This window comes from Mesorhizobium sp. LHD-90 (assembly GCF_030929505.1).
GTDB lineage: Bacteria > Pseudomonadota > Alphaproteobacteria > Rhizobiales > Rhizobiaceae > Kumtagia.
Window position 1 is genome coordinate 1 of sequence record NZ_JAVFVV010000026.1, and the last position, 56303, is coordinate 56303.

Annotated in this window: 53 protein-coding genes, 3 tRNA genes and 1 pseudogene (1 of these 57 running past the window's edge); 38 read left to right on the plus strand and 19 right to left on the minus strand. The window is 63.6% G+C overall.

All coding sequences use genetic code 11. From position 1 onward, the window contains the following. Positions 1 to 428, minus strand: a pseudogene (locus tag RB623_RS26510) (flagellar biosynthetic protein FliO); the annotation flags it as partial. A gap of 305 nt (positions 429 to 733) precedes the next feature. Here RB623_RS26510 and cckA point away from each other — a divergent pair. Both cckA and deoD read left to right on the plus strand, forming a co-directional pair. Continuing rightward, the gene (gene cckA / locus RB623_RS26515; RefSeq protein ID WP_308060125.1) at positions 734 to 3382 is read left to right on the plus strand and encodes a cell cycle histidine kinase CckA; all 2649 of its coding nucleotides are present in this window, start codon (positions 734 to 736) and stop codon (positions 3380 to 3382) included. A 51-nt stretch (positions 3383 to 3433) separates the two neighbouring features. Further along, on the plus strand, positions 3434 to 4132 hold the full coding sequence (gene deoD, locus RB623_RS26520; RefSeq protein ID WP_308060126.1) for a purine-nucleoside phosphorylase: 699 nt from the start codon (positions 3434 to 3436) through the stop codon (positions 4130 to 4132). A gap of 3 nt (positions 4133 to 4135) precedes the next feature. Here the strand turns inward: deoD and RB623_RS26525 are convergent, their stop codons facing one another. From RB623_RS26525 to RB623_RS26535, 3 genes are all read right to left on the minus strand, one after another. After that, positions 4136 to 4558, minus strand: a complete 423-nt coding sequence (locus tag RB623_RS26525) for a cytochrome c (protein WP_308060127.1) — start codon at positions 4556 to 4558, stop codon at positions 4136 to 4138. Positions 4559 to 4578: 20 nt separating this feature from the next. Continuing rightward, positions 4579 to 5841: a PQQ-dependent sugar dehydrogenase gene (locus RB623_RS26530; protein ID WP_308060128.1), complete on the minus strand. Its 1263-nt coding sequence runs from the start codon at positions 5839 to 5841 to the stop codon at positions 4579 to 4581. A gap of 82 nt (positions 5842 to 5923) precedes the next feature. After that, on the minus strand, positions 5924 to 6229 hold the full coding sequence (locus RB623_RS26535; protein WP_308060129.1) for a ribbon-helix-helix domain-containing protein: 306 nt from the start codon (positions 6227 to 6229) through the stop codon (positions 5924 to 5926). 221 nt (positions 6230 to 6450) lie between these two features. Between RB623_RS26535 and RB623_RS26540 the strand changes: the two genes are divergently transcribed. The 4 genes from RB623_RS26540 (at position 6451) to RB623_RS26555 (ending at position 10246) form a co-directional block, all read left to right on the plus strand. Then, complete coding sequence (locus RB623_RS26540) at positions 6451 to 6846, plus strand: VOC family protein (protein ID WP_308060130.1); 396 nt, start codon at positions 6451 to 6453, stop codon at positions 6844 to 6846. Between the two features lie 72 nt (positions 6847 to 6918). Continuing rightward, positions 6919 to 7458 carry a twin-arginine translocation signal domain-containing protein gene (locus tag RB623_RS26545; RefSeq protein ID WP_308060131.1) on the plus strand — a complete coding sequence of 180 codons (540 nt, stop codon included), beginning with the start codon at positions 6919 to 6921 and terminating at the stop codon, positions 7456 to 7458. Positions 7459 to 7529: 71 nt separating this feature from the next. Beyond that, entirely contained in the window at positions 7530 to 9101 is a 1572-nt protein-coding gene (locus RB623_RS26550) for a GMC family oxidoreductase (protein WP_308060132.1), read from the plus strand. 206 nt (positions 9102 to 9307) lie between these two features. Continuing rightward, positions 9308 to 10246, plus strand: a complete 939-nt coding sequence (locus RB623_RS26555; RefSeq protein ID WP_308060133.1) for an alpha/beta hydrolase — start codon at positions 9308 to 9310, stop codon at positions 10244 to 10246. A gap of 50 nt (positions 10247 to 10296) precedes the next feature. On the opposite strand, the gene RB623_RS26560 is transcribed toward RB623_RS26555, so the two are convergent. Beyond that, complete coding sequence (locus RB623_RS26560; RefSeq protein WP_308060134.1) at positions 10297 to 10479, minus strand: DUF1508 domain-containing protein; 183 nt, start codon at positions 10477 to 10479, stop codon at positions 10297 to 10299. A 204-nt stretch (positions 10480 to 10683) separates the two neighbouring features. On the opposite strand from RB623_RS26560, the gene RB623_RS26565 reads away from it, so the two are divergent. Together RB623_RS26565 and RB623_RS26570 are read left to right on the plus strand one after the other, a co-directional pair. Then, complete coding sequence (locus tag RB623_RS26565; RefSeq protein ID WP_308060135.1) at positions 10684 to 10932, plus strand: ParB N-terminal domain-containing protein; 249 nt, start codon at positions 10684 to 10686, stop codon at positions 10930 to 10932. A 23-nt stretch (positions 10933 to 10955) separates the two neighbouring features. Next, positions 10956 to 11354 carry a GFA family protein gene (locus RB623_RS26570; RefSeq protein ID WP_308060136.1) on the plus strand — a complete coding sequence of 133 codons (399 nt, stop codon included), beginning with the start codon at positions 10956 to 10958 and terminating at the stop codon, positions 11352 to 11354. Positions 11355 to 11403: 49 nt separating this feature from the next. Here RB623_RS26570 and bhcR read toward each other — a convergent pair whose 3' ends face one another. Then, positions 11404 to 12228, minus strand: coding sequence for an HTH-type transcriptional regulator BhcR (bhcR, locus tag RB623_RS26575; protein ID WP_308060137.1), 825 nt, complete (start codon positions 12226 to 12228; stop codon positions 11404 to 11406). A gap of 190 nt (positions 12229 to 12418) precedes the next feature. Here bhcR and gcl point away from each other — a divergent pair, with 190 nt between their 5' ends. The 3 genes from gcl (at position 12419) to RB623_RS26590 (ending at position 16117) form a co-directional block, all read left to right on the plus strand. Continuing rightward, positions 12419 to 14200, plus strand: coding sequence for a glyoxylate carboligase (gene gcl, locus RB623_RS26580; RefSeq protein WP_308060138.1), 1782 nt, complete (start codon positions 12419 to 12421; stop codon positions 14198 to 14200). 71 nt (positions 14201 to 14271) lie between these two features. Beyond that, positions 14272 to 15066 (plus strand): hydroxypyruvate isomerase, encoded by a 795-nt coding sequence (gene hyi, locus RB623_RS26585; protein ID WP_308060139.1) that lies wholly within the window; start codon positions 14272 to 14274, stop codon positions 15064 to 15066. Between the two features lie 166 nt (positions 15067 to 15232). Continuing rightward, complete coding sequence (locus RB623_RS26590) at positions 15233 to 16117, plus strand: 2-hydroxy-3-oxopropionate reductase (protein WP_308060140.1); 885 nt, start codon at positions 15233 to 15235, stop codon at positions 16115 to 16117. A 703-nt stretch (positions 16118 to 16820) separates the two neighbouring features. Here RB623_RS26590 and RB623_RS26595 read toward each other — a convergent pair. Continuing rightward, a complete protein-coding gene (locus tag RB623_RS26595) occupies positions 16821 to 17675 on the minus strand; it encodes an RNA methyltransferase (protein ID WP_308060141.1) in 855 nt (284 codons plus the stop codon). A gap of 177 nt (positions 17676 to 17852) precedes the next feature. On the opposite strand from RB623_RS26595, the gene RB623_RS26600 reads away from it, so the two are divergent. Continuing rightward, positions 17853 to 17937 (plus strand) — tRNA-Tyr (locus RB623_RS26600). A 33-nt stretch (positions 17938 to 17970) separates the two neighbouring features. Beyond that, positions 17971 to 18044, plus strand: a tRNA-Gly gene (locus RB623_RS26605). 8 nt (positions 18045 to 18052) lie between these two features. On the opposite strand, the gene RB623_RS26610 is transcribed toward RB623_RS26605, so the two are convergent. After that, positions 18053 to 18610 (minus strand): NADAR family protein, encoded by a 558-nt coding sequence (locus RB623_RS26610; protein ID WP_308060142.1) that lies wholly within the window; start codon positions 18608 to 18610, stop codon positions 18053 to 18055. Between the two features lie 146 nt (positions 18611 to 18756). On the opposite strand from RB623_RS26610, the gene RB623_RS26615 reads away from it, so the two are divergent. The 13 genes from RB623_RS26615 (at position 18757) to rpoC (ending at position 35462) form a co-directional block, all read left to right on the plus strand. After that, a complete protein-coding gene (locus tag RB623_RS26615; protein WP_308060143.1) occupies positions 18757 to 19467 on the plus strand; it encodes a L,D-transpeptidase in 711 nt (236 codons plus the stop codon). 216 nt (positions 19468 to 19683) lie between these two features. Further along, positions 19684 to 20859, plus strand: coding sequence for an elongation factor Tu (gene tuf, locus RB623_RS26620; RefSeq protein WP_308060144.1), 1176 nt, complete (start codon positions 19684 to 19686; stop codon positions 20857 to 20859). A gap of 364 nt (positions 20860 to 21223) precedes the next feature. Continuing rightward, positions 21224 to 22018: a hypothetical protein gene (locus RB623_RS26625; protein WP_308060145.1), complete on the plus strand. Its 795-nt coding sequence runs from the start codon at positions 21224 to 21226 to the stop codon at positions 22016 to 22018. A gap of 80 nt (positions 22019 to 22098) precedes the next feature. Further along, complete coding sequence (locus tag RB623_RS26630; RefSeq protein ID WP_308060146.1) at positions 22099 to 22827, plus strand: hypothetical protein; 729 nt, start codon at positions 22099 to 22101, stop codon at positions 22825 to 22827. A 152-nt stretch (positions 22828 to 22979) separates the two neighbouring features. Continuing rightward, a tRNA-Trp gene (locus RB623_RS26635) sits at positions 22980 to 23055 on the plus strand. Between the two features lie 292 nt (positions 23056 to 23347). Then, the gene (gene secE, locus RB623_RS26640) at positions 23348 to 23551 is read left to right on the plus strand and encodes a preprotein translocase subunit SecE (protein ID WP_308060147.1); all 204 of its coding nucleotides are present in this window, start codon (positions 23348 to 23350) and stop codon (positions 23549 to 23551) included. Between the two features lie 25 nt (positions 23552 to 23576). After that, positions 23577 to 24116 carry a transcription termination/antitermination protein NusG gene (gene nusG / locus RB623_RS26645; protein ID WP_308060148.1) on the plus strand — a complete coding sequence of 180 codons (540 nt, stop codon included), beginning with the start codon at positions 23577 to 23579 and terminating at the stop codon, positions 24114 to 24116. A gap of 154 nt (positions 24117 to 24270) precedes the next feature. Continuing rightward, positions 24271 to 24699 (plus strand): 50S ribosomal protein L11, encoded by a 429-nt coding sequence (gene rplK / locus RB623_RS26650; protein WP_308060149.1) that lies wholly within the window; start codon positions 24271 to 24273, stop codon positions 24697 to 24699. 4 nt (positions 24700 to 24703) lie between these two features. After that, positions 24704 to 25402, plus strand: coding sequence for a 50S ribosomal protein L1 (rplA, locus tag RB623_RS26655; protein WP_308060150.1), 699 nt, complete (start codon positions 24704 to 24706; stop codon positions 25400 to 25402). Positions 25403 to 25786: 384 nt separating this feature from the next. Then, the gene (rplJ, locus tag RB623_RS26660) at positions 25787 to 26305 is read left to right on the plus strand and encodes a 50S ribosomal protein L10 (protein ID WP_308060151.1); all 519 of its coding nucleotides are present in this window, start codon (positions 25787 to 25789) and stop codon (positions 26303 to 26305) included. 57 nt (positions 26306 to 26362) lie between these two features. After that, on the plus strand, positions 26363 to 26743 hold the full coding sequence (gene rplL / locus RB623_RS26665; protein ID WP_308060152.1) for a 50S ribosomal protein L7/L12: 381 nt from the start codon (positions 26363 to 26365) through the stop codon (positions 26741 to 26743). A 204-nt stretch (positions 26744 to 26947) separates the two neighbouring features. Then, positions 26948 to 31087 (plus strand): DNA-directed RNA polymerase subunit beta, encoded by a 4140-nt coding sequence (gene rpoB, locus RB623_RS26670; protein WP_308060153.1) that lies wholly within the window; start codon positions 26948 to 26950, stop codon positions 31085 to 31087. A 178-nt stretch (positions 31088 to 31265) separates the two neighbouring features. Next, positions 31266 to 35462, plus strand: a complete 4197-nt coding sequence (rpoC, locus tag RB623_RS26675) for a DNA-directed RNA polymerase subunit beta' (RefSeq protein ID WP_308060154.1) — start codon at positions 31266 to 31268, stop codon at positions 35460 to 35462. 189 nt (positions 35463 to 35651) lie between these two features. Here the strand turns inward: rpoC and RB623_RS26680 are convergent, their stop codons facing one another. The 3 genes from RB623_RS26680 to RB623_RS26690 form a co-directional block, all read right to left on the minus strand. Then, positions 35652 to 37265, minus strand: a complete 1614-nt coding sequence (locus tag RB623_RS26680; RefSeq protein WP_308060155.1) for a hypothetical protein — start codon at positions 37263 to 37265, stop codon at positions 35652 to 35654. Between the two features lie 101 nt (positions 37266 to 37366). After that, positions 37367 to 38530, minus strand: coding sequence for a PLP-dependent aspartate aminotransferase family protein (locus tag RB623_RS26685; RefSeq protein ID WP_308060156.1), 1164 nt, complete (start codon positions 38528 to 38530; stop codon positions 37367 to 37369). Next, positions 38527 to 39951 carry a pyridoxal-phosphate dependent enzyme gene (locus tag RB623_RS26690; RefSeq protein WP_308060157.1) on the minus strand — a complete coding sequence of 475 codons (1425 nt, stop codon included), beginning with the start codon at positions 39949 to 39951 and terminating at the stop codon, positions 38527 to 38529. Before RB623_RS26690 ends, RB623_RS26685 begins: the two co-directional genes overlap by 4 nt. A 365-nt stretch (positions 39952 to 40316) precedes the next feature. Here RB623_RS26690 and RB623_RS26695 point away from each other — a divergent pair, with 365 nt between their 5' ends. The 4 genes from RB623_RS26695 (at position 40317) to RB623_RS26710 (ending at position 42274) form a co-directional block, all read left to right on the plus strand. Beyond that, on the plus strand, positions 40317 to 40499 hold the full coding sequence (locus RB623_RS26695; RefSeq protein WP_308060158.1) for a hypothetical protein: 183 nt from the start codon (positions 40317 to 40319) through the stop codon (positions 40497 to 40499). Positions 40500 to 40603: 104 nt separating this feature from the next. Next, positions 40604 to 40933, plus strand: coding sequence for a hypothetical protein (locus RB623_RS26700; protein ID WP_308060159.1), 330 nt, complete (start codon positions 40604 to 40606; stop codon positions 40931 to 40933). Between the two features lie 114 nt (positions 40934 to 41047). Further along, entirely contained in the window at positions 41048 to 41203 is a 156-nt protein-coding gene (locus RB623_RS26705) for a hypothetical protein (RefSeq protein WP_308060160.1), read from the plus strand. A gap of 108 nt (positions 41204 to 41311) precedes the next feature. Beyond that, entirely contained in the window at positions 41312 to 42274 is a 963-nt protein-coding gene (locus tag RB623_RS26710; RefSeq protein ID WP_308060191.1) for an LLM class flavin-dependent oxidoreductase, read from the plus strand. Positions 42275 to 42679: 405 nt separating this feature from the next. Here RB623_RS26710 and RB623_RS26715 read toward each other — a convergent pair whose 3' ends face one another. After that, positions 42680 to 44023 carry an FAD/NAD(P)-binding protein gene (locus tag RB623_RS26715; RefSeq protein ID WP_308060161.1) on the minus strand — a complete coding sequence of 448 codons (1344 nt, stop codon included), beginning with the start codon at positions 44021 to 44023 and terminating at the stop codon, positions 42680 to 42682. Between the two features lie 280 nt (positions 44024 to 44303). Further along, positions 44304 to 44753 (minus strand): Rrf2 family transcriptional regulator, encoded by a 450-nt coding sequence (locus RB623_RS26720; protein ID WP_308060162.1) that lies wholly within the window; start codon positions 44751 to 44753, stop codon positions 44304 to 44306. A 485-nt stretch (positions 44754 to 45238) separates the two neighbouring features. Here RB623_RS26720 and RB623_RS26725 point away from each other — a divergent pair, with 485 nt between their 5' ends. The 4 genes from RB623_RS26725 (at position 45239) to hflX (ending at position 48423) form a co-directional block, all read left to right on the plus strand. Next, positions 45239 to 45625, plus strand: coding sequence for a cupin domain-containing protein (locus RB623_RS26725; protein ID WP_308060163.1), 387 nt, complete (start codon positions 45239 to 45241; stop codon positions 45623 to 45625). A gap of 161 nt (positions 45626 to 45786) precedes the next feature. Continuing rightward, positions 45787 to 46647: a D-amino-acid transaminase gene (locus RB623_RS26730; protein WP_308060164.1), complete on the plus strand. Its 861-nt coding sequence runs from the start codon at positions 45787 to 45789 to the stop codon at positions 46645 to 46647. A gap of 144 nt (positions 46648 to 46791) precedes the next feature. Beyond that, positions 46792 to 47040 carry an RNA chaperone Hfq gene (gene hfq, locus RB623_RS26735; protein ID WP_308060165.1) on the plus strand — a complete coding sequence of 83 codons (249 nt, stop codon included), beginning with the start codon at positions 46792 to 46794 and terminating at the stop codon, positions 47038 to 47040. A gap of 87 nt (positions 47041 to 47127) precedes the next feature. Continuing rightward, a complete protein-coding gene (gene hflX, locus RB623_RS26740) occupies positions 47128 to 48423 on the plus strand; it encodes a GTPase HflX (RefSeq protein ID WP_374121747.1) in 1296 nt (431 codons plus the stop codon). A 44-nt stretch (positions 48424 to 48467) separates the two neighbouring features. Here the strand turns inward: hflX and mazG are convergent, their stop codons facing one another. After that, positions 48468 to 49292 (minus strand): nucleoside triphosphate pyrophosphohydrolase, encoded by an 825-nt coding sequence (gene mazG, locus RB623_RS26745; protein ID WP_308060166.1) that lies wholly within the window; start codon positions 49290 to 49292, stop codon positions 48468 to 48470. Positions 49293 to 49491: 199 nt separating this feature from the next. Between mazG and RB623_RS26750 the strand changes: the two genes are divergently transcribed. Then, positions 49492 to 49791 (plus strand): hypothetical protein, encoded by a 300-nt coding sequence (locus RB623_RS26750; protein WP_308060167.1) that lies wholly within the window; start codon positions 49492 to 49494, stop codon positions 49789 to 49791. A 12-nt stretch (positions 49792 to 49803) separates the two neighbouring features. On the opposite strand, the gene RB623_RS26755 is transcribed toward RB623_RS26750, so the two are convergent. Beyond that, positions 49804 to 51201 carry a PLP-dependent aminotransferase family protein gene (locus tag RB623_RS26755; protein WP_308060168.1) on the minus strand — a complete coding sequence of 466 codons (1398 nt, stop codon included), beginning with the start codon at positions 51199 to 51201 and terminating at the stop codon, positions 49804 to 49806. Between the two features lie 107 nt (positions 51202 to 51308). Between RB623_RS26755 and RB623_RS26760 the strand changes: the two genes are divergently transcribed. The 3 genes from RB623_RS26760 to RB623_RS26770 all read left to right on the plus strand — a co-directional run bounded on the left by RB623_RS26760 (position 51309) and on the right by RB623_RS26770 (position 53388). Next, positions 51309 to 52169, plus strand: a complete 861-nt coding sequence (locus tag RB623_RS26760; RefSeq protein ID WP_308060169.1) for a DMT family transporter — start codon at positions 51309 to 51311, stop codon at positions 52167 to 52169. 263 nt (positions 52170 to 52432) lie between these two features. Next, positions 52433 to 53059: a hypothetical protein gene (locus RB623_RS26765; protein WP_308060170.1), complete on the plus strand. Its 627-nt coding sequence runs from the start codon at positions 52433 to 52435 to the stop codon at positions 53057 to 53059. A 131-nt stretch (positions 53060 to 53190) separates the two neighbouring features. Then, positions 53191 to 53388 carry a hypothetical protein gene (locus RB623_RS26770; RefSeq protein WP_308060171.1) on the plus strand — a complete coding sequence of 66 codons (198 nt, stop codon included), beginning with the start codon at positions 53191 to 53193 and terminating at the stop codon, positions 53386 to 53388. An 81-nt stretch (positions 53389 to 53469) separates the two neighbouring features. Here RB623_RS26770 and RB623_RS26775 read toward each other — a convergent pair whose 3' ends face one another. The 4 genes from RB623_RS26775 to fdh3B form a co-directional block, all read right to left on the minus strand. Next, a complete protein-coding gene (locus RB623_RS26775; RefSeq protein WP_308060193.1) occupies positions 53470 to 54045 on the minus strand; it encodes an IS630 family transposase in 576 nt (191 codons plus the stop codon). Further along, a complete protein-coding gene (locus RB623_RS26780; RefSeq protein WP_308060172.1) occupies positions 53985 to 54425 on the minus strand; it encodes a winged helix-turn-helix domain-containing protein in 441 nt (146 codons plus the stop codon). Before RB623_RS26780 ends, RB623_RS26775 begins: the two co-directional genes overlap by 61 nt. A 308-nt stretch (positions 54426 to 54733) precedes the next feature. Further along, positions 54734 to 55756: a formate dehydrogenase subunit gamma gene (locus tag RB623_RS26785; protein WP_308060173.1), complete on the minus strand. Its 1023-nt coding sequence runs from the start codon at positions 55754 to 55756 to the stop codon at positions 54734 to 54736. 147 nt (positions 55757 to 55903) lie between these two features. Then, on the minus strand, positions 55904 to 56303 hold the 3' portion of the coding sequence (fdh3B, locus tag RB623_RS26790; RefSeq protein ID WP_308060174.1) for a formate dehydrogenase FDH3 subunit beta. 197 nt of this gene lie beyond the right edge of the window; only the last 400 of its 597 coding nucleotides appear in the window; the start codon falls outside the window, past its right edge; its stop codon occupies positions 55904 to 55906.

Sequence of the window (56303 nt, forward strand, 5' to 3'; positions counted from 1 at the left end):
GAGGAAGGGCGCGGCGGCTCCGGCGCACGCCGAACGGGCGCTGGCGGCGGCGGCGCGGGCTGCGCGGGGACAGGTTGCGCAACCTGCGGCTCGCGCACCGGTTCGGCGGCCGGCGCCGGCCGACGCTGTTGGCCGATTCGGATGTCGCGCTCGACCACCAGGTCGGTCGGGCCGCCGATCAGGAGCAGGTGTTCGATATCGTCGCGACGCACCAGGATCAGCCGCCTGTGGCTGTCTACAGCGGTGGCGTCCATGACCGCCAGCCGCGTCTTGCGGTTGCGGCCGCCCGCCACGAACGTGCCGAAGGTCATGCTGCGGACGAGTTTTATGACGACCAGCAGGACGACGAGCAGCAGCAGGGCGAGCAAGGTCCACAGCACGGCCTGCGAATATCCTGGACCTGCAACCTCGTCCAACCAGTCCAGCATTTCGATTCCCGCATCATCGCCCAACCGCGGCGCGACACTAGAGCAAACCAGGCACGGATGGAACCTTTCTGGGACGATGGTTTCGGACTAGTTTGTCGGGTGAGCCGCGGCGTCGCGGGGGATGGCGATTCTGGCCGAAAAGCGGCTTTCTGGAGCTTTTTGCCTAGGTGCTTTTCAGGCTAAAGAAGATTTGATCAAGAACGAGATGGGCTGATTCCCGGTCATTCTGTTTCTCGTCTGGTGAGGCCATCCAAGCGGATTCGAAAAAGGGGCGGACACAGGAAAATGGCGGGGATCGCGCTCTGATGGCGAAGGACACGCGCGGGGATTTCTATCCCGTACCGATCGTCGATCAGGGCACGCGGCCCGGCGCCATCACCCGGCTGATCATCTTCATCGTCGTTCTGACCGGCGCTGCCATCGTTTTTGGCATCTTCCGAGAGCGGCTCGGCGATCCGTTCCTGCTCGGCATGCTTGGCGTTCTTGCCATGACCGGCGTCGGCTTCCTGTTCGCGGCGGCCATCGGCTTCGTGCAGATCGCCTCGCGCTCGACCACCGACGAACTGTCGAAATCCTTCATCGATTCGATGGCGCAGGGGCTGATCGTTACCGACAGCAAGGCGCGGGTGATCTATGCCAACCGCGCCTATGCCGACATGACCGGCGCCAGCAGCGCCTCGGACCTCAGAACCGTCGAATCGCTGCTGTCGGACATTCCGGAGGCGGCCGACACGATCTATCGGCTGGCGTCTGGATTGCGGGACGGGCAGGCGGGAGCTGGCGAGTTCCGAATGGCCCGGCCGATCCGGCCCGGCGCCGATGGCGGGCCACGCTGGTATCGTGCGCAGGCACGCACCTTCAAGGTGCCCGGCGAGCGGCAGCCGCTGTTTGCCTGGCAGCTTGCCGACATTTCGCGCGAGCGCGCCGAACAGGAGCGCTTCTTCCTCGACCTGCAGCAGGCGATCGACCATCTCGACCATGCACCCGCTGGATTCTTTGCCGCCGATGCCGAGAACCGCATCACCTATGTCAATTCGACGCTGGCCGAGTGGCTGAGCATCGACCTGACCAGCTTCACGCCCGGCACGATGACGCTCGGAGGCATCGTCGCCGGCGACGGCATGGCATTGATCCGCTCCGTCAAGGCCGATCCGGGCACCACACGCAACGCCGTGATCGATCTCGATCTCGCCATGGCTACGGGGCAGGCGCTGCCGGTGCGTTTCCTGCACCGGGTGACGGCCAATCGCGACGGCTCCAGCGGGGCGACGCGCACCATCGTTCTCAACCGTGCGCATGGAGAAGATTCGTCAAGCGATCTCAGGGCTTCCGAGAACCGCTTCACCCGCTTCTTCAACTCGACGCCGATGGCGATCGCCGGCGTCGACCAGCAGGGCCGGATCGTACGCACCAATGCGCCTTTCTTCTCGTTGTTTTCCACCATGGTCGACCGCGACGCGATCGACCGGCATGTGCGCTTCGATTCGATGATCCACCAGCGCGACCGAGCCGCCTTCGCGCTCGCGCTGGAGAAGGCGCGCCGCCGGCAGGCCGACATCGACCCGATCGACACTGTGCTGCCTGACAATGAGGAACGGCATGTCCGGCTTTATGTAAACGCCGTCGCCGACGGGACGGGCAGCGAGGACGCTGAGGAAGCGGCAATCGTCTACGCTGTGGAGACGACGGAGCAGAAGGCGCTGGAGGGCCAGATGGCCCAGAGCCAGAAGATGCAGGCGGTGGGCCAGCTCGCCGGCGGCATCGCGCACGATTTCAACAATGTGCTGACCGCCATCATCATGGCCTCGGATCTGCTGCTTACCAACCATCGGCCGTCCGACCCGTCCTTCCCGGACATCATGAACATCAAGCAGAATGCCAACCGCGCCGCCTCGCTGGTGCGGCAGCTCCTGGCGTTCTCGCGCAAGCAGACGCTGCGCCCCGAGGTGCTGAACCTCACCGACGTGCTGGCGGATCTGCGTATGCTGCTCGCGCGGCTGATCGGCAACGGCGTAAAGCTGAAGATCGACCACGGTCGCGACCTGTGGCCGGTGAAGGTCGACATCAGCCAGTTCGAGCAGGTCGTCGTCAACCTCGCTGTCAACGCGCGCGATGCCATGCCGTCCGGAGGCACGCTGACAGTGCGCACCCGCAATGTCGACACGGACGAATCGCGCGCCTTCGCCGCCCAGCACCGCGAACTCGACAATGGCGATTTTGTCTTGGTCGAGATCGAGGATACCGGAACGGGTATCGCGGCCGACGTTCTGAAGAAGATCTTCGAGCCGTTCTTCACCACCAAGGAGGTCGGCAAGGGCACCGGCCTCGGCCTGTCCATGGTCTATGGCATCATCAAGCAGACCGGCGGTTTCATCTTCTGCGACTCCGAAGTGGGCAAGGGGACGGTGTTCCGCATCTTCTTGCCGCGCTACGTTCCCGAAATCCGCGTGGTGTCGGCACCGGCGGCCGGTCAGCAAACCGCGCCGCTGGATATCGACCAGCAACCGACGGCCGAGGCTCCGGCCACGAACGGCGCGGCCAAACCTTCGCCAAAGCAGGCGGACGCCACGCGCGACCTCTCCGGCTCCGCAACCGTGCTGCTGGTCGAGGACGAGGACGCGGTGCGTATGGGCGGCATGCGGGCGCTGACCTCGCGCGGCTACACGGTGCATGAAGCCTCTTCCGGCGTCGAGGCGCTGGAAGTCTACCGTGAACTCGAGGGCAAGATCGACATCGTGGTGTCCGATGTGGTCATGCCGGAGATGGACGGGCCTACGCTGCTCGGCGAGTTGCGCAAGCTCGATCCGGATATAAAATTCATCTTCGTGTCGGGTTATGCCGAGGACGCGTTCGCCAAAAATCTGCCGGCTGAAGCGAAATTCGGCTTCCTGCCGAAGCCATTTTCGCTGAAGCAGCTTGCAACCGTCGTAAAGGAAGTGCTGGAAAGCGAGTAAGGGTTTCTACAGGATCGCATCGGGGACATCGCGGAGATGGTCGGGGGACCAATGACGCCGCACAACGAAGCTTCGCCGGGCGACTATGCGGAAACCGTCCTGGTTCCCGGCGATCCGCTGCGCGCCAAATGGATCGCGGAGACGTTTCTCGACGATTGCCGCCGCGTGAACAACGTGCGGGGCGCGATCGGCTTTACCGGTTTCTACAAGGGAAAACGCGTCAGCGTGCAGACGACCGGCATGGGTCGGCCGTCGTTTGCCATCTACATCCACGAACTGGTCGCATCCTACGGCGTGCGCACCATCATCCGTGTCGGCTCCTGCGGCGCGCTGACGGCATCGACGCCGCTGCGCGACATTTTCATCGCCGAAAGAGCGGTCATGGATTTCGACGTGGCCGCCGGCGACGCGATCGGCCGCCCGGACCCCGAGCTGGCGCGGCTGGCCGTGGAGGCGGCGCGCACGGCCGCGATCCCGTTCCACGCCGGCCCGATGGTCTCCAGCGACATCTTTTATCATCCGGAACCGGAGACACGTTTCGACCTGCCCCGCGAAAAGGGCATCACCGCCGTCGATATGGAGACGGCTAACCTGTTTGCGCTTTCGTCTGCCCTGGGGTTTCGCGCCGTATCTATCTGCACCATCGTCGACAGCCTGCTCACCGGCGAGGAGACCGCGCTGTCGGAGCGCCAGGAACTTTTCCGGACCGCCGCGATCGTCGCGCTGGACGTGGCGACGGCGATCGGCTGAGGCTTACTGTTCCGGCATCGTGGCCGTTATCGTGATTGCCTCGTACCAGGCGGCAAGATCGGCGACCTGCTTGTCGGACAGATCCTTGGCGACGATGGTCATCATCTCGTGCTGGCGCGCGCCCGAGCGGAACGCCTTCAACTGCGTCTGTAGGTACATCGCGCTCTCGCCCGCCAGGTGCGGCGCGATCGGCATCTTGGCAATGCCGTCGAGCCCGTGGCAGGTCTGGCACCGCTGGCCGGCGAGCGTCCTGCCGGCAGCCATGTCCTGCGCAGACGAGGGGGTCGCCAGGACGAAGAGCAGACCGACCGCCGACAAGGGCAGCGATCGCGTGAGCGGCGAAAAATTCTGATGTGACAACGGGCACTCTCCGGAACGCAGTTCAGTCGCTTCATCGACGGCATAGCGGCGGATGCCGTCAGGCATCCGCCGCTTCTCTGGGTGCGTCAGTTCGCGTAGGAGATGCGGTAGAGCGCACCGGCGAGGTCGTCGGAGACGAGGATCGATCCGTCCCTCAACTGCGCAACGTCGACCGGCCGTCCGAGATATTCGCCGTTCTCGTCGAGCCAGCCTTCTGCGAACACCTCGGTCGACCCGACGCTGCCGTCCTCGTTGACGGCAGTGAACATCACGCGGGCGCCGATCGGCGTGGTGCGGTTCCAGGACCCATGCTGGGCGGAAAAGATGCCGCCCCGATATTTTGCCGGAAACTGCGTGCCGGTATAGAAGATCATGCCGAGATCGGCGGCGTGGGCGTCCATCTCGACCGCCGGCATGACGATGTCTGGCGGCGGTTCCTCGCCCTTGTACTCGTTGGTGCGCACCTTGCCGCCGCCATACCAGGGATGGCCGAAATGCTGGCCGGCGGCGGTCTGCCGGTTCAGTTCGCCGGGGGGCGTGTCGTCGCCCATTCCATCCACCTGGTTGTCGGTGAACCAGAGTTCACCATTCTTCGGATTGAAGTCCTGGCCGACCGAGTTGCGGACCCCATAAGTGTAGACCTCGCGCCCCGTTCCGTCCTGGCCGATGCGGATGATGCCGCCGATGCCATGCTGGCGGAACAGGTCCAGCTTCTCCTTCGGCGCCACGTTGAAGGGCTGGCCGAGGGAGATATAGAGCTTGCCGTCCGGGCCGACGCGGCAGACGCGCGCCGTGTGGTTGTAGCTCACATCGTCGTCGGGCACGAGTTCGCCTTCCTTCACCACGTTGAAGGCCGCGACGTCAGGGCTCTCGTAGAAGAATTCGGCCGCGGGATAGGAAAGCACACGGTTCTGCTCGACGATATACAGCACGCCGTCGGGCGAGAAGCACGGCCCGTTGGGAAGCGCCTTGGCGAGCGACGGCGCGAAATCCTTGACCTCGTCGGCAACCCGGTCCTTGTCGCGATCCGTCACCGCCCAGACCTTGGTCTTGCGCGTGCCGACGAAGGTGACGATCCCCTGCGGGCCGACGGCCATGTGCCGGGCGTCCGGCACGATTGCGTAGAGGCTGATCGAGAAGCCATCCGGCAGCTTGATCTTTTCCAGGTTGCGCTTCAGCGCCTCGGCCTTCGAGCCGCCCTGGTCGATGACAGTGAAATCGGTGACGCCAGTCGTCTGGAACTTGCTCAGGCGATCGAGATTGTTGGGCGCCGGGGCGGCCTCCTGCGCCGCCGCAAATACGGTTCCGCCAAGCAGGAGTACCAAGGCGGTCGAGATGCTATGGATCATGACTTCCTCCCTTGCTTTTGGGAAGGAGAATCAGATCAGAGCGGCGGCCGTGGGTAGCAGCCGGCTACCACATCGAGACGAATCAGGCGGCTTTTCCGTGCAGTTCGGCTAAATCGGCCTGGGTCGGACGCCTTCCCTTGAGATAAAGCGCGCAGGTGGTGCGCAGCATCGACGCGAAATTCGGAATCTGGCCGTTGATCTCGAGCGCTTCGTCATAGAGTTTCGAGATGAATTTCGGCGTCGTCAGGCTCTGGTTAGCCGCGATCTCGTCAAGCAGTTCCCAGAAAGTCGATTCGAGCTGGATGCTGGTGGAATGGCCGGCGATGCGGATGGAGCGGTTGATCTGCTTGTAGCCCTCGGGGTCCTGTCCGGCGAATACCCTGCACATGATCTCCTCCTCGTCCTTGGTCTTGGCCAGATCGGCTGAAGACGGAGCCGATCGGCAGAGCTTCTCTTCCCAGAACATATTCCGCGCAAACGGCGTCCGCCGCAATCGGACTTTCGTCCGCCGGAGCGAAAGCCGTTCACAATCGTGGTAACCGGCTGCCACCACGGCCGGCCGCGCCGGCTCATAATCGGGCCCTGAGAATGCGTTGCAAGGAGACCGATTTGGCCAAGGCGATACACAGCATGATCCGGGTGCTCGACGAAGCGCGCTCGGTCGCTTTCTACGAGCAGGCGTTCGGGCTCGGCATCGCCGACCGCCTCGACTTCGAGACCTTCACGCTGATCTACCTGCGCAACGCCGAGGCCGATTTCGAGGTCGAACTGACGATCAACAAGGGCAGGACCGAGCCCTATGCGCTGGGCGACGGCTACGGCCACATCGCCTTCTCGGTCGACGATCTCGATGTCGAACATGCTCGCTTCGAGGCTGCCGGCTTTGCGCCGCGCAAGATCGTCGAGTTCAACCGCGATGGCACGCTGCTGGCGCGGTTCTTCTTCGTCGAGGATCCGGACGGCTACAAGATCGAGGTGCTGCAGCGGCACGGACGGTTTCGATAGCGGGACACGGGAGGGACGCCCGCCAGCCAGCAAGGGCGCCACGGGCGCCGACAGCAAGCAAGGGAGGTAATAATGGTCACGATCTATGACAGGCGGCCCGGCATTTCGCGCCGCGACCTGCTGAAGCGGGGAGGAGCCGCCGGTGTCGGCGCCCTGCTCGTCATCAGCGGCACGGCGGTGATAAGCCAGCAAGATGCCTGGGGCCTGGAAACGACGGCGCTGAAGCCGGAAACCATGGCGACCCTGATCCAGATGGCGCGCGACGTGTATCCGCACGACCAGGTGCCGGACAAATATTACGCCATCGCCGTCAAGAGCCATGACGAGGCGGCGGCCAAGGACGCCGCGCACAAGGATCTCATCGAAAAGGGCGTCGCCGACCTCGACCAGCGTTCGGGCGCCGGTGGCTATCGCGGCCTCGGCTGGGAGGAGGAGCGCGTCAAGGTGCTACGCCAGATCGAGGAGACGCCGTTCTTCCAGGCGATCCGCGGCGGGCTGGTTGTCGGTCTCTACAATCAGAAGGAGGTCTGGCCGATCTTCGGCTACGAGGGCGAATCCTACTCCAAGGGCGGATACATCGCGCGCGGCTTCGACGACATCGAATGGCTCTGACGGCGTTCGGCCGGCCGCCGCACAGGCGGCACCATCCAAGCGAATGAAATCAGAGCCTTTGGGAGGAAACCATGGCTGCACCTTATGATCTCAACGACGACAGCGTTGTCGTCATCATCGGCTCGGGCGCCGGCGGCGGCACGCTCGGCAGCGAGCTTGCCCAGAAGGGCATCGATACCGTCATCCTCGAAGCGGGACCGCGCGTCGAATATGATGCGTTCGTCAACGACGAATGGGACTCCTTCGGCCAGCTTGCCTGGAAGGATATGCGCACCACCGGCGGCACCTGGCGGGTGGCGAAGGATTTTCCGAACCTGCCGGCCTGGATCGTCAAGGCGGTGGGCGGTTCCACGACCCACTGGGCCGGCGCATCGCTGCGCTTCCAGGAGCACGAGTTCAAGACGCTGACCCACTACGGGAAGATCGAGGGCGCGAGCCTGCTCGACTGGCCGATCTCGCTCGCCGATCTCGAGCCTTATTACGCCAAGGCCGAGGACAGGATGGGCGTGACCCGCACCAACGGCATCGAGGGTCTTCCAGGCAACAACAACTTCAAGATCATGAAGGCCGGCGCCGACAAGCTCGGCTACAAGGACTGCCACACCGGCAACATGGCCATCAATTCGGCCGAGCGCGACGGCCGCAACTTCTGCCAGCAGACGGGCTTCTGCTTCCAGGGCTGCAAGTGGGGCGCAAAGTGGTCGACGCTCTACTCCGAGATCCCGAAGGGCGAGGCCACCGGCAAGCTCGAGGTGCGGCCGAACGCCCAGGCGGTCAAGATCGAACACGACGCCTCCGGCAAGGTGACCGGCGTGACCTATGCCGACAAGGACGGCAAACTCAGCACCCAGAAGGCGCGCATCGTCGCGGTCGCCGGCAATTCGATCGAGAGCCCGCGCCTGCTGCTGAACTCGGCTTCCAGTATGTTCCCAAACGGCCTTGCGAACTCGTCCGGCCAGGTGGGCAAGAACTACATGCGCCACACCACCGGCTCGGTCTACGCGATCTTCGACAAACCCGTGCATTTCTACCGCGGCACCACCATGGCCGGCATCATCCGCGACGAGGCGAAACACGACACGTCGCGCGGTTTCGCAGGCGGCTACGAATTGGAGACGCTGGCGCTGGGCGTGCCGTTCATGGCGGCCTTCCTCGATCCCGGCGCCTGGGGCCGGTCCTTCACCACGGCGCTCGACCACTACGACCACATGGCCGGCATGTGGATCGTCGGCGAGGACATGCCGCGCGACGTCAACGCGGTGACGCTCGACCCCGCCGCCAAGGACGCCTTCGGCATGCCGGTGGCGCATGTCAGCTTCACCGACCACGCGAACGACGAGGCGATGCGCAACCACGCCTACCGCCAGGGCGCGGCGCTCTACGACGCTGTGGGCGCAACCCGCACTTTCCCGACGCCGCCCTATCCGTCGACGCACAACCTCGGCACCAACCGGATGAGCGACAAGCCGAGCGAAGGCGTCGTCAACAAGTTCGGCCAGGCGCACGACATCAAGAACCTGTTCGTCTCCGACGGCAGCCAGTTCACCACCGGCGGGGCGGAGAACCCGACGCTGACCATCGTGTCACTTGCCATTCGCCAAGCCGACTACATCGCGCAGGAGATGAGCGCCAAGAACATCTAACGTTGACCGTACCTCCCAAGGTCGGCTGGCCGGCGCGAATTGCCGAAAGGCGTCGCGCCGGCTTTTTGTTCGCAGGATCAACAGCTTGCAGACCTGCTATGATTTTCCGGATGTCTGCCTGTCGGGATCAGCCACCCGCGAACGTCCTCGTGGCATCGAAGCAGTTTTGGGTCGAGCATCTGCCGGCCAGCCACGGGAGACAAAAAATGTTCAAAGCCGCCCTTATCACGCTTTTTGCCGCCGCCACGACGCTGGCCGTTCCAGCCGCCGCGCAGGCTCAGGAAGCCGCAAACTCCAAGGCCGAAGTCGCTTCCGTGAAGAGCGGATATGTCGAGGCCGGCGGGATCAACTACTATTATGAAATTCACGGAACCGGAGAGCCGCTGCTGCTCCTGCATGGCGGGCTGGGCACGACCGGCATGTTTGCGCCGATCCTGCCGCAACTGGCCGCAAACCGCACGGTGATCGGCGTCGACCTGCAGGGCCACGGCCGCACCGCACTCGGCGAGCGCCCGATCAGCCTGGAGGCCATCGGCGACGACATGGCGACGGTCGTCAAGGCGCTGGGCTACGACAAGGTCGACGTGCTCGGCTATTCCTTCGGTGGTGGCGTCGGCTTCCGCCTCGCCGTTCAGCATCCCGAAATGGTGCGCCGGCTGGCGCTGGTCTCGGCCGGCTACGCACAGGACGGCTTTTATCCAGAAATGCGCGCCCAGCAGGTGCAGGTCGGTGCGGCCATGGCGGAGTTCATGAAGGACACGCCGATGTACAAGTCCTATGTGGCGGTGGCGCCCAAGCCGGAGGATTTTCCAAAGCTGCTCGACCAGATGGGCAACCTGATGCGCACCGAATACGACTATTCGCCCGACGTGGCGATGCTGAAGATGCCGGTCATGCTGGTGTTCGGCGACAGCGACATGTATCGGCCCGAGCACATCGTGAAATTCTACCAGATGCTCGGCGGTGGCTTGAAGGATGCCGGCTGGATGCGCGAAAACCTTTCGCAGAACCGGCTGGCGATTATCCCCAACCGCACCCACTACGACATGTTCTTCGCGCCCGAACTGGCGGGGACGGTGCTGCCCTTCCTCGACGGCGAGACGGCGGTGAAGAACTGGGACGACGTGGTGAAGGAATCGCAGTGATCCACTCTTGAGCCGGCTAACAGCCGCGCGAGAAGAAGCCTGCACGCCGCCTATTGCGGCGTGCAGGTCATGCCGTTGCGCTGCGCATTGGCGACGCAGTCGCTTCTGTTGGAATAGCCCTGGGTCGACGATCCCACGATGCGGCCGTTCGAGGCCGTGCGCCGCCAGCGCCAGCCGTCGGTCGACTGGTAGATCTCCCAGGTGTCGCCGTTCCTGTCCGTGCAGCTTGCCATCGTCCCGCTCCATGAGGTCAACCGCTGCGGCGTAGGTGATTCCCGGGGAGCACTCCACGAATTAACTGCAACCTTGACGGGTAAAAATTCTATACATGGTTGTATTCGGCATCGATCCGACCGGCGGCGGATTGCTGGTCCAAGACGAGAACCTTGGCGTTTCGCGTAGCGGGCCGTAAGCTGTTTGCCCGCGCTGGAGCCGCCATGCTGAGAGTTCAAAAAATCCCGATCGATTCCATCTATGTCCCGTCCGCGCGGCGCAAGACACTGCATCCCGAGACCGTGCGCATCCTGGCCGAGGACATCCTGGAGAACGGCATGAAGATACCGATACAGGTCCGGGCGGATGGTGACCGGCATGTGTTGGTCGAGGGGCTGCACCGGCTGGAGGCGGCGAAATGGCTCGGCGAGACCACAATCGACGCGTATCTGGTGCATGCGCGCCGGCACTGAGAGCCTCTTGGGGGACTTTATCGATGACCAACTATCGCGGCGGGTGCCTGTGCGGCGCGGTGCGCTATCGTGCGGAGGCCGAACCGATCAACCAGCGCGTCTGCCATTGCCGGCTCTGCCAGAGGGCGATCGGCGCCGCCTTCAATGCGCGCATCCTGTTTCGCATCGACGACGTGATTTTCGACGGTTTGGTGGCGACCGTGCATTCCTCGCCGGACCTGAAGCGCGGCTTTTGCCCGAACTGCGGCACCACGATCTTTTCCCGCCGCGATGCCGCCGGCATCATGGGGATCACCACCGGATCGCTTGACGATCCGTCGGTGTTCAAGCCGGAAATGCACATTTTTACCGCGTCGAAGCAACCCTGGGTGAGCGTCGACGACGGCTTGCCGCACTATGAGGGCGCCCCGCCACCGGCGTGAGCGGAAGCCCTTGTAACGTGGCCCGCCCGAACTCCTGATCGCCGAGCCTCTAAATCGCCGATACGCGCCCCCCGATCATCCCGGTGATCTCGGCCGCCGCCGCGCGCACCATCGGCCCGAACTCGGCCACTCGCTCCGGCGTGACGCGGGCGGTGGGGCCGGAGACGGAAATACCTCCGATCGGCTCGCCGAACTCGTTGAAGATGGCCGACGCAACGCAGCGCATGCCGGGAAAACGCTCCTCGTCGTCGAGCGACCAGCCGCGCCGCCGGATTTCCGCGAGATCGCCGGTCAGGGCAGGGGCGTCGGCCAGCGTCTTGCCGGTAAAAGCTTCCAGACCGGTGCGACGGACGATCTGCGTGACGCGTTCCGCCGGCAGATTCGCCAGCACCGCCTTGCCGATGCCGCTGGCATGAAACGGGCTGCGGGTGCCCGGCCGGAAGAAGGCGCGGATCGCCTGATGCGTCTCCACCTGGCTGATGAAGACCACGCAATCATCCTCCGCCAGGCCGAGATTGGCAGTTTCGCCGGTCTTTTCCATCAGGTCCTGCATGACGATGCGGGCGCGGTCGGCCAGCTTTCTGCGGCGCAGGAAGGCAGCGCCCATGCGGTAGGTGGCGACGCCGATCGACCACAGTTGTTCGCTCTTCTCGAACTCGACCATGCCGTGACTCTCCAGCGTGGTCAGCATGCGGTAGGCGGTGGACGCGGCGATGCCGGAGCGCTCTGCGACCTCGCTCAGCGACAGTCCGTCAGCCTCGGCGACGATGGCCAGGATGCGCAGCCCGCGGTCGAGCGACTGCACCGCGTTGGCCTCGGGCGAGGCGTTGAAGGCACGCGGCCGGCCGCGCTGGCGCTTTTCGGGTGTCTGCATGACATCAAAATAAAAAACTTTTCTGGATTTCGGCAACACAATTCTCTGGAAAACAGATTTCCTTTTTAGATCAATGTCTAAAGAGGCATTTCATAAAATGAAAAAATATTCTGAAAAAATTGAAAAATGGGCGTGGCTCTGGCATTCTCGCACCATCTCAAACGCATTCGGAACAAGGAAAGGGCCGGCCATGCCGAAGATGCGCGCTGTCGACGCCGCTGTTCTCGTCCTCGAAAAGGAAGGCATTTCCTGCGCTTTCGGCGTGCCGGGCGCGGCGATCAATCCGTTTTACTCGGCACTCAGGGCGCGCGGTACGGTGCGCCACATCCTGGCGCGCCATGTCGAGGCCGCCTCGCACATGGCTGAAGGATTTACGCGGGCAAAAGCCGGCAACATCGGGCTTTGCATTGGTACCTCCGGTCCGGCCGGCACCGACATGATCACCGGCCTCTATTCGGCCTCCGCCGATTCCATTCCCATCCTCTGCATCACCGGGCAGGCGCCGCGCGCCCGGCTGACCAAGGAGGATTTCCAGGCGGTCGACATCACGGCGATCGCCGCACCCGTCGCCAAATGGGCGGTCACCGTCATGGAACCCTACCAGGTGCCGATGGCCTTGCAGAAAGCGTTCTACCTGATGCGTTCGGGGCGTCCGGGACCGGTGCTGATCGACCTGCCGATCGATGTGCAGCTTGCCGAGATCGAATTCGACATCGACGCCTATGAGCCGCTTGACGTCGGCAAGCCGGCGATGACGCGAAAGCAGGCTGAAAAGGTCCTGGCGCTGCTGAATGCGGCCGAAAGGCCGCTGATCGTCGCCGGCGGCGGCATCATCAATGCAGATGCCTCCGACCTGCTTATCGAATTCGCCGAGATCACCGGCGTGCCGGTCATCCCGACGCTGATGGGCTGGGGCGCGATCCCCGATGACCACAGGCTGATGGCCGGCATGTGCGGGCTACAGACCTCGCACCGCTACGGCAATGCAACCATGCTCGCCTCGGATTTTGTCCTGGGCGTCGGCAACCGCTGGGCCAATCGCCACACCGGCTCGGTCGACAAATACCGGGAAGGCCGGAAATTCGTGCATATCGACATCGAGCCGACGCAGATCGGCCGCGTCTTCGCACCCGACCTCGGTGTCGTCTCCGATGCCGGCGCGGCGCTAAAAATGCTGCTGGACGTTGCCACCGAATGGAAGACGGCGGGAAAACTGCGCGACTGGTCGGGCTGGGCCAAGGAATGCCAGCAGCGCAAGAAGACGCTGAAGCGCAAGACGCATTTCACCGAGGTGCCGCTGAAGCCGCAGCGCGTCTACGAGGAGATGAACAAGGCTTTCGGCCGCGACACCACCTATGTCTCGACCATCGGGCTTTCACAGATCGCCGGAGCGCAATTTTTGCACGTCTACAACCCGCGCAACTGGATCAATTGCGGCCAGGCGGGACCGCTCGGCTGGACGCTTCCGGCAGCGCTCGGTGTGCGCGCCGCCAATCCGGATGCCGAGATCGTGGCGTTGTCGGGCGACTACGACTTTCAGTTTCTGATCGAGGAACTGGCGGTCGGCGCGCAGCACAAGCTGCCCTATATCCATGTGGTCGTGAACAACGCTTATCTCGGCCTGATCCGCCAGGCACAGCGCGGTTTCCAGATGGACTTCGAGGTGAGCCTCGCCTTCGAGAACGTCAATCGCGGAGAAGGAGCGGAGCCCGGCTATGGCGTCGACCATGTCGCCGTCGCCGAGGCGATGGGCTGCAAGGCGATCCGCGTGCGCCGGCCGGAAGACTGCGCGGCCGCCTTTAAGGAGGCGAAGCGGCTGATCGCCGAAAACCAGGTGCCGGTCGTCGTCGAGTTTATTTTGGAGCGCGTGACCAACATCTCGATGGGAACGGAAATCGACGCCATCGTCGAGTTCGAGCAACTCGCCGAGCGCAACGAGGACGCCCCGACGGCGATCGCGCTGCTCGACTGACGGGCAGGGTGCTGTAAATAAACGATCTATCGACGTTCACGCTCGTCGCATCATCCATTCCGGAGGCTCAAATGCCGCGTTTTTCGGCCAATCTGTCGATGCTATTCACCGAGCACGAGTTCCTCGACCGTTTTGACGCCGCCGCCCGCGCCGGCTTCACCGGTGTCGAATATGTCGGCGCTTACGACCATGCGCCGGAAACGGTGGCGGCGCGGCTGAAGAGGAACGGGCTGGCCCAGGTGCTGTTCAACCTGCCGGCCGGCGACTGGGCCGGTGGCGAGCGCGGCATCGGCTGTCTGCCGGACCGCGTCGACGAATTCCGCCGCGGCGTCGACACGGCCATCGCCTATGCCAGGGCGACGGGCTGCGGGCAGGTGAACTGCCTGGCCGGCATCGCTCCGGCGGGCGCCGAGCGTGCCGCGCTGGAAGACGTGCTGGTCGAGAACCTGCGATACGCCGCGCCGCGCCTGGAGGAGGCCGGCATAAGGCTGCTGATCGAGCCGATCAACGTTCTGGACATCCCCGGCTTCTTCCTGAACACCTCGGCCCAGGCGCTGAAAATCATCGAGCGGGTCGGCTCGGACAATCTCTATCTGCAATACGACATCTATCACATGCAGGTCATGGAGGGGGATCTCGCCCGGACGATCGAGAAGAATCTCGGCCGCATCGCGCATATCCAGCTTGCGGACAATCCCGGCCGTCACGAGCCGGGGACGGGCGAGATCAACTATCCGTTCCTCTACGAGCATCTGGACCGTATCGGCTATGCCGGCTGGGTCGGCGCCGAATACAAGCCGAAGGCCGGCACCGAGACCGGGCTGGGCTGGTTCAAGGCGCTGGCCGGCAGGAAGAGCGCGGCCTAGCGAATTTCCCTCTCCGTTCAGGGGAGGGTGGCCGCGAAGCGGCCGGTGGGGTCATAGCGGCCAGTCTCCACGCCAGGAAAACGTCGAGCACTGCCGCGGCGACCCCACCCGCCTCGCTACGCTCGGCACCCTGCCCTCAAGGGGGAGGGAAGAACCGGAGAGCATCATGCAAACGATCGGCTTCATCGGACTGGGCATCATGGGCACGCCGATGGCAGGACACCTGCTCGATGCCGGCTACAAGGTGGTGACGTCCGACCACAGGAAACCGGCGCCGGCGGAGCTTGTCGCCAAGGGGCTGAAGACCGTCTCCGGCCATGCGGCGGTGGCGCAGGCCGCCGACATCGTCATCACCATGGTGCCGGACACGCCACAGGTGGCCGACGTGCTGTTCGGTGAAAACGGCGTTGTGGAAGGGCTTTCCAAGGGAAAGCTCGTCATCGACATGAGCTCGATTTCGCCGATTGCCACCAAGGAGTTCGCGGCAAAGATAAAAACGCTCGGCTGCGACTATCTCGACGCGCCGGTGTCGGGCGGCGAGGTCGGCGCCAAAGCGGCGTCGCTGACGATCATGGTAGGCGGTTCTGACGCGGCGTTCGAGCGGGCAAAACCGGTGTTCGAAAAGATGGGCAAAAACATCACGCTGGTCGGCGACAACGGCGTCGGCCAGACGACGAAGGTCGCCAACCAGATCGTGGTCGCGCTCACCATCGAGGCGGTCGCTGAGGCGCTGGTGTTCGCCTCGAAGGCGGGCGCCGATCCGGCGAAGGTCAGGCAGGCGCTGATGGGCGGGCTGGCCGCGTCAAGAATCCTCGAAGTGCATGGCGAGCGCATGGTCAAGCGCACCTTTGCACCGGGTTTCCGCATCGAATTGCACCAGAAGGATTTGAACCTCGCGCTGGAGGGCGCGAAAGTGCTCGGTGTCTCGCTGCCCAACACCTCGACGACGCAGCAACTGTTCAATTCCTGCGCGGCCAATGGCGGTGCAAAGGAGGATCATTCCGCACTGGTCCGCGCGCTGGAGCGCATGGCGGGTCACGAGGTGGGATGACACCCGCCCAGTGAAAACAGCTCGAGACGATCAATCCCGCGAGCAGGATGACCCGACCGACCCGCAATTCGCCGGAGCGACGCCGGGCTGGCCGGCGAGATTCTGACAGCCGGCCAGCATGGACAGGGCCGAGCCGGCGATAAGCAAAATTCCGAGAAACCGTCGCATCTATCCAACTTCCTTGTCAGCCCGCATCGAGCACGGGATGGTGATCCCAAATAGGCGCCGGAGATCTGAAGCCAATAGTTGCAGGCGAGTGTCGGTCTGCAAACTCAAATGGCGGTGAACCGCGCTCAACGAGCGGCGAGAAATCTCCGCTGCGTAAAGCACTATCGCCGTCGCGTCAGACACGTTGAACCGAAGGGCCGGGCGTGCCGAACGAGCCTGGCCGACCCCCGGCGTATGTCGGGCGGACATCAGCCCCGACCCGGGACCATCAGTGTACAGAGCAGGAGGAGCCGACCGATGCGCAGCTCGTCGGGACGTAACCGGGCTGGCCGGCGAGGTTCTGGCAGCCGGCCAAGGCGCTCAGGGCGGAGCCGCCAACAATCAGCATTTTGAGAAACCGTCGCATGTGCGAACTCTTCGGTTTATTCCGCGCAGTTCAGCGCGGGATGGTGCGCCCACATCCGTCCTCGGCCGATAATTATGGGTGATATGCCGGTCGGCAAGCCTGCGACGGCGGTCGACCGTATCACTCCTGTCAACGTACCGCCAAAAACTTCCTCGCCGCATAAAGCGCCACGGCAGCCGCGTTGGAGACGTTGAGCGAACGGATGGCGCCGGGCATGTCGAGACGGGCCAGCGCCGTCACCGTCTCGCGCGTCTTCTGCCTGAGACCCTTGCCTTCGGCGCCCAGCACCAGCGCGATGCGGGGGGCGGCAAAGGTTTTTTCCAGTTCGGCCGGCCCGCCCGAATCGAGCCCGACCGTCTGGAACCCGGCCTCATGCAATTCGCCGAGCGCTTCGGCCAGATTGCGCACCTCGATATGGTCAATGTGCTCCAGAGCGCCGGAAGCGGATTTGGCCAGCACGCCCGATTCGGTCGGGCTGTGGCGCTCCGCGGTGATCAGCGCGCCGGCGCCGAAGGCCACGGCCGAGCGCAGAATGGCGCCGACATTGTGCGGATCTGTCACCTGGTCGAGCACGACGACGAGACTGGTCTCGCCCAGCGCCGAAAGCGGTTTTGGTTTCAGCGGCAGAGCGTCGATCATGACGCCCTGATGCACGGCTTCCGAGCCGGTCACCTTGTCGATGTCGCGCGGCTCGACCAGTTCGGCCGGAAAGGGCAGGGCGGCGAGGTCAGCTATGCCCAGCCGCTCCAGCGCGTTGCGCGTCACCAGCATTTTCCGGATTTTTCGCTTCGGATTGTCGAGCGCGGCGCGCACCGTGTGGAGGCCATAGAGCCGCACCAGCCCATCCGGTGGCGCATCGCCGGCCGGGGTGGCGGGGCGCGGGCGATGCTTCGGCGGGCCACCCGCTTTCTGGTCGCGATGCGCGCGCCTCAGCTTTGCGTAATGGGTGTCCTTGGGCGTGCCGGATTTCTTGTCGTCGGTCATTCTCCGCCTATAACCGGGATGCCGCGCATTTCACAGGCGGGCCTCTCCGAAATTGCCGTCGATTTCGAAGTTGGCGTGGTTGACAGGATTTGGCCGGCCCTCCATAAGGCGCTTCGCTGTTTCCGGGCTATTTGTTCCGGTTCGGCACGCAGCCTCGAAAGCAGGCTCCGGATGGTAGGAAGGGTGCCCGAGTGGTTAAAGGGGACGGACTGTAAATCCGTTGGCTCAGCCTACGTTGGTTCGAATCCAACCCCTTCCACCACCTCCGGATCTTGCTGTAAGGATGCTGCGCGGCGCGGGTGTAGCTCAATGGTAGAGCAGCAGCCTTCCAAGCTGAATACGAGGGTTCGATTCCCTTCACCCGCTCCAACCTTGTTCTAAGACGTTTTGCCGCCAAGCTCGTCGCGAGCCTCCATCAGCGCGAAACCCAGCAGGTTCTCGCCGCGCCACAGCAGCGGGTTCTCCACGCCCGGATCGTCCGCGGCCATACCGATGCCCCAAATCCGGTCGACGGGACTTGCCTCGACCAGGATCCGGTTGCCGGTGTTCAGTAGAAAATCCTTCAATGACGGATTCTGACCGAACTTGGCGATACTGCCGGCCAGCACGATGCGATATTTTTCCTTGTTCCAGAGATCGTTGTTGAAGCCCAAAACCTTGCGGCCGAGTTCCTTCGCCTGTTTCGGGCTGGACGCAGCCAGGATTCGGTCTGCCGATGCGAGGTCGTCGAACAGCAACGCCTTCTGTCGCATCATCCAGTGTTCGGCGGTGGGGTATTTGCGCCCGTCGACCAAAAACGGCGCCGGCCACCATTGGCTGAAGCAGGAAGGCGAAAGCATTCCGTCATTCGACGGTCGACGACCCCAGAAGAACAGGAAACGCAGCTTGGCCTTCCGCCTGTATTCGGTTTCCAGCCACGCGCGATTGTATTTCACAAAGTCCTCCGCGCCCTGAATTGGGCCGATCCGCGTCGCTGACCCGACAGGCACACGCGGTCGCGTTTACGCAAAGCCGCCGCTGTTTAGCTGAAATTAAACCATGTTGCGACATGATGGATCCGTTCGAGTAACGAGTGCTTGCCATGTCGCGTAACACCAATCGCCAGGACGTATCGACCTTCACCCGCCGCGCGATCCTTCTTGCCGCCGGTTCGACGACGCTTGCCGCCTGTTCCCCTTCGCTCGAAGGGGCAGGACTCGACATGACATCCACCGGCTCGATCCGGCCGAAGATCAGCGTCGACCCGGCCGTCACCAATCCCGCCGTCATGTATGCCTCGGTCACCGAGGGATCGTTCGTGCTGCCTGCGGTTCCCTACGAAAAGATCCCGCGCGAATTCCGCCGCCAGATCGTGCAGGACCCGACCGGGGAGGCGCCCGGCACCATCGTCGTCGACCTGAAGAACCATTTCCTCTATCTCGTGCAGCCAGGCGGCGACGCGCTGCGCTACGGTGTCGGCATTGGCAAGGCTGGCTTTGAATGGTCCGGGCGCGCCAACATCCAGTACAAAAAGCAGTGGCCGACCTGGAAGCCGCCGGCGGAAATGATCGCCCGCAAGCCGGAACTGGTGAAATGGGCCAATGGCCAGCCGGGCGGCATAGACAATCCGCTCGGCGCACGCGCGCTCTATATCTTCAAGGACGGTCAGGATACCGGCTACCGAATCCATGGCTCACCGGAATGGTGGACGATCGGCCAGAACATGTCGTCTGGTTGCGTGCGCATGATCAACCAGGACGTCATCGACCTCTACAACCGCGTGCCCGGCAAGACGACGGTGGTCGTCGGCTGAAGTTTTCTCCGAGCTGCAAAGCGGTCGGCGAGGATCATCCTGGCGGCCGCCTGTTCTTGATCCTTCGCGCGTCACTTCCTACCTGACGGACTTCTCCCGCCGAAACGAAGCGCGGCTGGCCTTGACAAGGGCGTTCCCCCTTGTCTTTTGGCCGCGTTGTCGCTAATCGGCCCCATCAAAGCCGACCTCGCAAGCTGACGCCAAGGAAAGAGCAGAATGGCCAAGAGCAAATTTGAGCGGACGAAGCCGCATGTGAACATTGGTACGATCGGCCATGTCGACCATGGCAAGACGTCTTTGACGGCTGCGATCACCAAATATTTCGGCGAGTTCAAGGCCTACGACCAGATCGACGCGGCGCCGGAAGAGAAGGCGCGCGGCATCACCATTTCGACCGCCCACGTCGAATACGAGACGCCCAAGCGCCACTATGCCCATGTCGACTGCCCCGGCCACGCCGACTATGTGAAGAACATGATCACCGGTGCGGCGCAGATGGACGGCGCCATCCTGGTTGTGTCGGCGGCCGACGGCCCGATGCCGCAGACGCGCGAGCATATTCTTCTGGCCCGCCAGGTCGGCGTGCCGTCGATCGTGGTGTTTCTGAACAAGGTCGACCAGGTCGACGACGCCGAGCTGCTTGAGCTGGTCGAGCTCGAGGTGCGCGAGCTTCTGTCGAAGAACGAGTTCCCGGGCGACGACATTCCGATCATCCCCGGCTCGGCGCTTGCCGCGCTCGAGGATTCGAACAAGGAGATCGGCGAGGATGCGATCCGCAAGCTGATGGCGGCGGTTGACGACTACATCCCGACGCCGGAGCGTCCGATCGACCAGCCGTTCCTGATGCCGATCGAGGACGTGTTCTCGATCTCGGGCCGCGGCACGGTGGTGACGGGTCGCGTCGAGCGCGGCATCGTCAAGGTCGGCGAAGAGCTTGAGATCGTCGGCATCCGTCCGACCGTGAAGACGACCTGCACGGGCGTCGAGATGTTCCGCAAGCTGCTCGACCAGGGCCAGGCGGGCGACAACATCGGCGCGCTGTTGCGCGGCATCGACCGCGAGGGCGTCGAGCGCGGCCAGGTTCTGGCCAAGCCGGGCTCGGTGAAGCCGCACAAGAAGTTCAAGGCGGAAGCCTATATCCTGACCAAGGAGGAGGGTGGCCGTCACACGCCGTTCTTCACCAACTACCGTCCGCAGTTCTACTTCCGCACCACCGACGTGACCGGCATCGTGTCGCTTGCCGAGGGCACCGAGATGGTGATGCCGGGCGACAACGTGACGGTCGACGTCGAACTGATCGTGCCGATCGCCATGGAGGAGAAGCTGCGCTTCGCCATCCGCGAGGGCGGCCGCACCGTCGGCGCCGGCGTCGTCGTCAGCATCACTGAGTAAGAAGAACAATCATTCTTCTTCGCAACGGGCCCGGCGACGGGCCCGTTTCTGTTTGGGCCAGTACCGGCCGGTCGGGTGTCCTTGCCGCCCTTGCGGCGTGATCGCATGGCTTCGATAGATCGCGGGGGATTGGAGACGAGCTTCCCAGGGGTCACGAACAACGACATTCGCAAGCCTATTGCACGCGTCCGCGCCTCGATTAGGATAATGTCCGATCGAGGGTTTCGGGTTGGCCGAGGGATTTTTGTTCCGATATTGGCTGAGGCGCGCAGCGGGCCTGGTTGCGGTGCTGCTGGCGGTTCTTGCGTTGTCGTACCCGGTTCAAGCCGGCGTTTCCGTTGCGCAGGGCGCGGAAGACACTCCGATGCAGTTTGCCGTCGTGCGCAGCAATGCGGCAGGCTGCGAGCCGACCTGCCCGGAATGGATTTCCGCCGAAGGCGCGATCGTCGCGGCAACGCCGGGCCAATTCAAAAAGCTGCTGAAGCAGCTTGCCGGGCGGAGGCTGCCGGTGGTCGTCAGTTCGCCGGGCGGCGATGTCGACGCGGCGCTGACGCTTGGCCGCCTCATCCGGCAGAACAGGCTCGACGTCGCGGTTGGGCTGACGCGTTTCGACGGATGTCATCCAGCCGCGAAGAACTGCAAGCCGAACGAGGGCAAAGCGGCAGCCTACTACGGCAATGCCTTTGCCGGCGGCGCCTATTGTGCCTCTGCCTGCCCGCTGGTGCTGGCGGGTGGCGTGCGGCGGGTGGTAGGCCAGTGGGCCTATCTCGGTGTGCATCAGGTCACCACGACCTACTTCCGCACCAAGGTCCTCTACCGGACCAAATACAAGGTGGTGAAGGGCAAGAAGCGAGTCATCGAGAAGAAGGTGGTCAGCCGCAAGAACGCCGGCAGCTACAAGACCTATGAAATGAATAAGTCGCTCGAGAAGAAGCTGGCAGCCTATCTGGAGGAAATGGGGATAGGGGACAATCTGCTGGCGGCGATCAAGAGCACCCCAGCGACCACGCTGCACCAGATCGTGCCATACACCATGCTGCAGATGAAGCTGATCACCAGCCTGGACGACGCCGAACTGCTGACGGCGGCCAATGTCTGCAAGGCCGTGCCGGCCGCCGGCAATTGCCGCGTCGTGACGGAATCGGATATCGAGGGTTAGACGCTGCGACGCTTCCAGGCCTTTGTTTGTCGATGAGGTTTTCGGGTAAACGCCGTGCATGGCGCGCGGCACTTGCCGCTGTGGCACTCTATTTTCCGGCATCGAGCGCTGAAACGGCCGAGACGCCACAGCCCAAGCAGATGCAGTTCGTCGTGGTGCGCGCCAACGATTCGGCCTGCGAGCCCACCTGTCCCGAATGGATCTCCGCTGAGGGCGCAATCGGCGTCAAGACGCCCGCGCTGCTGAAAGCCGCGTTGAGGACGCTCCGCGGCCGTAAATTGCCGATCGTCCTCTTCTCCGCCGGTGGCGATGTCGGGGCGGCGATGGAGATGGGCCGGCGGATCCGCCGCGCCGGGCTGCCGGTCGTCGTCGGAAGGACCTGGTTCGTCGGCTGCAGGCCTGACGAAAAGGATTGCAAGGCCAATGACGGAAAGGGCGCTGACTTCTTTGGCCGGGCGCTATCGAGCGGAGGTTATTGCGCCTCCGAATGTACGCTGCTGCTTGCGGGCGGCGTGAAACGCCTGGTGCCCGACATGGCGATTCTGCGTGTCCGGCTGAGGGACCCGAAGATGGGTAAGGCCGTCGAACGGCGGCTCGCCGCATATTTGAAGGAAATGGGCGTCGACCGCGTCGTTCTCGACCGGATGAAGTCCGCGCGTGGGGACAACCTCGATACGGGGCCGCTGCAGGCGGCGGGATTGGTCACTGGCACGGGAACTGCCGAGAGCGTCACCGAAAGCAGCATTTGCAGGACGTTCCCGGCGCCTGACAACTGCCGCGTCTTCACGGTGCTCGACCTGGAGGATTAGTCATCTCGAAAGCATCGAGGGGATGCACTGCCAGCGCCTTCGAGTTTGAATCCCGCGTTCCACGCAATGACATGGTGCGCCAAGATCCGCTTCCGTCCGCGCCGAACCGGGCTTGAGTTCTCCCGCGCTTTGTGAAATAGCAGCGCTCACATAGGGGTATAGCTCAGTTGGTAGAGCGGCGGTCTCCAAAACCGCAGGTCACAGGTTCGAGCCCTGTTGCCCCTGCCATTTCGCGCCATGACGGTGCCGAGTAAGCCATAGCCTGCGGGCGGGACGATTGGATGGTTCCGCAGCAGGTGTTTGGAAGTAAGACCGGGATCGGCCCTTGCAAGGAACGAGATTCGGTTTTATGTAGTGACGACGGACACGCGACGCGTGGAGCTGGATATCCAGCTTTGCGCGTCCAAATTGTATGGTGGGAATGCGCAACCGATTCGCTGCATTCCGGCTCAATGCGGCGGCAATCCCGGCCAACGGGACGGAATTCGGGCTCTTCAGAGCCTGTGGAACAGAGCGGCAGATGGCATCGAAGACCACGAACCCTTTCACCTTCCTTCAGCAGGTAAGGTCCGAGGCGGCCAAGGTGACTTGGCCCTCGCGGCGCGAGACGATGATCTCCACCGCCATGGTTGTGGTGTTCGCGATCATCGCGATGATCTTTTTCTTCGTCGCCGACCAGTTGATGGCGTTCGGTATCGATCTGATCCTCGGCCTCGGCCGCTGATACCGGCGTTTACGGAGAACAGTTGATGGCGGCGCGCTGGTACATCGTCCATGCCTACTCGAACTTCGAGAAGAAGGTCGCTGAGGACATCGAGAACAAGGCCAAGCAGAAGGGTCTGAGCGAAAGGATCGAGCAGATCGTCGTGCCGACCGAGAAGGTCGTGGAAGTGCGGCGCGGCAAGAAGGTGGATGCCGAGCGCAAATTCTTCCCCGGCTATGTGCTGATGAAGGCCGAACTGAACGACGCGGTGATCAGCCTGGTCAAGAACACGCCGCGTGTCACCGGATTCCTTGGCGAGGACAAGCACACCGCAAAGCCGATGCACATCACCGACAAGGAGGCCGAGCGCATCCTGCATCAGGTGCAGGAGGGTGTGGAGCGGCCGAAGCCGTCGGTCACCTTCGAGATCGGCGAAGCGGTGCGCGTGTCGGATGGGCCTTTCGCCTCGTTCAATGGTTTCGTCCAGGAAGTGGACGCCGAGCGGGCGCGACTCAAGGTGGAAGTTTCGATCTTTGGGCGCGCCGTGCCTGTCGATCTGGAGTTCGGTCAGGTCGAGAAGGGCTGACCGGAAATGTCCCGGCCTTGAGTTCCGGGACGGCGAGGGCGCAAGCGCTTCTCGTTCGCGGTGGGAGGAAAGGCGGCCTGGCCGGCCGTGGCTTCCGGACCACCAGACTGCAAACCGTCGGAAATGTCCGGCATGAAACAAAGGCAGTAGAGAGATGGCTAAGAAAGTAGCGGGCCAGCTCAAGCTCCAGGTCAAGGCGGGATCGGCGACGCCGTCGCCCCCGATCGGCCCGGCGCTTGGTCAGCGCGGCATCAACATCATGGAATTCTGCAAGGCGTTCAACGCCCAGACGCAGGAAATGGAGAAGGGATCGCCGGTTCCGGTGGTGATCACCTACTATCAGGACAAGTCGTTCACCTTCGTCATGAAGACGGCTCCGGTGAGCTATTTCCTGAAGAAGGCTGCGAACCTTTCTTCCGGATCCAAGGAGCCGGGAAAGGCCAAGGTCGGCCAGATCAGCCGCGACAAGGTGCGCGAGATCGCGACCGCCAAGATGAAGGATCTCAACGCCAACGACGTCGAAGCCGCCATGCGTATGGTTGAAGGCTCCGCCCGTTCGATGGGCCTGGAAGTGGTGGGCTGAGACGATGGCAAAGCTTGCAAAGCGTGTTGAGAAGTCCCGCGAGGGCGTCGATCCGAACAAGTCGTACTCGCTCGGCGAGGCGATCAAGATGCTGAAGGATCGCTCCAAGGTGAAGTTCGATGAGACCGTCGAGGTGGCGCTCAACCTCGGCGTTGACCCGCGTCACGCCGACCAGATGGTGCGCGGCGTGGTCAACCTGCCGAACGGCACCGGCAAGACCGTGCGCGTCGCCGTGTTCGCGCGGGGCGCCAAGGCCGACGAGGCCAAGGCCGCCGGCGCCGACATCGTAGGCGCTGAGGATCTGGTCGAGGTCGTGCAGAAAGGCACGATCGACTTCGATCGCTGCATCGCAACGCCCGACATGATGCCGCTGGTCGGACGCTTGGGCAAGGTGCTCGGCCCGCGCGGCATGATGCCGAACCCGAAGGTTGGCACCGTGACCATGGACGTGGGCGCCGCGGTGAAGGCCTCCAAGGGCGGCGCCGTCGAGTTCCGCGTCGAGAAGGCCGGCATCGTGCATGCCGGCATCGGTAAGGTCTCGTTCGAGACCGCCGCGCTGGAAGAGAATGTCCGCGCGCTGGCTGACGCCGTCAACAAGGCGAAGCCTGCCGGCGCCAAGGGCGTGTACATGAAGAAGATGTCGGTGAGCTCGACCATGGGCCCCGGCCTCAAGGTCGATCTGGCGAGCCTCGGCACGGCCTGATCCCTTGAATGAAGACCGCCGCGCATCGCGGCGGTTTTCCAACGAATTCCGGGCCAGCATATCGGTCCGGACTGCGGAAGCAGAACAACGCTTCCGGACTATCCTGTCCGAGATTGCAGGCGGTCCAGGTGTTCCTGGTCCTTAATTCGCATGGGCCTGCATGAGACGGGTGACGACCGGACAAAGGGGCATTCCTTGGCCCTGATGGAAGGTTCGAACCGTGTTTGCCTTTGTCCGCGCGCCGGCCGTCGAGAGACGCCCGTCGCAACGAAAGGGGACAGGATCCTCGAACGTCGTTCGGGTGGTCCATATGGATGACCCGGGCGGCAAAAGGCAACCCGATCTCCGTTCCGGAAACGGACGGAGGTCAACTGGAGATAGGCAGTGGACAGAGCGGAAAAACGCGAACTCGTCACGGGCCTGAACGACGCCTTCAAGGGCGCCGGTTCAGTGGTCGTGGCCCACTATGCCGGTATCACCGTCGCGCAGATGAACGATCTTCGCTCGAAGATGCGTACTGCCGGCGGCACCGTCAAAGTCGCGAAGAACCGTCTCGCCCGCATCGCTCTTCAGGGTACGGAATCCGAAAGCATCATCGACCTGTTCAAGGGACAGACGCTGATCGCCTATTCGGAGGATCCGGTTGCGGCGCCCAAGGTCGCCTCCGATTTCGCCAAGGGGAATGACAAGCTGGTCATTCTCGGTGGCGCGATGGGGTCGACCGCGCTCAACGCCGACGGAGTGAAGGCCCTGGCCACGCTTCCGTCGCTCGATGAGCTGCGCGGCAAGCTGGTGGGGCTCATCGCCGCCCCGGCAACCCGGATCGCCCAGATCGTCAATGCGCCGGCAGCCTCGGTTGCCCGCGTCATCGGCGCGTATGCCCGGAAGGACGAGGCGGCGTGAGGCCGTTCCTCGCTATCCTCATCAACACGTGTTCGAACTTTTTGAAGGAAAAACAAAATGGCTGATCTCGCAAAGATCGTAGACGACCTTTCGCAGCTGACCGTCCTCGAGGCGGCCGAGCTGTCGAAGCTGCTCGAAGAGAAGTGGGGCGTTTCCGCTGCCGCTCCGGTGGCTGCCGCCGCCGCTGCCGGTGGTGGCGCCGCCGCTGCTGCTCCCGTCGAGGAGAAGACCGAGTTCGACGTCATCCTGACGGATGCCGGCGCCCAGAAGATCAACGTCATCAAGGAAGTGCGTGCGATCACCAACCTCGGCCTCAAGGAAGCCAAGGATCTGGTCGAAGGCGCTCCGAAGGCGGTCAAGGAAGCCGTTTCCAAGGCCGATGCCGACAAGATCAAGGCCCAGCTCGAAGCAGCCGGCGCCAAGGTCGAGCTGAAGTAAGTACTGCGGCTGCCGGCGGATGGACAATCCGTCCGCCGGTCCCCGCGTAATGGGGGAAGTGTTCGAAAACCTCTTTCCTGAGGGCCGTGCGGCGGCTTTCAGGAAACGGGTTTTCTCCCGTTTTAGGACTGACCCTGGTGTGCCGGGGTTCACCATATGCAAGGCGTGTTTGTTGGACGCGCCCCAAGCGAGCAAGGAGCGACGATGGCCCAGACCGCGACATTCAATGGCCGCAGGCGCGTACGCAAGTTCTTCGGGAACATCCCCGAGGTTGCGGAGATGCCGAACCTCATCGAGGTGCAGAAGGCATCCTACGATCAGTTCCTCATGGTCCACGAGCCGGAAGGCGGCCGTCCGGATGAGGGACTGCAGGCCGTTTTCAAGTCGGTCTTCCCGATTTCCGATTTCTCGGGTTCCTCGATGTTGGAATTCGTCAAGTACGAGTTCGAGGCGCCGAAGTTCGACGTGGACGAATGCCGGCAGCGCGACCTGACCTATGCCGCGCCGCTGAAGGTGACGCTGCGCCTGATCGTGTTCGATATCGACGAGGACACCGGCGCCAAGTCGATCAAGGACATCAAGGAGCAGGACGTGTACATGGGCGACATGCCGCTCATGACGCTGAACGGCACCTTCATCATCAACGGTACCGAGCGTGTCATCGTCTCGCAGATGCACCGTTCGCCGGGCGTCTTCTTCGACCATGACAAGGGCAAGTCGCACTCTTCGGGCAAGCTTCTGTTCGCCGCGCGCGTCATCCCTTATCGCGGCTCCTGGCTCGACATAGAGTTCGATTCCAAGGACGTCGTGCACGCTCGCATCGACCGTCGCCGCAAGCTGCCGGTGACGAGCCTGCTGATGGCCCTCGGCATGGATGGCGAGGAGATCCTTTCGACCTTCTACAACAAGATTGTCTACAAGCGTTCCGGCGACCACTGGCGCATCCCCTACAGCGCCGAGCGGTTCCGCGGCCTGAAGGCGGTCAACGACCTGGTCGACGCCGACACCGGCGAGATTGTCGTGGAGGCCGGCAAGAAGATCACCGCGCGGCAGGCCAAGCAACTCGCCGACAAGGGCCTCAAGGCGATCAAGGCGACCGACGAGGATATTCTCGGCAGCTATCTCGCCGAGGACATCGTCAACTTCCAGACCGGCGAGATCTATCTCGAGGCCGGCGACGAGATCGACGAGAAGACGCTGAAGGTGCTGCTGTCGACCGGCGAGGAGGAATTCTCCATCCTCGACATCGACCACATCAACATTGGCGGCTACATCCGCAACACGCTCGCCGTCGACAAGAATGAGAGCCGCCAGGACGCGTTGTTCGACATCTATCGCGTCATGCGCCCCGGCGAGCCGCCGACGATCGACACCGCCGAGGCGATGTTCAACTCGTTGTTCTTCGACGCCGACCGCTACGACCTGTCGGCCGTCGGCCGCGTCAAGATGAACATGCGTCTCGACCTCAAGGCCGAGGACACCGTGCGCGTTCTCCGCAAGGAGGACATCATCGCCGTTGTCCGGACGCTGGTCGAATTGCGCGACGGCAAGGGCGAGATCGACGACATCGACAATCTCGGCAACCGCCGGGTGCGCTCGGTCGGCGAGCTCATGGAGAACCAGTACCGCGTCGGCCTGTTGCGCATGGAGCGCGCCATCAAGGAGCGCATGTCGTCGATCGAGATCGACACGGTGATGCCGCAAGACCTGATCAACGCCAAGCCGGCGGCCGCCGCCGTGCGCGAGTTCTTCGGCTCCTCGCAGCTCTCGCAGTTCATGGACCAGACCAACCCGCTCTCCGAGATCACCCACAAGCGCCGCCTGTCGGCGCTCGGACCGGGCGGTCTGACCCGCGAGCGCGCCGGTTTCGAGGTGCGCGACGTTCACGTCACGCATTATGGCCGCATCTGCCCGATCGAAACGCCGGAAGGCCCGAACATCGGCCTGATCAACTCGCTCGCGACCTTTGCTCGTGTCAACAAGTACGGCTTCATCGAAAGCCCGTACCGCAAGATCATCGACGGCAAGGTGTCCGAGGAGGTCGTCTATCTGTCGGCGATGGAGGAGGCCAAGCACTATGTCGCGCAGGCCAACGCCGAGCTCGACAAGAACGGCTCCTTCACCGAGGAATTCGTCATCTGCCGGCATGCCGGCGAGGTGATGATGACCCCGCGCGAGAATGTCGACCTGATGGACGTGTCGCCGAAGCAGATGGTGTCGGTCGCCGCGGCGCTGATCCCGTTCCTGGAGAACGACGACGCCAACCGCGCGCTGATGGGCTCGAACATGCAGCGTCAGGCCGTGCCGCTGGTGCGCGCCGAGGCGCCGTTCGTCGGCACCGGCATGGAGCCGATCGTGGCGCGCGACTCCGGCGCTGCGATCGCTGCACGCCGCACCGGCATCGTCGACCAGGTGGACGCGACCCGTATCGTCATCCGCGCGACGGAAGACCTGCAGGCAGGCAAGTCGGGCGTCGACATCTACCGTCTGATGAAGTTCCAGCGCTCGAACCAGAACACCTGCATCAACCAGCGTCCGCTGGTGCGAATGGGCGACCGGATCGAGAAGGGCGACATCATCGCCGACGGCCCGTCGACCGATCTTGGCGATCTGGCGCTCGGCCGCAACGTGCTCGTCGCGTTCATGCCTTGGAACGGCTACAACTACGAGGACTCGATCCTGCTCTCCGAGAAGATCGTGTCGGATGACGTCTTCACCTCGATCCACATCGAGGAGTTCGAGGTCATGGCGCGCGACACCAAGCTCGGGCCGGAAGAGATCACGCGCGACATTCCGAACGTCTCGGAAGAGGCGCTGAAGAACCTCGACGAGGCCGGCATCGTCTACATCGGCGCGGAAGTGCAGCCGGGCGACATCCTGGTCGGCAAGATCACGCCGAAGGGCGAAAGCCCGATGACGCCGGAAGAGAAGTTGCTGCGCGCCATCTTTGGCGAGAAGGCGTCGGACGTCCGCGACACCTCCATGCGCATGCCTCCGGGCACGTATGGCACGGTGGTCGAGGTGCGCGTGTTCAATCGCCACGGCGTCGAGAAGGACGAACGCGCCATGGCGATCGAGCGTGAGGAGATCGAACGCCTCGCCAAGGACCGCGACGACGAGCAGGCGATCCTCGACCGCAACGTCTATTCGCGCCTCACCGACATGATCGTCGGCAAGGATGCCGTTCAGGGGCCGAAGGGCTTCAAGAAGGGCACGACCCTGTCGAAGGAGCTGCTCGGCGAATATCCGCGCTCGCAATGGTGGCAGTTTGCTGTGGAGGACGAAGCCCTCCAGCGCGAGATCGAGGCGTTGCGTGGCCAGTACGACGATTCCAAGAAGGCGCTGGAGCAGCGCTTCATGGACAAGGTCGAGAAGGTGCAGCGCGGCGACGAGATGCCTCCGGGCGTCATGAAGATGGTCAAGGTCTTCGTGGCGGTTAAGCGCAAGATGCAGCCGGGCGACAAGATGGCCGGCCGTCACGGCAACAAGGGTGTCGTTTCGCGTATCGTGCCGGTAGAGGACATGCCGTTCCTGGAAGACGGCACACATGCCGACATCGTGCTCAACCCGCTCGGCGTGCCGAGCCGCATGAATGTCGGTCAGATCCTCGAGACGCATCTCGGTTGGGCCTGCGCCGGCATGGGCCGCAAGATCGGCGATCTGCTCGAAGCCTACAAGGCGGGCGGCGACATCAAGCCGCTGCGTCAGACGATCGAGCAGATCATCCCTGACAACGACCGCAACGAACCGGTACGGCGCTTCGACGACGAGTCAGTCGTGCGGCTCGCCGACCAGATGAAGCGCGGCGTGTCGATCGCCACGCCGGTCTTCGACGGCGCGCATGAGGCGCACATCAACCAGATGCTCGAACAGGCCGGCTTGCACTCAAGCGGTCAGTCGACGCTCTATGACGGCCGCACCGGCGAGGCTTTCGATCGCAAGGTGACGATGGGCTACATCTATATGCTCAAGCTGCACCACCTGGTGGACGACAAGATCCACGCGCGCTCGATCGGCCCGTACTCGCTCGTCACCCAGCAGCCGCTGGGCGGCAAGGCGCAGTTCGGCGGCCAGCGCTTCGGCGAGATGGAGGTGTGGGCGCTCGAAGCCTATGGCGCCGCCTATACGCTGCAGGAGATGCTGACGGTGAAGTCGGACGACGTGGCCGGCCGCACCAAGGTCTACGAGGCGATCGTGCGTGGAGACGACAGCTTCGAGGCCGGCATTCCGGAGAGCTTCAACGTGCTCGTCAAGGAAATGCGGTCGCTGGGCCTCAACGTCGAGCTGGAAAATACGGTCGTCGAGGATCAACCGGCGCCGCGCATGCGCGACGCTGCCGAGTGACGCAAAGCAGGGTATGTCGCGGAACGATGGTTCCGCGACCGCCCGAGACGGCCGGAAGCCTGGTCGCATGAGATTGTCCGATGAGGCGCGCGTAGCGGCGGCGTTCGATCGGGCCGGAAGTAGGCGGGCCTTTCCCGCGAGATTTTAACGGGATTTCGGTCCCGAGAAGGAGAACGGCATGAACCAAGAGGTCATGAATCTCTTCAACAACAACGTGCCCGCGCAGGTGTTCGATTCCATCCGGATCTCGCTCGCCAGCCCGGACAAGATCCTGTCCTGGTCGTTCGGCGAGATCAAGAAGCCGGAGACCATCAACTACCGTACGTTCAAGCCAGAGCGTGACGGCCTGTTCTGCGCGCGCATCTTCGGTCCGATCAAGGACTACGAGTGCCTGTGCGGCAAGTACAAGCGCATGAAGTACAAGGGCGTCATCTGCGAGAAGTGCGGTGTCGAGGTGACGCTGAGCCGCGTGCGCCGCGAGCGCATGGGCCATATCGAACTCGCCGCGCCCGTTGCCCATATCTGGTTTCTGAAGTCGCTTCCGTCGCGCATCGGCACGTTGCTCGACATGACGCTGAAGGACATCGAGCGCGTCCTCTATTTCGAGAACTACATCGTCACCGAGCCGGGCCTCACCGCGCTGAAGGAGCATCAGCTCCTGTCGGAAGAGGAGTACATGATCGCCATCGACGAATATGGCGAGGACAGCTTCACCGCCATGATCGGCGCCGAGGCCATTCATGCGCTGCTGGCCGAGATGAAGCTCGACTCCATCGCCGGTGAGCTCAGGACCGAGCTTGCCTCGACGACCTCCGAGCTGAAGCAGAAGAAGCTGCTCAAGCGCCTGAAGGTGGTCGAAAACTTCATGGAATCCGGCAACCGTCCGGAGTGGATGATCATGAAGGTCATCCCGGTCATCCCGCCGGACCTGCGTCCGCTGGTGCCGCTGGACGGCGGCCGCTTCGCCACGTCGGACCTCAACGATCTCTATCGCCGCGTCATCAACCGCAACAACCGTCTGAAGCGGCTGATCGAGTTGCGCGCGCCAGGCATCATCATCCGCAACGAGAAGCGCATGCTTCAGGAAGCGGTTGACGCACTGTTCGACAACGGTCGCCGCGGCCGCGTCATCACCGGCGCCAACAAGCGCCCGTTGAAGTCCCTGTCCGACATGCTGAAGGGCAAGCAGGGGCGCTTCCGCCAGAATCTGCTCGGCAAGCGCGTCGACTATTCCGGTCGCTCGGTCATTGTGACCGGCCCGGAGCTGAAGCTGCACCAGTGCGGCCTGCCGAAGAAGATGGCGCTGGAGCTGTTCAAGCCGTTCATCTACGCCCGCCTCGACGCCAAGGGTTACTCCTCGACTGTCAAGCAGGCGAAGAAGCTGGTCGAGAAGGAAAAGCCGGAAGTCTGGGATATCCTCGACGAGGTGATCCGCGAGCATCCGGTGCTCTTGAACCGCGCGCCGACGCTGCACCGCCTCGGCATCCAGGCGTTCGAGCCGACGCTGATCGAAGGCAAGGCGATCCAGCTTCACCCGCTGGTCTGCACGGCGTTCAACGCCGACTTCGACGGCGACCAGATGGCGGTCCACGTGCCGCTGTCGCTGGAAGCGCAGCTCGAAGCCCGCGTGCTGATGATGTCGACCAACAACATCCTGCATCCGGCTTCCGGCGCACCGATCATCGTGCCGTCGCAGGATATGGTCCTCGGCCTCTACTACCTCTCCATCGTCAACCAGAACGAGCCGGGAGAGGGCATGGCGTTCGCCGACATGGGCGAGTTGCAGCATGCGCTCGAAACCAAGGCGGTGACGCTGCACGCCAAGATCAAGGGCCGTTTCAAGACGGTCGACAAGGACGGCAACGTCGTATCGAAGATTTACGACACGACGCCCGGCCGCATGATCATCGGCGAATTGCTGCCGAAGAACGTCAACGTGCCGTTCGAGACCGCCAACCAGGAGATGACCAAGAAGAACATCTCCAAGATGATCGACACCGTCTACCGCCATTGCGGCCAGAAGGAGACGGTCATCTTCTGCGACCGCATCATGCAGCTCGGGTTCTCCCATGCCTGCCGCGCCGGCATTTCGTTCGGCAAGGACGACATGGTCATTCCGGATACGAAGGCCGACCTGGTCGCCAAGACGGAGGCGCTCGCGAAGGAATACGAGCAGCAGTACAATGACGGCCTGATCACCCAGGGCGAGAAGTACAACAAGGTCGTCGACGCCTGGGCAAAATGCTCGGAGAAGGTCGCCGAGGAGATGATGGGCCGCATCCGCGCGGTCGAGTTCAACGACAACGGCCGCCAGAAGCCGATGAACTCGATCTACATGATGAGCCACTCCGGCGCGCGCGGGTCTCCGACCCAGATGCGCCAGCTTGCGGGCATGCGCGGCCTGATGGCCAAGCCGTCGGGCGAGATCATCGAGACGCCGATCATCTCGAACTTCAAGGAAGGCCTCACCGTGCTCGAGTACTTCAACTCGACCCACGGCGCCCGCAAGGGACTGGCCGACACCGCCTTGAAGACGGCGAACTCGGGTTATCTCACCCGTCGCCTCGTCGACGTGGCGCAGGACTGCATCGTCAACGCGATCGACTGCGGCACCGACAAGGGCCTGACGATGCAGCCGATCGTCGATGCCGGCCAGGTGGTCGCCACCCTCGGCCAGCGTGTCCTTGGCCGTACGGCGCTCGATGACATCAACCATCCGGTCTCCGGCGATCTGATCGTCAAGGCCGGCCGCCTGATGGACGAGCGCGACATCGAAGCGATCGAGAAGGCTGGCATCCAGTCGATCCGCATCCGCTCGGCGCTGACCTGCGAGGTCAAGGTCGGCGTCTGCGCAGTCTGCTATGGACGCGACCTGGCCCGCGGCACGCCCGTCAACCAGGGCGAGGCCGTCGGCGTCATCGCGGCGCAGTCGATCGGCGAGCCGGGCACCCAGCTCACCATGCGCACCTTCCACATGGGGGGCACCGCGCAGGTGGTGGACTCGTCGTTCCTCGAGGCCTCCTATGAAGGCACGGTGCAGATCCGCAATCGCAACGTGGTGCGCAACTCCGATGGCCAGCTCATGGCCATGGGCCGCAATATGGCGGTGCTGATCCTCGACGAGGGCGGCAAGGAGCGCGCCACGCACCGCGTCACCTACGGCTCGCGTCTGTTCGTGGACGAGGGCGACAAGGTGAAGCGCGGCCAGCGCATCGCCGAGTGGGATCCCTATACCCGTCCGATCCTCACCGAGGTCGAAGGCAGGGTGGCGTTCGAGGATCTGGTCGACGGCATCTCCGTGCAGGAGACCGCCGACGAATCCACCGGCATCACCAAGCGCGAGGTCATCGACTGGCGCTCGACGCCGCGCGGCTCCGACCTCAAGCCGGCGATCGTCATCCAGGACGCCCGCGGCAAGGTGGCAAAGCTGTCGAAAGGCGGCGATGCCCGCTTCCTGCTCTCGGTCGAGGCCATCCTCTCCGTGGAGCCGGGTGCGGCGGTGCGTCCGGGCGACGTGCTGGCGCGTATCCCGATGGAAAGCGCCAAGACCAAGGACATCACCGGCGGTCTGCCGCGGGTGGCCGAGCTGTTCGAGGCGCGCCGTCCGAAGGACCATGCCATCATCGCCGAGATCGACGGCACGATCCGCTTCGGGCGGGACTACAAGAACAAGCGCCGGATCATCATCGAGCCGCATGATTCGACGCTGGAGCCGGTCGAGTACCTGATCCCGAAGGGCAAGCCGTTCCATCTGCAGGACGGCGACGCCATCGAGAAGGGCGACTACGTCATGGACGGCAATCCTGCGCCGCATGACATCCTGGCGATCAAGGGCGTGGAGGCTCTCGCCTCCTACCTCGTCAACGAGATCCAGGAGGTCTACCGATTGCAGGGCGTGTCGATCAACGACAAGCACATCGAGGTGATCGTCCGCCAGATGCTGCAGAAGGTCGAAATCACGGTCCAGGGCGACTCGACCTACATCCCCGGCGACCATGTCGACGTGATCGAGCTCGAGGAGGTCAACGAGCGGCTGGTCGAAGAAGGCAAGAAGCCCGCGGAAGGCCAGCCGGTGCTGCTCGGCATCACCAAGGCCTCGCTGCAAACGCCGTCCTTCATCTCGGCGGCCTCCTTCCAGGAGACCACCCGCGTGTTGACCGAGGCGGCCGTCGCCGGCAAGGTCGACACGCTGCAGGGCCTCAAGGAGAACGTCATCGTCGGCCGCCTGATCCCGGCCGGCACCGGCGGCCAGATGAGCCAGATCCGCCGCATCGCGACGCATCGCGACGAACTCATCCTCGACGAGCGCCGCAAGGCGACCGGCGCGGAGACCGCGACGCCGATGCTGACAGAAATGACCAACGCCGCCGAGTAAGCGCGGCGTCTACGAGAAAAGCAAAAGGCCGTCGGGGCGACCCGGCGGCCTTTTTTGTTTCTGCCGTCCGCCTTGGAGCGGCCTTCGCGCTTTCGCGTGCGCGCTTCAGGTTGTGCGGCTTGCGATCGTCCTCGACCCGGCCTGCGGCCGCGAAGCCAATTCGACCAATATAGTACGGCGCCGTACGGTCTACCTGGAGTAGGAACGGCTTGCGGGCGGAAACCCTGCAAACCTCTGGCTTTCGTGCGCGTCCGCGGTGCGTTGCGCCATCACCTGTGCGAGCAGGTTGTTCGCGACAGGTTCGCTGCCGGCGAAGTGCTGGCCGATTACCGCGAAATGCTGCCAGAGCGGACCAAGCGGCTTGCCGCTGTCGCGCAGGATGAGCGCAGAGTTTGCGCATTGCGCGGCCCAATAGACGCGCCGCTCCTCGATATAGGCGAGCGCGGCCTTTTGCCTTTGCTTGGCGCCGCGCAGCCCATCGAGCCGGCCATCGGAGGCAGGCCCTGCCTCGAACCAGGTTCCCGTCAAGTCGTCATCATCGAGACGGCCAGCGGCTTCTGCCAGAGTCAGGGGCACTAAGGGGGGAGTATCAGCCAAAAGCTCGTCCAGCAGGGATTCTGGCTCGATCGCCTCAGGCCGCAGCGCCGCAATTCCGAGGGCCTCCAGCGCCTCGACGAATCCGAATGTGGCGGTGGTGCCTTTTGAATGGCTGATGGCCAAGGCAATCGCCAGACGCCGTTGGATTAGCGCCGGCGACACCGGTACGAGCGTCAAGCCCATTGCCTTGGTCATTGCATCGAAATCCCGTTTCGAAAAATCGTTGAGGACCATGGCATCGGCGAGGCCCGAATCGGTTTTGACCAGGAAAGTGGCCAACACGTGAGTCTTGCCGCGGCGCATCAGGGCAATCAGCGACTGGGCGCCCGCGCCGTCGCACACCGAGGCGATGCATTTGACGAGTTCGAGCGGCTCGCGCGCCACCGGAGGCAAGGCCCTTGACCGCAAGGCGGCGATCGTGGCGTCGACTGTTGGGTGCATCGGCGCGGGCACTAGTCCGCGGATCAGCACCAGGCGCTCCACCAGCCGGTTCGGCACCGGCGCGTTGCAGGCGCTGGCGATCAGACCATTGGCGGCAATGCGCACGAGTTCGGAATCGGCATCGAGAAGGCATCCCAGCAGAACTGCTCGCGCCGTTTCCTGCGCGTGCCCGCCGAGGGCGTGTACAAATTCATAACGCGCTGCGGACGGCATGTAGCGGATCATGGCGGCGAAGGATGATTGCGCGACTTGCTCGTCCAGTTCCGCCAAGCTTGCCACAGCGTCCGATAGGCGCATCTCGACAGCGGAATCCGGCGAGCGTGCAGAATGGATGTTGGCCAGGATGACTTCCCGCAGCGCGTCGCCGGGATCGATCTCCGCCTCCCCGAACATCTGGAACAACAACATGACCGCGTGTCCGGGAAGATCGCCGGTTTGCGCCGCGGCATCGACGACTGCCAGGCCTTCCTCGAGTTCTCGGTGCGCCTCCCGATCTCCGCCGTTGGCGGCGATGCGTATGTCGTTCAAACGGTTTTGCATGTCCGCGGCGCGGCTGAACGTCGCCTCGGCGTCGCTTTCGCCCGCATCTTCATCGAGGAGGTCGGCGATGTAGGAATCCAGTTCTTCGGCGAGCGACGCACCCTGTGTGTCGTCACTCCGCAAGGCCACCAGCAATTGCTCCAGAATAGCAGGGTCGATTCCAAGAGGTCCTCTGCCTAGCGTACGGCGATTCGCGGGCGTGCGCCTCTTGGCTTTTCTGGCCATGTAGGACGGTCTCCAGAGTCCACGCTATCATAGGTCGCGAACCGGGAATTCAAACCGACTCTTCGAAAAGTCCTGTGCACAAGCTGCACGCTGCGCACGCGCTATGCCCGCAGCGCCTGCTCCAGGTCGGCGATCAGGTCGTCGCCGTCCTCGATGCCGGCCGACAGCCGCACCAGCGAATCCGAAATGCCGATCGCCGCGCGCTGCTCGGGCGGGATCGAGCCGTGCGTCATCAGGGCAGGGTGCTCGATCAGGCTTTCGACGCCCCCAAGGCTTTCGGCCAGCGTGAACAGTTGCGTGCGTTCCAGGAATCGCTTCGTGCCAGCGAGGTCGCGGTCGAACTCGACCGAGATCATGCCGCCGAATGCAGACATCTGCCGTTTGGCGATCGCATGCTGCGGATGGCTTTCGAGTCCCGGAAAGACGACACGGCGCACATCCTTGCGCGCCTCCAGCCATCTGGCGATCTTCGCGCCGTTTGATGAATGCCGCTCCATTCGCAGCGCCAGTGTCTTTAGTCCGCGTAGAGCGAGGAAACTGTCGAAGGGACCGGAGATGGCGCCGACCGCGTTCTGCAAGAATTTCAGCCGATCGGCGAGGTCGCGATTGTCGCCGACCACCGCGACACCGCCGACCATGTCGGAATGGCCGTTCAGATATTTCGTCGTCGAGTGCACGACGATGTCGATGCCGAGTTCCAGCGGCCGCTGGATATAGGGGCTGCAAAAGGTGTTGTCGGCCACCGACAGCAGGTCGTGCCGCTTCGCCAGCGCGGCCACGCCCTCGAGATCGACCACCTTCAGCAGCGGATTGGTTGGTGTCTCCACCCAGAGGAGTTTCGTCTCGGGCCGGATCGCGGCTTCCACGGCGGAAAGGTCGGTGAAGTCGACAAAATCCACCTTCAGGCCGGCAGAGCGCTTTCTGACCCGTTCCAGCAGACGGAAGGTGCCGCCATAGATGTCGTCAGTCGCGACAACATGTGCGCCGCTGTCGAGCAGTTCGAAAACGGTGGCGATCGCCGCGAGGCCCGAGGCGAAAGCGAAGGCTGCCGTACCGCTCTCCAGATCGGCTACGGCGCGCTCGAAGGCAAATCGCGTCGGATTCTGGCTGCGGGCATATTCAAAACCCTTGTGCACGCCGGGGCTTTGCTGGCCGTAGGTGGAGGTGGCGTAGATCGGCACCATCACCGCGCCGGTGGTCGGATCGTGGCTCTGCCCGCCATGGATGGTGCGGGTGGAAAAGGCCAGGCGGTTCTTGCCGGTCATCGATTGCGCCTCAGATGATTGATCAGGTCGACCCGGGTGATCAGGCCAAAGAATTCGTCGCCATCGAAGACGATGGCAACCTCGTTGCGCTCGAACACCGGCAGCAGGGCGTCGAGCGTCTGGCCGGCCTGCAAAGTATGCAGGTCCGTGGTCATGGCGGTGCGCACCGGTGCGCCGAAACGGTCCCAGCGCCCCTCGTAGGGGCCTTCCAGCACGGCAAGGATGTCGCTCTCGTCGACGATGCCGATTAGTTTGCCATTCTCCAGCACTGGCAGTTGCGAGACGTCTCCGCGCCGCATGCGGCCGTAGGCGGTGAGCAGTGTATCCTCCGGCCCGACAAAGACCGTACCGCCTTCGCGATGCGACCGGGCGACGAGATCGCGCAGGTCGCCGTGCTGCTCGCGCTCGGCAAGCCCTTGTTCGGCCAGCCAGAAATCGTCGAAGACCTTCGACAGGTATTTGTTGCCGCTGTCGCAGACGAAGGTGACGACGCGTTTTGCGATGGTCTGCTCCTTGCAGTAGCGCAGCGCGGCCGCCAGCAGCGTTCCCGACGACGAGCCGGCCAGAATGCCTTCCCTGGAAAGCAGATCGCGCACCGCCAGCATGCTGTGTTTGTCCGTCACCGAATACGCCTTCTTCACGAAGGAGAGATCGCAATTGGGCGGGATGAAATCCTCGCCTATGCCTTCCACCGTCCAACTGCCGGCTTCCTCCATCTTGCCGGTTTTCACATAGGGAGCCAGTACCGAGCCGACCGGATCGGCCAGTACCATCTCGGTCTTGGGTGAGGTTTTGGCGAAGAAGCGACCGAGACCGGTCAGTGTGCCGCCGGAACCGACGCCGACCACGATGGCGTCGACGGAGCCGCCGAGCTGGCTCCAGATTTCCGGGCCGGTGGTTGTCTCGTGGGCAAGCGGGTTGGCCGGATTGGCGAACTGGTTGACGTAAAAGGCCCCGGGAATGTCCGCGGCGATCTTCTCAGCCATGTCCTGGTAATATTCTGGGTGGCCCTTGCCGACGTCCGAGCGCGTCATGCGTACCTCGGCGCCGAGTGCCCTGAGATGCTGGATCTTCTCGCGCGACATCTTGTCGGGAACGACGAGAATGATGTGATAGCCCTTGGGAATGCCGACCTGGGCGAGGCCGAGGCCGGTGTTGCCGGCGGTGGCTTCGACGATCGTGCCGCCGCGCGCTAGCCGGCCGCTGCGCTCGGCGTCGGCGATCATGGAGAGCGCGATGCGGTCCTTGATCGAGCCGCCCGGGTTCTGGCTTTCCAGCTTGATGAACAGCCGGCATTTTCCGGTGTCGAAGCGCGTCAGTTCGATGACCGGCGTCTCGCCGATGAGATCGAGCACCGAGCGGTAGGGCGGCTTGAGCCGGCCGCCGCTGTCTTGCCGGGCCGATTGTGTCTGGACGCTCATGAAGGCCTCCCTCTTTTTGCGGCGCGCCGCGGAACCGCGACCAGCAGCATCATTGATATCAGCAAACGCATGATCGCAGCATCCCGTTGCCGGCGTCTTCCCTTCTCACGAGTGGCCAGTGCTGCTGAAGAAAAATCCGTCCAACGATGCCGCCAAATCAGGATTCGGTTTGCGCTGCCGCCAGGAATCACCTTCGGACCACCGCGGGTATGGTCTCCCAGGGCCGGCTAAACCCTTGTTCCGATTCAATGTTCTATAAATCTTGTAGACATTGGTTGACATCGTGAAATGTCGAGTCATACTTCGTGACGGAAGTGCCGATTTGCCAACCATCCATCCCGCAACCGCTCGATGAGGAGTTGACGATGACACAGACCAGCCAGGCTCCAATCCGGTCGCTTCTCGTCCGCTTGCAGGCTGCGCTCTTTCCCGAACTGACGCCGCGGCGGGCGACAGAGGTGGGGACCGGGGACGACGAGGAGGGTGATCGCCGTCGATCCCGCGATGAAAGCTTCTATTGGGGCTTTTGCATGAACGGCCATTGGTGAGGCCGCTTCTCGAGTTTCTCCGGCAACATCTTTTGGGTGTAGGGCATTGAGGCGGTTTCCGACCGCCCGGCGAGCATTTGGGAAAAACGAGCGAGGAGACTAGCATGACGAGAGTTCTTCCACCCCTGCATGAAGGCCATGCCCCGATTTTCCTGCACTACGCTTTTCAGGACGCCCTCGACGCCTATGAGGAATGGGGCCTCTACCAGGACGAACCAAAGGTGGAGCTGGAAGGCAGGCGAATCCCAATCAGTTCAGTGTTCGGCCGTATGCGCACCTGCACCGACATGTTGCCGGCACGCACGCTGGATGCCGTGCGGGACGTTCTCGGCCAACGGGCATCCGACCTCTCCACCGAGGCCGTCTATGCCGAGGCGGCGTTCCTGATGCGGGCGCTCTGCGTCGAGCGCCTGCGCATCGAAGCTATGACTTGAAAATCCATTCCGTCGCGTCGCTGGAAATGAGCACAGATTTCCTGCGATGGGCAAAAATTCGGAATCGACAAAATCTACAAAATTTATAGACTAATGATGAAAGAGGAGGCCGCCATGGCGAACATCGATCATCTCAGCGCAACTCGCCCGGCTTCGCGCCCGGCGTCGTCGCGCAGCATCGGCGGCTCGCTGGGCTCCCTGGCGGCGCATGCCGTCTTCATCGCGGCGGTAGCCTTCGCGGCCGCGATCGTCCTGGGCTTCGTGCCCTGATCTTCGTCCGGTCCGGACGATTTCCGAAAACTTTCAACAAGGATCGAGTGCGCAGTTCTTCAGCCTGTCGTGCGTCGTCAAGACGTTGAAATGACGGAGGAACTTCCGATGCAGGTCGAGTTTACCTACCTTCCTGGTCCGCACCGGGCCGCTCGCGGTGGAGCCGAAACGCCGTTCTTCTTCGATTTCCAGACGGCTCGGCGCCTGCTCACTGAGGTCGAGCGGGCGGGTTTCGAGCGGGTCGTCGTCGACGACGCGGGCGGACTTCTAAGCAACATGGACCTTGCCGCGCAGGCAATCCGCAGCACAAGGGTTGTGGATATCTCGCTAACCCATTGGGCGGACACGATAGAACCGGCCGTGGCGGCGCGGCAACTGGCGGCATTGGACCGGCTCGGGGGCGGTCGGTTGTCGGTCCGGGTGACGACGGCCTTTGGCGTGCCGGCGAGCCATGTCGAGACTCTCCAGAGGACAGACGAATATCTGGTGCTGCTGAAGCGGCTCTGGGCGAACGACGAACCATTCGACCACGAGGGACCGGCCTACAGCCTGCGCAACGGCTTTGTTGCCCGAAAGGGACCACGCGGCGCCGAAATTCCCTTCAGGATGAACGGCTTATCAGGAACGGCCTTCCGTGTTGCCGGCCGCCATGCGGACGTCTTCGAACTGCCTTTCGCCGAGGCCGATCAGCTTGCACACGTCATCGAGCGTGTCCGCCAGGCCGCCGTCGAATGTGGCCGGGCAGGGCGGCCGAAATTCGCCCTTCCCCTTGATTTTGGAAATATTGTCAATGGCTTGGCGGAGACAGCTAAGGAAGGCAAGCTTGCGTTCGGCGACCGATCGCCGGAGCGCATTACTCTGGCTCTCTTACCATATGTTTCCATTGGTGTTTCTGAATTCATGGTCAGCGGCCTGAACGACCGCAAGTCGATTGCCGATTTTGGCGAGCGGGTCATCCCGATCGTGAAAAACTCGACCGCAAGACACGACAAGGCGGAAGTGAGCTGGCCGCATTCGACGGGAACCGTTCCGGTGTGGCCCGCGCATGAGGCAAGTACCGCAAGGCACTGATAGAAAACAGCGTTGCACATCTCCTCTGCGTTGGCTGCAAACGCGGGTGCGGCCCGCGGCGCAAACTGTGAAGTCCGGAAGATCAAGCGAATCCAAGAACTTGTCCTGAGCGCTCGGCCAAAACCGCGCGACAGGCTTCAAATGGCAGCCCAAAAAGCCGCTTTGGCGTTGTCTTTTTCCGCCCTCGACATTGCCGCAAGCGCAGATCTTGTTTGCGCGATTCATATTCCGTCCGAGGGTGGGAGGGCAGCAGCTTTGTTGTCGCGACCAGGCCGGCGGCCGCTTGTTCCGACCGTCCGGTGCCCGCTGCGTCTTTCTTCCGGCAAGGACGGAGAAGGCGGCTGTCAGTAGCCCGGTTTCACCACTCACCTGAGCGACGGCGCCAAGGAAGAAGCGGTTCCGGCTTCACCCGCCGGCCAGTACCTTTGCCAGCCGAGCGCATTGGGCGCGGATATCGGGAATGGCCTCGATCTCGAAGAAGGCTCCACGCGTAAGCGGGCCGACCGCGAACAGCTTGTCGGACACCGAGCCGGTCTCGCCGATGACGGCGCAGCTTTCGGTGACGTCGAGCCCGAGCTTCAGAGGGTCGGGACGGGCGAAACCCCGGTCGATCAGGTCGCGGACCACGGCAATCGAACCGGTGGACAGATCCTTCGTGATGCCGGTGCAGTCGTAGACGCGGTCGACCACCAGCGTCTTCAGTGTCTGCGAACGCCGGTGCTTTAGCCGCACGGCGAGTTTTCCGCTGCGTTCTTGCATACCGTCGACGCGGGCGGCGACCAGCCGGACGCGTCCCGCTTCGACGGCTTTTTCCAGCCTGGCATAAATCGGTGGCGCCATGCGGTGGCGATGAATATCCCACCAGGCTTTCGTGTGCTCGACGAAGCGGCGCTTCGCCGATGCCGGCCAGCTTTGCCAGACCTGCTGGTTGAACGGCCGCAGCGCGTCAAGCACGTCGCGCCAGTCGCCGCCGGCCTTTTGTGTCGCGCGGATCAGGTCGCGCAGCCAACCGACGAAATAGGACAGTTGCGTGCCGAGCGGGACGTCGGCGACATCGAGGCGGATCGGATTGCCTTTTCGATGCGGCGAGGGCAGCAGGCCGCGCCGCGACACGGCGACGATCTTTCCGCGATGGCCGCGATGCTCCAGCGTCAGCCAGGCGTCGACCATGCTCAACCCGGTGCCGAGGATAAGCACGCTTGCCTGGTCGTCGAGCGGCGTGTCGGCGGGCGAGTCGATGCGGACGGCAAGCGGATGCTCGGGCGAGGGCTCCTCATCATGGCCAACCGCCAGCACCGCCGCGTGGCAAGCGATGCTGGTGCCGTTGGCGAGCCGCACGTCGACACCGGACGGGGTCGGCGACACGCCGAGGCAGGTTTCGCGTACCAGCCGCAGCCGGCCGGTTTCGCGCTCGCGCTGCAGATTGTCCTGAAGCAGTTCATGCAGATAGCGGCCGTAGACCGCACGCGGCAGGTAGACGGCCGGATTACCGTCCGTGATGATCTTGCTCGCCTGCACCCAACGCCAGAAATGTTCGGGATCGTCGGCATAGCCGCTCATGCCCATGGCGCTGACGTTGAGAACATGGTCGGGCAGGGCGGTGGAATAGGCGCGCCCGCGGCCGAAATTCTCCGACTTTTCAATGAGGGTAACGCGCAGGTCCGGATTTGGCGATTTCAGCAGATGCGCGGCGAGCAGCACGCCGCTGGCGCCGCCGCCGACAATGACGATCGAGGCGCGGCCAGTCATGCGGGCCCCTGGCAGTTCTTTTGGTCTTTGGAGAGACTTCCCTCCAGAGGTTCCCCGTCACCCGGCCTCTGCTTCGCTCGGCCACCCTCTCCCCGTTGGGGAGAGGAGGTTCGCCGCCGCCGGAGCGACACGCTAGAATGTCGAGCGAGGACGGTGCATATCTCCTCTCCCCAGCGGGGAGAGGGTGGCCGAGCGAAGCGGAGGCCGGGTGAGGGGGCGAAATCGCCGCATCGGAAGGCAGCTTCGACAGCCGTCAAGTCCGAAGCGACCAAATAGGTCCTCAGGCGTGGTATTTCAGCAGGGCCGCGACGTCGTCGTTGGCCGCGTCGCGCATCTGCGCCAGGCTGCGGTTGTCGAGCACGCTGGCGATAGCGTGGCGCACTTCCAGCATCATGTGCCGGACCTGGCAGGTCGCCTCGTCGCAATCCTCGCAGCGTTGATACTGCGTGTGGCTGGCGCAGGGGATCGGCGCCAGCGGACCGTCGAGCACGCGCACGACATGGCCGATCTTGATCTCGGCGGGCGGCCGCGACAGGCGATATCCGCCGTCCTTGCCCTTGCGGCTCTGGACGAAACCGGCATTGCGCAGTTCGCCCAATATGGCATCCAGAAACTTCTTCGGGATGTTGTTCGACCGGGCGATGTCGTTGACGAAGGCCAACTGGCCTTCCGGCATCTGCGACAAGTGGACCAGGGCCTTCAGCCCGTACTTGCCTTTTTTGGTGAGCATGATCGAAAACTGTCTTTGTGTTGCCTGCCGAAGGAACCCGTCGCCCCGAATGTCCGACCGATGTCCCGCATCCGAAACGAATAAATTCCAGTGAATCTATAAACAAGTCCAAATGCGTTGATTTTTCGTCAGTTTTGCGGCTGGCGAGGCAAAATCGATGCCGTCGGCGGTAACTTTCGAGCAAAGACGGTCTCATTCGCGTGAGCTATGGCCTTTCCTGGTCAGGCCACGGCCTGCAAGGGGCATTTTTCCGCGCTTGCGATGGCCTCGCAAGCCTTCGTGGACAGCGCTTCCAATCTCGCGAAACATGCTTTCGGGTCTCGCCACATTCACGAAGACCGTAGCTGATCATTCTCTCCGCCTAAAGTCTATAGACACGATAGAATTCAAGACCGTCAGTCGACGGCCTTGACGCCACCGGATGCTGGTGTGTCAGCTACGGGCTGGCCGATAGGATCGGGGCGTTTGCCTGGTAGGGGGCAACTTTGAAGACAATCTCCCATGCAGAACAGTCGCGCGAGGAATGGCGAGCCGGCGTGGAAACGCAGATGCATATTTCGGCGAGCAACGGGTCGACGCAACTGTGCATGTTCGAGCAATGGGTAGACTCCGGCATGGGGGCTCCCACCCACAGTCATCCGGTCGAGGAGGTGCTGACCGTGGTAAGCGGCGAAGCAGAGATCTGGATCGACGACGAGGCGAACATCCTGTTCGGCGGTCAATCGGTTGTTGTTCCGCCAAATCGCAGGCACGGCTTCCGAAACACCGGTTCCAAGGCGCTTCACATACGTGCGGTGCTCGCATCCGCGATCTTCGAGGCGACGCTGGATGACGGCAACACGGTTCGACGCTGGCTTCCGATGCCGGAGTAGCCGGTTCGATCCTGAATTCAAGTGACACCACCCGTTGTTTGTTTTGGCCGACGGTCAGGGAAAATGCCCCAGGCATGAGATGCTGCCGGCAACGCGCCCTTTTGCCCGGTGGGTTGAATCGGATAAGGGGAACGGCCGACCGCAGACCTGAGAGGGACAGCATGCCGCGAACAGCCTATGTGAACGGGCGCTACGTCGCCCACAGGGACGCCTGCGTGCATGTCGAGGACCGAGGCTACCAGTTCGCCGACGGCGTCTACGAGGTCTGCGAGGTGACGCGTGGCCAGATCATCGACATGACCGGGCATCTCAACCGGCTGGAGCGCTCGCTGCGCGAACTGTCGATCGGCTGGCCGCTCCGCCGCGCCGCGCTGGAGATCGTCATCGGAGAGGTGGTTCGCCGCAACCATGTCACCAACGGGCTCATCTACGTGCAGGTGACGCGCGGCGTCGCCAGCCGGGATTTCGTGTTTCCGGCGGACACTAAACCGTCGCTGGTGGTCATCGCCAAGAAGGCCGATCCCGCCTTCAACGTGAAACGCGCCGAAACCGGCATCAAAATCATCACCGTGCCGGAAAACCGCTGGGAGCGCGTCGACATCAAGACCGTCGGACTGCTGCCGAACGTGCTTGCCAAGCAGCGTGCCAAGGAAGCCGGCGCCCAGGAGGCCTGGTTCGTGGACACCGACGGCAACGTCAAGGAGGGCGGATCGTCAAACGCCTGGATCGTGACCGCGGACGCCAGGCTGGTGACGCGTCCGGCCGATGAGGGCATCCTGCGCGGCATCACCCGCACCACGCTGTTCGACGTCGCCAGAAAGCTCGGACTGACGGTCGAGGAACGGCATTTCAGCGTCGCGGAAGCAAAGGCGGCGCGCGAAGCTTTCATCACGTCGGCAACCACCTTGGTCATGCCGGTCGTCTCTATCGACGGCCAGCCGGTCGCCAACGGCCATCCGGGATCGGTGGCACTTTCGCTACGCGAGGCTTTTTTTGACGTTGCGGAAAAACGTCCGGCCTGATACCGCGACCATGGTAGCAATTTTGAATCAACCTCAGGCGCTTGTCTTGAAGTCGGGGCGAGGGCAGGATGTGCGTGCCTGACTGGCGTCGACTATTTCGGCGCTGGCGCGCGTGTCCGAGGGGATGGGTGAAAGAACAAAACGATGGCGGAACGATCGCAGAATCTTCAGGATCTTTTCCTGAACTCGGTTCGCAAGAGCAAAAACCCTCTTACCATTTTTCTCATCAACGGCGTGAAATTGACCGGCGTCGTTACTTCCTTCGATAATTTCTGCGTGCTTCTGCGCCGCGACGGCCATTCGCAGCTTGTCTACAAGCATGCGATCTCGACCATCATGCCGAGCCAGCCGGTGCAGATGTTCGAAGCCGAAGACAGCGGCCAGGGCAGCTGATTGACCAGTGACGTTTCGACGGGCGCCGGGGCGCCCGGCAAGGGGAAGGCTAAAAGCGTCTCGCATGAGGCGCCGGTCGAGCGCGCCGTGGTGGTCGTGCCGATCCTGCCGCCTTCCCGCGACGACGACGACCGCAGCCGGCCGCGCCTGACCCGATCAGCCGACGCGCGGCTGGAAGAGGCGGTGGGGCTTGCCCAGGCGATCGATCTCGACATCACGCATTCGACCGCGTTCCCGGTCAACGAGCCGCGCCCGGCGACGCTGATCGGATCGGGCAAGGTCGAGGAACTGGCGGGCATCGTGCACGACACCAATGCGGGCCTGGTCATCGTCGACCATCCGCTCAGCCCCGTGCAGCAGCGCAATCTGGAAAAGGAAACCAAGGCCAAGGTGCTCGACCGCACCGGCCTGATCCTGGAAATCTTCGGCAGGCGCGCCCGCACCAAGGAAGGCACGCTGCAGGTCGACCTCGCGCATCTCACCTATCAGAAGGGACGGCTGGTTCGAAGCTGGACCCACCTGGAGCGCCAGCGCGGCGGCGCCGGCTTCCTCGGCGGCCCCGGCGAAACCCAGATCGAGGCCGACCGCCGCGCCCTGCAGGAAAAGATCATAAAACTGAAGCGCGAGCTGGAGCAGGTGCGCCGCACCCGCGACCTGCATCGCGCCAAGCGCCGAAAGGTGCCGTTCCCGGTGGTGGCGATCGTCGGCTATACCAATGCCGGAAAGTCGACGCTGTTCAACCGGCTGACCGGGGCGGGAGTGCTGGCCGAGGACATGCTGTTCGCCACGCTCGACCCGACGCTGCGCCGCGTGCGGCTGCCGCATGGCTCGCCGGTGATCCTGTCGGACACGGTGGGATTCATCTCCGACCTGCCGACGCATCTGGTCGCCGCCTTCCGCGCCACGCTGGAGGAGGTGGTCGAGGCCGACCTCGTCATCCATCTGCGCGACATTTCCGATCCGGATACGGCCGCGCAGGTCGAGGACGTCGAGCGCATTCTTGGCGACCTCGGCGTCGATGCCGCCGACGACAAGCACATCGTCGAAGTGTGGAACAAGATCGACCTTCTCGACGAGGCGACGCGACAGCGCCTGCTGGAGGACGCCAGGAGCCATGACGGCAACCCGCCGGTGCCGATCTCGGCGGTGACCGGCGAGGGAATCGAGGCGCTGACGGCGCTGATCGAGCAGCGCGTCTCCGGCGCGCTGGCCGCGACGGAGGTGACGCTCGCCCCGGCGCAGCTCGGCCTGATGGACTGGATTTATCGCAACGGCGACGTAGTCTCGCGCAAGGACAATGAGGACGGCAGCGTCACGCTGAAGCTGATGGCGACCGCGGCCGCGCGCGACGAGATCGAGAACAGGCTGAAGGCCAAGGGGTAGGGGGCCGGCGTCTCATTCCCCACTTGCGGGGAGAAGGAAGCTCCTCACCGAACCGCCTTGGCGCGCTGCCACTCCTCCTCCATCTCTTCCAGCGTCGCATCATCCAGCGACCGGCCTCGCGCCCGCAAGGCGACCTCGACCAGATGGAAGCGGGTGCGGAATTTGTCGTTGGTGCCCGAAAGTGCGGCCTCCGGGTCGATCTTCAGGTGACGGGCAAAATTGACCAGCGCGAACAGCGTGTCGCCGAACTCGTCCTCGGCCGCCGTCTGGTTTTTTGTGGCGATGGCCTCGCGCAGCTCGGCGATCTCCTCCTCGATCTTGTCGAGGATGGGTGCGGCCTCGCCCCAGTCGAAGCCGACGCGCGCCGCCTTCTCCTGCAGCTTCAGCGCGCGGGTCAGCGCCGGGAAGGCCAGCGGGACACCGTCGAGAAAACCGTTGCCGTTGTCCTCCGGATCGAGCCCGCGCACCAGTCGCGCCGCGCGCTTTTCCGCCTTCTCCTCCGCCTTGATGTTTTCCCACATGCCTTTTGCCATGCCGGCGCTGCGGGCGTCGGCGTCGCCGAAGACGTGCGGATGGCGGCGGATCATCTTCTTGGTGATGCCCTCGACGACGTCTTCGAAGCTGAATTCGCGGGCCTCGGCGGCCATCTGCGCGTGGTAGACGACCTGGAGCAACAGGTCGCCGAGCTCCTCGCGCAGGTCGTCGAAGTCGCCGCGGGCGATGGCGTCGGCCACCTCGTAGGCTTCCTCGATCGTATAGGGGGCGATGGTCGAAAAATTCTGCTCGACATCCCACGGGCAGCCGCCGACCGGAGCGCGCAGCGCGGCCATGATCTCGATCAGGCGGGAGATGTCGCGGGACGGTTTCATGGCGGCGAGCTTATACGATCGGTCCCGGCCTGCATCGGTCACAATGGACGGGTCGCACGAGGCGGCAGGGATATCCACAGGCGCGATCCGTTGACGTGTATGTGATCCGGCGACGATGTCAGACGGCAGCCCTCGGCCTTGCCGCGCGCCGATGGCCGCATAAGTCTTGGCGCAGGCGGATATTTTGAGGGACGCTTTCATGAAAAGACTTGCGTTGACTGCGGCGGCGATCCTGTTGGCCGTCGCGCCGGCGAGCGCGGTGTCGCGTTACGACACGCAGCGCATGTCTTGCGCGAAAGTGCAGGCGGCGCTGAGGAGCGACAGCCCGGCGATCCTGCGTTTCCAGTCGCAGCAGTCGGGCGTGACGCTCTACAACCTCTATGTCGGCAGCGGCCAGGACTGCAGGGGCACGACGATCCCGCGCGCACGCACCGTGCCGGCGGCGGACGGGCCGTGCACCGTGCTGCAATGCGTGACGCCGCCGCACAATTCGCGGTGAGCGTGCGCCCGCTCAACCGGCCTGTCCGACCGCTCGCCGCAGTGCGTCGAAAACACGCTCGTCCAGCGTCTGCGAGACGTTGAAGCGCATGGAATTGGTCGCAGTCTGCGAAAGACTGAACACATTGCCCGGCGCCAGCACCACATTGTCCGTCCGCGCCGCCCGCGCGACGTCGGCGGCATCGGCGCCGCCGGGCAGGCGGCACCACAAGAACATGCCGGCCTGCGGCATCAGCCAGGGTTTTACGCCGATGGCTTCCAGCCTGGCCGCCACGTCGGCCATGGCGCGCGAGAGCCGGGTGCGCAGGCCGTCCATGTGCTTGCGGTAGCCACCGTCGCTCAGCACCGACAGCACCAGTTGCGCGTTGAGCCGCCCGCCGCCGAAGGAGGTGGCGATCTTCAGGTCGATCAGTCCTTCGATCCATTCCGGCCGGGCGGCAACAAAACCGCAGCGCGCCGAGGCCGATAACGTTTTCGAAAAACTGCCGATATGGATGACGCGGTCGAGCCCGTCGAACGCCGCCAGGCGCGGCGCCGGCGTGTGCTCGAAATCGGCAAAAATGTCGTCCTCGACGATGGTCAGGCCGAATTGTTCCGCGAGCTTCAGCACCCTGTGGGCCGTCACCGGCGACAAGACCGCGCCGGTGGGATTGTGGATCGCGGCATTGGTCAGGTAGAGTTTCGGCCGATGCGCCGCAAGCACGGCTGCGAGCCGCTCGATGTCCGGGCCGCTGGCCGTGTAGGGCACGCCGACCATGGCGACGCGGTGCGCCCGCAGCAGCGCCTGGAAATTGAAATAGCAGGGATCGTCGATCAGCACCGTGTCGTTGGGTTCGAGCAGCAGCCGGCACAGCAGATCCAACGCCTGCGTGCCAGACTCCGTCAGCATGACCTGGTCCGGCGAAGCCTCGATGCCGTGCTCGGCCATGCGGCGCACGATCAGTTGGCGCAGCGGCGGCAGGCCGAGCGGCGAGCCGTAGTCGGCCAGCACGGAGCCGTCGGCGCGCGAGGCGGCGCGCAGCGCCTTGCGGATACCTTCCTCCGGCAGCCAGGACGGCGGCAGCCATCCGCAGCCGGGTTTCAATGTATCGTCGCTCGCCTCCAGCGACTGCCGCGACACCCAGAACGGGTCGACGGCACGGTCGAGCTTCGGACCGACCTCCGACAGCGACAGGGGTGCGGCCTGGCTGGCGACATAAAAACCCGAGCCGGCGCGGGCATGGATGGCGCCTTCGGCGACCAGCCGCTCGTAGGCATCGACGACCGTCGAGGACGAGACTTTCAGGGTCGAGGCCATCCGCCGGATCGACGGCAGTTTCGCGCCGGCCGTCAGGCCGCGGCCGGCAATCCGCTGGCGGATGGTGGCCATGACCATGCCGACCCTGGTTCCGCCGGCCAATTGCTCGTTCATCCGTATTGTATCCGTGGGCATAACAGTTTGGCAAAACTGTACCGGATTGTGACTGGCCGCGCCAGCGCGAGACGTCGATAGAAGGCCGACAATCGAAAGGCCGGCGCATGGATCGGACGGCGGGTTTGATCAACGGCCTCATCGGCGTGGTGATCTTCAGCGGATCGCTGCCGGCGACACGCGTCGCCGTCATGCAGTTCGACGCTGTCTTCCTGACGGCCGCACGGGCGGCAATCGCCGGTGTGCTGGCGCTTTGCCTGCTGCTGGCGTTCAGGGAAAAGCGTCCGGCGCGGCGCGACCTCGCATCGCTGATCGTCGTTGCCCTTGGCGTGGTGGTCGGTTTTCCCTTGCTGACGGCGCTGGCGCTGCGGCACGTCACGGCGGCGCACTCGATCGTCTTCATCGGATTGCTGCCGCTGGCGACCGCCATTTTCGGCGTCATCCGCGGCGGGGAGCGTCCGAGACCGGTGTTCTGGATTTTTTCCGTGCTCGGCAGCGCGTTGGTGGCGGGTTTTGCCCTGTCGCAGGGGTTGAGCGCATCGCCGGCCGGCGATGCGCTGATGCTGGCGGCGGTCGTCGTCTGCGGCCTGGGTTACGCAGAGGGCGCAAGATTGTCGCGCACGCTCGGCGGCTGGCAGGTGATCTCATGGGCGCTGGTGCTGTCGCTGCCGGTCATGGCAGCACTCACGTTTGCCGCGATGCCGCCGACGTTCTCGGGCATAGAAATGCCTGCCTGGATCGGGCTGGCTTACGTCTCGCTGTTCAGCATGCTGATCGGCTTCGTGTTCTGGTATCGCGGCTTGGCGCAGGGCGGCATTGCCGCCGTCGGCCAGTTGCAGCTTCTGCAACCATTCTTCGGCCTGGCGCTGGCCGCGACGCTGCTGCACGAGCCGGTGACGATGTCGATGGTTCTCGTGACCGTCGCGGTCATCGCCTGTGTGGCCGGCGCCCGAAAATTCGCGAGATAGGACGGGACGAGGACTTTTAGACCGTCCAGCGAGGCGCGCGTGCGCTTGCTTGCGACAGAACTTGCACGGTCATGGATCGTACAGGCACGCTCAGCGTTAGAGGGTCGTAGGTCGATAGGTTTTACCGCCCCATCGAGCCGACGTTCCGAAGGGCCTTCGGGTTCGTATCTTCCGGATCTCCAGGTCGCGACGAAGTCCGCGGGACGAAACCGTCGCAGAATGGTTCAATCCGGGCGGACTTTGCTTTAGACTGGTCAGTGGCGGTGGAGGTTCGCACGGGAGGAGCATCAGTGATGAGAAAGACCGTTCTCGCAGGGATCTTCGCCCTGTCAGCTTCAGCGTCGTTCGCCCAGACCAATTCTCCGCAGCAGCCGGCCGCACCTGAGTCGCCGACGGCTCCTGCGATCCAGACCGACGCTTCGCAACCGGGCGGTCCCGCCAATCTTTGCCAGGAATTGCTGGCTTTCATGAAGGCGCCTCCGCCCGAGCCGGCTACACCAGCGACTGCGGCCAAACCGGCTCCGGCGCAGCAGGGCACGACCGCCGCCAGCAATCCGGCCAAAGCCGAAGCCGGGACGGGGTCCGCGCAGAAGATCACCGGACAGGATGGCGTTGCAACCGACGCGCCGAAACCGGCCAAGGACAACGCCGCCAGCGGATCGGCGACCAACGCGCCGCAGAAGGAGAGCAGGGCGGCGCCGTTGCCGCCCGCGGATGTCACGAGCACGCCGAAGGAAACTGTCCTGGACATGACTCGGGCGGAGGAACTCGCAACGGCCAACGACATCGCGCAATGCCAGAAGGTGGCTCGTGAAATGCGGGTGGCGGGTGTCGCCATGCCGCCGCCGCTGATTGCACTGGCCGCGCTCGATCTGCAATATCAGCAGTAGTCCGGTGCGCCGCCCGAAACGGCCACAGAGCAGCCGCAGCAAAAGGCGTCGCGCCGCCGAGACGAATTGAATCACATTACCCGGGCTCGTCCGTTCGACGGCCCGGTTCGGCAACAGGAAGGAGTGGCGGGATGCGCATGATCTTGACCGGAATTGTCGTTGCTGCCGTGATCGCCATCGGCGCCGGCTATCTTCTGCAAGCCCGGCAGGAGCCGGCGTGGCAGGCATTCAGCACCGAAAGCACGCGGGTGGGCGATCCCGGCCACAATCTGGTCGGGCAGAACTGGACGGGCGAGCCTACCGACGCCGCGGCCGAGACGGCGTCGTAGCAGTCTGCCATCGACAGACGCCTGCGGGTTCTCATACCAGGTGTTCATTTTCCTTGACCGTCGGCCTAAAGCACGTCGCGTTTAATTGGCCTCATATCCTGCTGCTTTGAAGAAATTCCGGCATTGGATGGGATCGAACAGATTGCAGATCTCCTTGAGTGCGTCGCAGATGGCATCGAAGGATCTGGCGGCCTTCTTCCTGAGCAGCGCCTTGAGCTTGGAGAAGGCCATCTCGATCGGGTTGAGGTCGGGCGAGTAGGCCGGCAGCGGCAGCAGCCAGGCGCCGCGCTGGCGCACCAGTTCGGCCGCCCGCTCGCTCTTGTGGAAGGCGACGTTGTCGAGAATGACGACGTCGCCCGGCTCGAGTTCGGGTGCGAGCTGGGTCTCGACATAGAGCTCGAAGCGGGCCTTGTTCATCGGCGCATCGACGATCCACGGCGCGATCATGCCGTGGCATCTCAGCCCGGCAATGAAGGTCTGTGTCTTCCAGCCGCCGAACGGCGCGGACGTCCGGTAGCGCTCGCTCCTGGGCGCCCAGCCGGTCCGCTTGGTCAGCCGTGTGTTGGTCGAGGTCTCGTCGATGAAGACGAGCCGTGTCAGGGCCTTGTCGAGGAAGGGCTTGCGCCGCTCCATCCAAAGCTCGCGGTCGTGCCGGATGTCGGGGCGCTGGTGCTCGCTCGCCCGGAGTGTCTTTTTTTGTGACTGAAGCCCAGCCGGTGAAGCAAACGCGCCACGCTGGAGCGGTGCACCGTGACCCCGCGCCCTTCCAGTTCCACGCACAGCTCGTCGAGCGTCAGTTCGCCCGTCTCGTTCATGCGCCGACCCACGAATGCGGCGTGATCGGCGAGCTTGCCACCGCCGATCCCATGACCCTGGCGCCGCGGCGAGAGCGAACCCGTCTCGCGGCGCAGCTTCATCAAGTCGTTCACGAACTTCGGCGAGACCCGGAAATGACGGGACGCCTCCCGGTTGCTGTGGCCCTCGTCCACAAACGCCGCAACACGCTCACGCAACGCCATCGGTAACGGCTTGGCCATCGCGGTTCTCCCTTCGAACCACAATGAATCACCAAACCGCCAAAACCGGAATCCTGAATCTACAAAAGCGAGACGTGCTTTAAACGGCACAGCAATCGGCTTTCTTCGTCAGATTATCCTCCTCGCCTGCGGCGAGGCGAGGAGGCAGCACCCCCTCACCGGCCCTTCGGGCCACCTCTCCCCCTGCCTGGGGGAGAGGGCGCCGGCCGCAAGCTTGGCGCCAATCGCTGAAGCTCCTCACCTCTTCCCCGGGCAGGGGGAGAGGTGGCCCGAAGGTCCTGTGAGGGGGGGCTGTCGAGACGGATAGGCTACTCGGCCGGTTCGGGTCTGGCCCGCGGCGGCACCTTTGGCTCGGCCTTCGCCTGCTCCTTCGCCACCCAGACGCTGTGATGCTCCTTCGCCCAGTTCAGATCGACGGTGCCCGATCCCATCGCGTCATAGGCGCCCTCCATGCCGAGCGTGCCGATATAGATGTGGGCGATGATGACCGCGATCATCAAGACGCCGACTGTCGCATGGACATACTGCGCCATCTGCATGCCGTTGACGTCGGCGAAGGAGAACGGGAACAGCATGAGAATGCCCGTCGCCGACAAGGCGATTCCACCCAGAACGACCGCCCAGAAGATGAGTTTCTGGCCCGTGTTGAAGCGCGCCGCCGGCGGATGCGTCCTGTTCGATTTGTCGAACATTCCGCCGCCGGTCTTGAGCCAATTCGCGTCGTAGCGGTCCGGAAGATTGTCCCATACCCAAGCAACCAGGATGACCAGGACGCCGAGCATGAAGGCCCAGGCCACGAAGTCATGCGCGTATTTCGCCCAGACCGACCAGGTGGAGAACGCCTCCGGCCCGATGAGCGGCATCAGCAACCGCTTGCCGAAGATGAAGTTCAGACCGGTGATGGCAAGGACGATGAAGGCCGCAGCCGTGGTCCAATGGGCGAGCCGTTCGATCGCGTTGAAGCGCAGGATCCTGATTCCCGATTCACCCGCCAGGGTGCGGATGCGGCCCCGGAAGAAGTAGAACAGCGCGAGCAGGAGCAGCATGCCGAGGATGGCGATGCCGCCGATCCACGGCAGCGCGCCCTCGTGGAAGCCGCGATAGTCGCGCCCCTGCGGCTGCTGCAGGGTCGCGGCTTTCCCGTCCGGGATGGAGACGCGGCCCTGGATCTTGTTCAGTTCGTCGAGAAGCTGCTGCTCGTTCACGGCCTGGGCGGTCGGATTGCTGCCGGATGCCTCCTGCGCCCCCGAGGGAAGGATCAGCAGCCCGAAAGCCAGGATGAACATCGCGACAGCCGGCGCGACCAGTCGACCAAGATTCCAGACCTGCATTTCTCCGTCCTCCCTGGGGCGGTTGACGTTCTCGCTTGGATGCCTGCAACGGCGCTTTGACCGCTTCGCGCCCAACTTCGGTTCCGGCTCCCGAAAGCCTGATCCAACCCTAGTTCGCTTCGGTGCGACAGCGGGCCTGCTTCACCGTCAGATCGCGACCGTCTCCCGATAGGCAGTCTGCCAGCCCCACGCGCCGGAGCCGTAGCCGCGCTGCGTCACCCGTTCCTTGTAGATGGCCGCGATGATCTCGCCGTCTCCGGCCAGCAGCGACTTGGTCGAGCACATTTCGGCGCAGAGCGGCAGCTTGCCTTCGGCCAGCCGGTTGGCGCCGTATTTGGCGTATTCGGCCTCTGTGGAATCCGGCTCGGGGCCGGCAGCGCAGAAGGTGCATTTGTCCATCTTGCCGCGCGAGCCGAAATTGCCGACGCGTGGGTATTGCGGCGCGCCGAACGGGCAAGCGTAGAAGCAATAGCCACAGCCAATGCAGAGATCCTTCGAGTGCAGGACCACCGCGTCGGCGGTCGTGTAGAAGCAGTCGACCGGACAG

Bases quoted from the DNA above. Each gene is read 5' to 3' on its own strand.
- cckA (WP_308060125.1), top strand. From the start codon at position 734: ATGGCGAAGGACACGCGCGGGGATTTCTATCCCGTACCGATCGTCGAT.
- deoD (WP_308060126.1), top strand. From the start codon at position 3,434: ATGACGCCGCACAACGAAGCTTCGCCGGGCGACTATGCGGAAACCGTC.
- RB623_RS26525 (WP_308060127.1), bottom strand. From the start codon at position 4,558: ATGCCTGACGGCATCCGCCGCTATGCCGTCGATGAAGCGACTGAACTG.
- RB623_RS26530 (WP_308060128.1), bottom strand. From the start codon at position 5,841: ATGATCCATAGCATCTCGACCGCCTTGGTACTCCTGCTTGGCGGAACC.
- RB623_RS26535 (WP_308060129.1), bottom strand. From the start codon at position 6,229: ATGTGCAGGGTATTCGCCGGACAGGACCCCGAGGGCTACAAGCAGATC.
- RB623_RS26545 (WP_308060131.1), top strand. From the start codon at position 6,919: ATGGTCACGATCTATGACAGGCGGCCCGGCATTTCGCGCCGCGACCTG.
- RB623_RS26550 (WP_308060132.1), top strand. From the start codon at position 7,530: ATGGCTGCACCTTATGATCTCAACGACGACAGCGTTGTCGTCATCATC.
- RB623_RS26555 (WP_308060133.1), top strand. From the start codon at position 9,308: ATGTTCAAAGCCGCCCTTATCACGCTTTTTGCCGCCGCCACGACGCTG.
- RB623_RS26560 (WP_308060134.1), bottom strand. From the start codon at position 10,479: ATGGCAAGCTGCACGGACAGGAACGGCGACACCTGGGAGATCTACCAG.
- RB623_RS26565 (WP_308060135.1), top strand. From the start codon at position 10,684: ATGCTGAGAGTTCAAAAAATCCCGATCGATTCCATCTATGTCCCGTCC.
- RB623_RS26570 (WP_308060136.1), top strand. From the start codon at position 10,956: ATGACCAACTATCGCGGCGGGTGCCTGTGCGGCGCGGTGCGCTATCGT.
- bhcR (WP_308060137.1), bottom strand. From the start codon at position 12,228: ATGCAGACACCCGAAAAGCGCCAGCGCGGCCGGCCGCGTGCCTTCAAC.
- gcl (WP_308060138.1), top strand. From the start codon at position 12,419: ATGCCGAAGATGCGCGCTGTCGACGCCGCTGTTCTCGTCCTCGAAAAG.
- hyi (WP_308060139.1), top strand. From the start codon at position 14,272: ATGCCGCGTTTTTCGGCCAATCTGTCGATGCTATTCACCGAGCACGAG.
- RB623_RS26590 (WP_308060140.1), top strand. From the start codon at position 15,233: ATGCAAACGATCGGCTTCATCGGACTGGGCATCATGGGCACGCCGATG.
- RB623_RS26595 (WP_308060141.1), bottom strand. From the start codon at position 17,675: ATGACCGACGACAAGAAATCCGGCACGCCCAAGGACACCCATTACGCA.
- RB623_RS26615 (WP_308060143.1), top strand. From the start codon at position 18,757: ATGTCGCGTAACACCAATCGCCAGGACGTATCGACCTTCACCCGCCGC.
- tuf (WP_308060144.1), top strand. From the start codon at position 19,684: ATGGCCAAGAGCAAATTTGAGCGGACGAAGCCGCATGTGAACATTGGT.
- RB623_RS26625 (WP_308060145.1), top strand. From the start codon at position 21,224: ATGCAGTTTGCCGTCGTGCGCAGCAATGCGGCAGGCTGCGAGCCGACC.
- secE (WP_308060147.1), top strand. From the start codon at position 23,348: ATGGCATCGAAGACCACGAACCCTTTCACCTTCCTTCAGCAGGTAAGG.
- nusG (WP_308060148.1), top strand. From the start codon at position 23,577: ATGGCGGCGCGCTGGTACATCGTCCATGCCTACTCGAACTTCGAGAAG.
- rplK (WP_308060149.1), top strand. From the start codon at position 24,271: ATGGCTAAGAAAGTAGCGGGCCAGCTCAAGCTCCAGGTCAAGGCGGGA.
- rplA (WP_308060150.1), top strand. From the start codon at position 24,704: ATGGCAAAGCTTGCAAAGCGTGTTGAGAAGTCCCGCGAGGGCGTCGAT.
- rplL (WP_308060152.1), top strand. From the start codon at position 26,363: ATGGCTGATCTCGCAAAGATCGTAGACGACCTTTCGCAGCTGACCGTC.
- rpoB (WP_308060153.1), top strand. From the start codon at position 26,948: ATGGCCCAGACCGCGACATTCAATGGCCGCAGGCGCGTACGCAAGTTC.
- rpoC (WP_308060154.1), top strand. From the start codon at position 31,266: ATGAACCAAGAGGTCATGAATCTCTTCAACAACAACGTGCCCGCGCAG.
- RB623_RS26680 (WP_308060155.1), bottom strand. From the start codon at position 37,265: ATGGCCAGAAAAGCCAAGAGGCGCACGCCCGCGAATCGCCGTACGCTA.
- RB623_RS26685 (WP_308060156.1), bottom strand. From the start codon at position 38,530: ATGACCGGCAAGAACCGCCTGGCCTTTTCCACCCGCACCATCCATGGC.
- RB623_RS26690 (WP_308060157.1), bottom strand. From the start codon at position 39,951: ATGAGCGTCCAGACACAATCGGCCCGGCAAGACAGCGGCGGCCGGCTC.
- RB623_RS26695 (WP_308060158.1), top strand. From the start codon at position 40,317: ATGACACAGACCAGCCAGGCTCCAATCCGGTCGCTTCTCGTCCGCTTG.
- RB623_RS26700 (WP_308060159.1), top strand. From the start codon at position 40,604: ATGACGAGAGTTCTTCCACCCCTGCATGAAGGCCATGCCCCGATTTTC.
- RB623_RS26705 (WP_308060160.1), top strand. From the start codon at position 41,048: ATGGCGAACATCGATCATCTCAGCGCAACTCGCCCGGCTTCGCGCCCG.
- RB623_RS26710 (WP_308060191.1), top strand. From the start codon at position 41,312: ATGCAGGTCGAGTTTACCTACCTTCCTGGTCCGCACCGGGCCGCTCGC.
- RB623_RS26715 (WP_308060161.1), bottom strand. From the start codon at position 44,023: ATGACTGGCCGCGCCTCGATCGTCATTGTCGGCGGCGGCGCCAGCGGC.
- RB623_RS26720 (WP_308060162.1), bottom strand. From the start codon at position 44,753: ATGCTCACCAAAAAAGGCAAGTACGGGCTGAAGGCCCTGGTCCACTTG.
- RB623_RS26730 (WP_308060164.1), top strand. From the start codon at position 45,787: ATGCCGCGAACAGCCTATGTGAACGGGCGCTACGTCGCCCACAGGGAC.
- hfq (WP_308060165.1), top strand. From the start codon at position 46,792: ATGGCGGAACGATCGCAGAATCTTCAGGATCTTTTCCTGAACTCGGTT.
- mazG (WP_308060166.1), bottom strand. From the start codon at position 49,292: ATGAAACCGTCCCGCGACATCTCCCGCCTGATCGAGATCATGGCCGCG.
- RB623_RS26750 (WP_308060167.1), top strand. From the start codon at position 49,492: ATGAAAAGACTTGCGTTGACTGCGGCGGCGATCCTGTTGGCCGTCGCG.
- RB623_RS26755 (WP_308060168.1), bottom strand. From the start codon at position 51,201: ATGAACGAGCAATTGGCCGGCGGAACCAGGGTCGGCATGGTCATGGCC.
- RB623_RS26760 (WP_308060169.1), top strand. From the start codon at position 51,309: ATGGATCGGACGGCGGGTTTGATCAACGGCCTCATCGGCGTGGTGATC.
- RB623_RS26770 (WP_308060171.1), top strand. From the start codon at position 53,191: ATGCGCATGATCTTGACCGGAATTGTCGTTGCTGCCGTGATCGCCATC.
- RB623_RS26780 (WP_308060172.1), bottom strand. From the start codon at position 54,425: ATGGCCAAGCCGTTACCGATGGCGTTGCGTGAGCGTGTTGCGGCGTTT.
- RB623_RS26785 (WP_308060173.1), bottom strand. From the start codon at position 55,756: ATGCAGGTCTGGAATCTTGGTCGACTGGTCGCGCCGGCTGTCGCGATG.